Annotated in this window: 36 protein-coding genes (2 of these 36 cut by a window edge); 27 read left to right on the top strand and 9 right to left on the bottom strand. The window is 60.5% G+C overall.

The window, feature by feature from the left end:
• Positions 1–958, bottom strand: partial view of a beta strand repeat-containing protein gene (locus ABEB25_RS19085; protein ID WP_345738034.1) — the start only. The gene continues 4,376 nt to the left of window position 1, outside the view; the window shows 958 of its 5,334 coding nt (coding positions 1–958); it begins with the start codon at positions 956–958; its stop codon lies off the left edge, out of view.
• A gap of 296 nt (positions 959–1,254) precedes the next feature.
• Between ABEB25_RS19085 and ABEB25_RS19080 the strand changes: the two genes are divergently transcribed.
• From ABEB25_RS19080 to ABEB25_RS19055, 6 genes are all read left to right on the top strand, one after another.
• The gene (locus ABEB25_RS19080; protein ID WP_345738033.1) at positions 1,255–1,887 is read left to right on the top strand and encodes a bifunctional 4-hydroxy-2-oxoglutarate aldolase/2-dehydro-3-deoxy-phosphogluconate aldolase; all 633 of its coding nucleotides are present in this window, start codon (positions 1,255–1,257) and stop codon (positions 1,885–1,887) included.
• Positions 1,888–2,064: 177 nt separating this feature from the next.
• Positions 2,065–3,951, top strand: a complete 1,887-nt coding sequence (gene nagB / locus ABEB25_RS19075) for a glucosamine-6-phosphate deaminase (RefSeq protein WP_345738032.1) — start codon at positions 2,065–2,067, stop codon at positions 3,949–3,951.
• A 65-nt stretch (positions 3,952–4,016) separates the two neighbouring features.
• Complete coding sequence (locus ABEB25_RS19070; RefSeq protein ID WP_345738031.1) at positions 4,017–4,892, top strand: DUF6268 family outer membrane beta-barrel protein; 876 nt, start codon at positions 4,017–4,019, stop codon at positions 4,890–4,892.
• A 46-nt stretch (positions 4,893–4,938) separates the two neighbouring features.
• Positions 4,939–5,583, top strand: coding sequence for a carboxypeptidase regulatory-like domain-containing protein (locus ABEB25_RS19065; protein WP_345738030.1), 645 nt, complete (start codon positions 4,939–4,941; stop codon positions 5,581–5,583).
• 14 nt (positions 5,584–5,597) lie between these two features.
• Positions 5,598–7,301: an adenylate/guanylate cyclase domain-containing protein gene (locus ABEB25_RS19060; protein ID WP_345738029.1), complete on the top strand. Its 1,704-nt coding sequence runs from the start codon at positions 5,598–5,600 to the stop codon at positions 7,299–7,301.
• Positions 7,301–8,569, top strand: a complete 1,269-nt coding sequence (locus tag ABEB25_RS19055; protein ID WP_345738028.1) for a hypothetical protein — start codon at positions 7,301–7,303, stop codon at positions 8,567–8,569. The genes ABEB25_RS19060 and ABEB25_RS19055 overlap by 1 nt, the downstream gene beginning before the upstream one ends.
• Positions 8,570–8,591: 22 nt before the next feature.
• Here the strand turns inward: ABEB25_RS19055 and ABEB25_RS19050 are convergent, their stop codons facing one another.
• Entirely contained in the window at positions 8,592–8,903 is a 312-nt protein-coding gene (locus ABEB25_RS19050) for a hypothetical protein (protein WP_345738027.1), read from the bottom strand.
• A 190-nt stretch (positions 8,904–9,093) separates the two neighbouring features.
• Here ABEB25_RS19050 and ABEB25_RS19045 point away from each other — a divergent pair, with 190 nt between their 5' ends.
• From ABEB25_RS19045 to ABEB25_RS19035, 3 genes are all read left to right on the top strand, one after another.
• Positions 9,094–10,104: an IPT/TIG domain-containing protein gene (locus tag ABEB25_RS19045; protein ID WP_345738025.1), complete on the top strand. Its 1,011-nt coding sequence runs from the start codon at positions 9,094–9,096 to the stop codon at positions 10,102–10,104.
• 209 nt (positions 10,105–10,313) lie between these two features.
• Positions 10,314–11,384: a hypothetical protein gene (locus ABEB25_RS19040; RefSeq protein ID WP_345738024.1), complete on the top strand. Its 1,071-nt coding sequence runs from the start codon at positions 10,314–10,316 to the stop codon at positions 11,382–11,384.
• 255 nt (positions 11,385–11,639) lie between these two features.
• Positions 11,640–12,749 (top strand): hypothetical protein, encoded by a 1,110-nt coding sequence (locus tag ABEB25_RS19035; RefSeq protein WP_345738023.1) that lies wholly within the window; start codon positions 11,640–11,642, stop codon positions 12,747–12,749.
• Positions 12,750–13,240: 491 nt separating this feature from the next.
• Here ABEB25_RS19035 and ABEB25_RS19030 read toward each other — a convergent pair whose 3' ends face one another.
• A complete protein-coding gene (locus ABEB25_RS19030; protein ID WP_184204802.1) occupies positions 13,241–13,558 on the bottom strand; it encodes a Dabb family protein in 318 nt (105 codons plus the stop codon).
• Positions 13,559–13,570: 12 nt separating this feature from the next.
• Complete coding sequence (locus ABEB25_RS19025) at positions 13,571–13,945, bottom strand: NADH-quinone oxidoreductase subunit A (protein ID WP_345738022.1); 375 nt, start codon at positions 13,943–13,945, stop codon at positions 13,571–13,573.
• A 150-nt stretch (positions 13,946–14,095) separates the two neighbouring features.
• Between ABEB25_RS19025 and ABEB25_RS19020 the strand changes: the two genes are divergently transcribed.
• Together ABEB25_RS19020 and ABEB25_RS19015 are read left to right on the top strand one after the other, a co-directional pair.
• Positions 14,096–14,623: a hypothetical protein gene (locus tag ABEB25_RS19020; RefSeq protein ID WP_345738021.1), complete on the top strand. Its 528-nt coding sequence runs from the start codon at positions 14,096–14,098 to the stop codon at positions 14,621–14,623.
• A 69-nt stretch (positions 14,624–14,692) separates the two neighbouring features.
• The gene (locus ABEB25_RS19015; protein ID WP_345738020.1) at positions 14,693–15,421 is read left to right on the top strand and encodes a hypothetical protein; all 729 of its coding nucleotides are present in this window, start codon (positions 14,693–14,695) and stop codon (positions 15,419–15,421) included.
• Positions 15,422–15,568: 147 nt separating this feature from the next.
• Here the strand turns inward: ABEB25_RS19015 and ABEB25_RS19010 are convergent, their stop codons facing one another.
• Positions 15,569–15,829 (bottom strand): hypothetical protein, encoded by a 261-nt coding sequence (locus tag ABEB25_RS19010; protein ID WP_345738019.1) that lies wholly within the window; start codon positions 15,827–15,829, stop codon positions 15,569–15,571.
• A gap of 111 nt (positions 15,830–15,940) precedes the next feature.
• On the bottom strand, positions 15,941–17,317 hold the full coding sequence (gene lpdA, locus ABEB25_RS19005) for a dihydrolipoyl dehydrogenase (protein WP_345738018.1): 1,377 nt from the start codon (positions 17,315–17,317) through the stop codon (positions 15,941–15,943).
• A 194-nt stretch (positions 17,318–17,511) separates the two neighbouring features.
• Here lpdA and ABEB25_RS19000 point away from each other — a divergent pair, with 194 nt between their 5' ends.
• The 6 genes from ABEB25_RS19000 to ABEB25_RS18975 all read left to right on the top strand — a co-directional run bounded on the left by ABEB25_RS19000 (position 17,512) and on the right by ABEB25_RS18975 (position 30,708).
• The gene (locus tag ABEB25_RS19000; RefSeq protein WP_345738017.1) at positions 17,512–18,870 is read left to right on the top strand and encodes a neutral/alkaline non-lysosomal ceramidase N-terminal domain-containing protein; all 1,359 of its coding nucleotides are present in this window, start codon (positions 17,512–17,514) and stop codon (positions 18,868–18,870) included.
• Between the two features lie 107 nt (positions 18,871–18,977).
• On the top strand, positions 18,978–19,571 hold the full coding sequence (locus ABEB25_RS18995; protein WP_345738016.1) for a hypothetical protein: 594 nt from the start codon (positions 18,978–18,980) through the stop codon (positions 19,569–19,571).
• Positions 19,568–22,744: a M64 family metallopeptidase gene (locus ABEB25_RS18990; protein WP_345738015.1), complete on the top strand. Its 3,177-nt coding sequence runs from the start codon at positions 19,568–19,570 to the stop codon at positions 22,742–22,744. Before ABEB25_RS18995 ends, ABEB25_RS18990 begins: the two co-directional genes overlap by 4 nt.
• 101 nt (positions 22,745–22,845) lie before the next feature.
• The gene (locus ABEB25_RS18985) at positions 22,846–23,511 is read left to right on the top strand and encodes a hypothetical protein (RefSeq protein WP_345738014.1); all 666 of its coding nucleotides are present in this window, start codon (positions 22,846–22,848) and stop codon (positions 23,509–23,511) included.
• On the top strand, positions 23,508–25,598 hold the full coding sequence (locus ABEB25_RS18980) for a flotillin family protein (RefSeq protein WP_345738013.1): 2,091 nt from the start codon (positions 23,508–23,510) through the stop codon (positions 25,596–25,598). Before ABEB25_RS18985 ends, ABEB25_RS18980 begins: the two co-directional genes overlap by 4 nt.
• A gap of 67 nt (positions 25,599–25,665) precedes the next feature.
• Positions 25,666–30,708, top strand: a complete 5,043-nt coding sequence (locus ABEB25_RS18975; RefSeq protein WP_345738012.1) for a DNA repair ATPase — start codon at positions 25,666–25,668, stop codon at positions 30,706–30,708.
• Between the two features lie 8 nt (positions 30,709–30,716).
• Here ABEB25_RS18975 and ABEB25_RS18970 read toward each other — a convergent pair whose 3' ends face one another.
• Positions 30,717–41,939, bottom strand: coding sequence for a tetratricopeptide repeat protein (locus tag ABEB25_RS18970; RefSeq protein ID WP_345738011.1), 11,223 nt, complete (start codon positions 41,937–41,939; stop codon positions 30,717–30,719).
• 107 nt (positions 41,940–42,046) lie between these two features.
• Between ABEB25_RS18970 and ABEB25_RS18965 the strand changes: the two genes are divergently transcribed.
• The 9 genes from ABEB25_RS18965 to ABEB25_RS18925 all read left to right on the top strand — a co-directional run bounded on the left by ABEB25_RS18965 (position 42,047) and on the right by ABEB25_RS18925 (position 54,382).
• On the top strand, positions 42,047–42,487 hold the full coding sequence (locus tag ABEB25_RS18965; RefSeq protein WP_345738010.1) for a hypothetical protein: 441 nt from the start codon (positions 42,047–42,049) through the stop codon (positions 42,485–42,487).
• 104 nt (positions 42,488–42,591) lie between these two features.
• The gene (locus tag ABEB25_RS18960) at positions 42,592–43,797 is read left to right on the top strand and encodes a TolC family protein (RefSeq protein WP_345738009.1); all 1,206 of its coding nucleotides are present in this window, start codon (positions 42,592–42,594) and stop codon (positions 43,795–43,797) included.
• A 34-nt stretch (positions 43,798–43,831) separates the two neighbouring features.
• Entirely contained in the window at positions 43,832–44,182 is a 351-nt protein-coding gene (locus ABEB25_RS18955; protein ID WP_345738008.1) for a DUF3147 family protein, read from the top strand.
• 11 nt (positions 44,183–44,193) lie between these two features.
• A complete protein-coding gene (locus tag ABEB25_RS18950) occupies positions 44,194–45,318 on the top strand; it encodes an efflux RND transporter periplasmic adaptor subunit (protein WP_345738007.1) in 1,125 nt (374 codons plus the stop codon).
• A gap of 4 nt (positions 45,319–45,322) precedes the next feature.
• Entirely contained in the window at positions 45,323–48,445 is a 3,123-nt protein-coding gene (locus ABEB25_RS18945; protein WP_345738006.1) for an efflux RND transporter permease subunit, read from the top strand.
• A 36-nt stretch (positions 48,446–48,481) separates the two neighbouring features.
• Positions 48,482–48,916 (top strand): hypothetical protein, encoded by a 435-nt coding sequence (locus tag ABEB25_RS18940; RefSeq protein WP_345738004.1) that lies wholly within the window; start codon positions 48,482–48,484, stop codon positions 48,914–48,916.
• 275 nt (positions 48,917–49,191) lie between these two features.
• Positions 49,192–50,964, top strand: coding sequence for a diflavin oxidoreductase (locus ABEB25_RS18935; RefSeq protein WP_345738003.1), 1,773 nt, complete (start codon positions 49,192–49,194; stop codon positions 50,962–50,964).
• A 35-nt stretch (positions 50,965–50,999) separates the two neighbouring features.
• Entirely contained in the window at positions 51,000–52,724 is a 1,725-nt protein-coding gene (locus tag ABEB25_RS18930; protein WP_345738002.1) for an NADPH-dependent assimilatory sulfite reductase hemoprotein subunit, read from the top strand.
• A gap of 233 nt (positions 52,725–52,957) precedes the next feature.
• Positions 52,958–54,382, top strand: a complete 1,425-nt coding sequence (locus tag ABEB25_RS18925) for a hypothetical protein (RefSeq protein ID WP_345738001.1) — start codon at positions 52,958–52,960, stop codon at positions 54,380–54,382.
• A gap of 29 nt (positions 54,383–54,411) precedes the next feature.
• Here the strand turns inward: ABEB25_RS18925 and ABEB25_RS18920 are convergent, their stop codons facing one another.
• Together ABEB25_RS18920 and ABEB25_RS18915 are read right to left on the bottom strand one after the other, a co-directional pair.
• The gene (locus ABEB25_RS18920) at positions 54,412–54,840 is read right to left on the bottom strand and encodes a hypothetical protein (protein WP_345738000.1); all 429 of its coding nucleotides are present in this window, start codon (positions 54,838–54,840) and stop codon (positions 54,412–54,414) included.
• 2 nt (positions 54,841–54,842) lie between these two features.
• Positions 54,843–56,159, bottom strand: a complete 1,317-nt coding sequence (locus ABEB25_RS18915; protein WP_345737999.1) for a sulfite oxidase — start codon at positions 56,157–56,159, stop codon at positions 54,843–54,845.
• A gap of 129 nt (positions 56,160–56,288) precedes the next feature.
• Between ABEB25_RS18915 and ABEB25_RS18910 the strand changes: the two genes are divergently transcribed.
• Positions 56,289–57,671, top strand: the 5' portion of a protein-coding gene (locus ABEB25_RS18910; RefSeq protein WP_345737998.1) for a S41 family peptidase. The gene runs 63 nt beyond the window's last position; only the first 1,383 of its 1,446 coding nucleotides appear in the window; it begins with the start codon at positions 56,289–56,291; its stop codon lies off the right edge, out of view.

Genomic DNA, 57,671 nt, shown 5'->3' with positions numbered 1-57,671 from the left:
CGAAGGTCAGGCCTGCGGTGGAGGCAAGGGTGATGCGGGTGGCATTGGTATCGGCCTGGCCGAGGTTGGTGCCACGGATGAGGCCGGTGCTGGTATTGCTGCGGGCCAAGCCGGAGGCTGCCAGGGTGTTAAGCAGACCGGTGCCAGTGCCATCCAGGGTGATGACGCCGCGCGAGCCTGCGATGCCGCCGCCCAGGGTGATCTGGCCGACGGTTTCGGTGGTGCTGGTGGTGGCATTGCCGGTGAGCTGCAACTGGCCAAAGCCCCGGAGGGTGATGCCGGAGGTGTCGCCCAGGCGGTTCAGGTTGCCTGCCGTATTGTCCAGCCACAGGCGGGCACCGATGGAAACGGCGGAGCCTAAGCTGGAACCGTTGTCCACTATGATGGCACTGCTGGTGGCGATGGAACCGGTGAGACCGCTGACGAGGAGGGTGCCGGAGCTCACGGTGGTGCTGCCCGTGTAGGTATTTGTGCCCAGGAGGGTCAGAGTGTTGTAGTTGGCGGCGGTGGAGGTGTTAGCGGCTGTTTTGATAATGCCGCCGCTGCCACTGAGGATGCCACCGAGGGTGATGCTGCCTGCGGTGGCCGTGCCTGCGGTGCCCTGGGTAAAGGTGCGCGTGGCACTGAGGATCATGTCCAGATTGATCGTCTGCAGGGTGTCATCGTTCTGGGTGATGTTGCCTGTAAGGGTGATGCGGTTGCCACTGAGGACAAAGGCCCCCGAGCCGCCGGCAAAGCTGATGCCGGCGATGGCGATGTCGGGCGTCAGGTTGTTGATCGTGTTCAGGCGGGTGGTGCCTGCGAAGCCAATGCTATTGGTGGCGACTGGGGCAGTGCCTCCCCAGTTGGCGGCGGTACCCCAGTTGTCATCCGCTCCGGCACCCGTCCAGGTGCGGGTTTGGGCAGGAAGAGATGAGACGACGAAAAGACCAATCAGGCTGCAGAGCAGTTGACGCATAGCGGTTGCGGGGGGCGGGGGTTGGGGGAGGGCGTAAGAACTACGCCGGGGTGGGGTATATTCCAGCGTTTTTGTACAGCGGGCTTTTCCGGCCATTGCAGCCGGTCCGCATGCAATGGGCATGCACCTATCTGGCCGGAAATAGGGTCAGTTAGCTGTATAAAGAGGATAGACTGGAACCTGTCCCCATGGTGAATGCTGCTTGGATGCCCAGAAGATTTGAACTTTGGTGAAGAAATCGTGTAACTTGCAATGCGCAACGTGGTACTGGGGGTGACGGATCACCCAGGCTCCTTATGAAAGAGATCATCGAACTTTTGGCTCATCACCGCATCATCCCTAACGTGATTATTGACGACTTAAGATCGGTCAAGCCTCTTTCCGATGCCCTGGTGGCCGGGGGGCTGCCAGTGGTGGAAGTGGCCTTGCGTACGCAGGATTCTCTGGCAGCGCTGGAGCGCCTCCTGGATCGGCGGGACATGATCGTGGGGGCAGGGACGGTGACGACGCTGGCGCAGTTTGATGCGGCGTGGCGTCTGGGGGTGCGGTTCATCGTCACGCCGGGGTTTGATGAGAACATTTTGCGGCATGGTCGACGGCGGGATTTGCTGGTGATCCCAGGCGCGGTGACGCCGACGGAGATCATGCAGGCGCAGAATCTAGGGGCGAGCCTGGTGAACTTTTTTCCCAGCCAGGCCTTTGGCGGCCTGACGGCCATTGAGGCGCTGGCAGGCCCGTTTCCGAAAATGCAGTTTCTGGCTACAGGCGGGGTGAATTTGGAAAACTTGGCCGGCTACATTAAAAACCCAAATGTGGTGGCCTGTGGCGGTACTTGGATGGCGCGGCGCGAGTGGATCCAGAAGGGGGAGTGGGAGAAGGTTCGGGAGGCTTGCGGCAAAACGGTGGCTGTGGTGCGCAATCCGAACTGAGGGAGGCAGGGTGGGGACTTCCCGGTCACAGGAATACGCGAGCCGCACACGCGGATATCGCAGGCGGTGCAGGTTCGGGGTTGAGTGCTGATGAAACAACGCCAGAATCCGCGTATGGATTGGCTTGCCGTTTGAATCAGACGACGGACTTTCCTCCCCAACCACCGCCCCCAGACCATGTCCCGCCGCACCCTTGCTGAGTCCTACGAGCACATTCCCACCCATATTTTCCCCAACTCTGGAGCGGCGGCAAAGGCCCTCGCGGCTGAGGTGAAGGCGCTGATCGAGGAGCGCGCCATGCAGGGGAAAAATGTCGTGCTTGGCATGGCCACAGGTTCCACCCCGGTGCCTTTTTACCGAGAACTGATCCGCCTGCATAAGGAAGAAGGGCTGAGCTTCAAGAACGTCATCACCTTCAACCTCGACGAATACTACGGCCTCAGCGGTGACCATCCTGAGAGCTACGCCTGCTTCATGCGGGAGCAGATTTTCGATCACATCGACATCCCGAAGGCGAACATCAACATCCCCAGCGGTCTTGTTCCCGGAGACCAGGTGTTCGCTCATTGCCGCGAGTATGAAGAGAAGATGGATGCGGCAGGCGGCATTGATTTCCAGATCCTGGGGATCGGGCGCACGGGCCACATCGGTTTCAACGAACCGGGCTCCAGCCGCGACTCCCTGACACGCCGCATCACGCTGGACCGCGTGACGCGCCAGGATGCCGCCGCCGACTTCCGTGGGGAGGAAAACGTGCCGCACTTTGCCATCACCATGGGGGTGGGCACCATCCTGCGCGGCAAGAAACTGGTGCTGATGGCCTGGGGTGAAAACAAGGCCGAGATGGTGGCCAAGGCCGTGGAAGGCGAAGTGACGGAGGCCATCTCCGCCTCCTTCCTTCAGGATCATCCAGATGCCCGTTTCTTCATTGATGCTGGGGCCTCGCGCGAGCTGACGCGGGTGAAGCTGCCGTGGCTCGTGGGCCCAGTGTCCTGGACCCCGCGGGAGACCCGCCGTGCGGTGACCTGGCAGGCCTTTAAAACGAAGCGCCCGGTGCTGAAGCTGACGGATGAGCACTACAATGAGCATGGCCTGAGCGATCTCCTTTCGGAACAAGGTCCGGCTTATCAGCTCAACATCCGCATCTTCAACCAGCTGCAGCACACCATCACGGGCTGGCCCGGCGGCAAGCCGAACGAGGACGACACCTACCGTCCAGAACGGGCCACGCCGTATCCGAAGCGCGTGCTCGTTTTCAGTCCGGAGCCGCAGGATGCCATCGTGGCCATGGGCAGCACGATCGAGCGACTCGTCGAGCAGGGGCATGATGTGCGCATCGTCGCGCTGACGAGCGGCAGCCTGCGCATTGCCGACAGCGAGGCGGACAAGTTTGCCGGCACCTTGCTGGAGCTGGCAGGCATCGTGGAAGACAGTCCGGCCTGGCAAAACCAGACGGCCTATGCCCGCGAGGTGCTGCGCCTGCTGGAGGAGAAGGGTGAATTCGGCGAAGACACTCCCGTGCTGCGCCAGCTGAAGGGCCTGATCCTGCGTGGGGAACTGCGCGATGCGGCCCATGCCTGCAATGTGGGAACGGACCATGTGACCTTCCTGGACCTGCCCTTCTATGAGCAGGGTCGTTACCGCCGCTTCAAAAGCACGGAGGCGGACGTGGAGGCTCTGGCAGCCCTGCTGCGCGAGCATCGCCCACACCAGATCTACACCACCGGGGATGCGGCGGATCCGAGCAGCGTCTCCGGCATCTGCTTCCGCGTGCTGGAAAGTGCGCTGAAGGCCTGCAAGAAAGAAGACTGGGCAGGCAGTGCCAGCCTGTGGCTGTATCGCGGCAAGGAGAAGCCGCTGGCGGCGCATGAGATCGACATGGCGGTGCCGCTGAGCCCGATGCAGCTCGGGCGCAAAGGCCGCGCGCTTTCCCGCTACGGTTCCCTTTCCAGCCTGGAGCTGGGCTCGCCTGAATCGAACCGGCAGAATGCCCGAAACTACGATGCCCTGGGGCTGGCCGAGTATGAGGCTATCGAGACCTTTCAGCGCTGGAGTCGGGTGTAAGACTGACGTGGCCTAAAGACAATCCTCTGCATCCATCAGAGAGGGGCTGGCGTTGCTCAAATGCCATGCCCCTCAAATTCACGCTTCCCCTCTGTGCCGCCTTCTCCTTGGCGGCTTCTCTGCCTGCGGCTGAACTGATTGACCCGGCTGCTTTCGGCTTTGGCCGCCCCGGTTACATGGTGGATACCACCTTCATCGGAGAGCAGGATTTCGATGGCAGCTTGAAGGGCAGTTTGGAGATGTTCGAAGTCCGCACCATCATCCCGGTGTGGAGCACGAAGGTGGGTGAAGGAGGCCGCCTGAGCACCTCCCTGGGCTACAACCTCACGCAGCTCAATTTTGATCCCGGTGAAACGATGGACCTTCACACGCTGGAGGCGCAGGTGGGCTACTTTTGGAATTCGCCCACCAGCAACTGGTGGGGCTTGGGCTTCGTGACACCAGGTCTGGGCACGGACTTCAACGGCATCTCGCTGGATGATTTCCAGATCTCGGCCCTGGGCCTGATCGGCTATGAATTCACAGAGACCTTCACCATCGCGGGCGGCGTCTTTGCCAGCTATGCGAATGAGGACGGCACGCTGCTGCCAGCGCTGGGTTTCATCTGGAGGCCGGGTGACTGGATCGTGCAGGTGACGCCGCCCTTCATGGTGCTGGGTTATAAGGTAAGCGAGCCGCTGACGCTGAGCCTCAGCCTTTACCCCAGCGGTGGGTCCTGGGACCTGGACCGCAATGATGGAGCCAATACCCTGGATGTCTCCGGCTGGCAGGGCGCGGCCTCCATCATCTGGAAGGCGACGGACAAACTGACGGTGTCGCTGCGGGGCGGGATCAATTTCGGCGGCGAGTTTGAAATCCGTGATGAGCAAGAGCGTGTGCGGGTGGATGAAAATCTGGACCCCGCACCGTTCGGGGCGCTGAATGTGCGTTGGGCGTTTTGACCTTCGCTGTTGGCAGCGGCTGGAAATGCGGCTTTCATAGGCCGCGATGAAAGGCCTGCTTCTCATTCCTCTGATTGTTCTTTCCTGGAGCCTGCCTGCCTTTGCCGCAGGAGGCGTGCAGGGGACGGTGGTGCTGGACAGCCAGCGCCCGCCAGCGGTGGATGCGGGCTACAAACCGAAGACGGTGAAACCCATCGAAGGGGAAGAGCCTGGGGTGGCCATTGTGTGGCTGGAGATGAGCGGCGGCACCTATCCGCAGACCCGCACGGGAGAGGTGGTGAAGATCCAGCAGCGTGGGTATCAGTTTCGCCCTTCGCTGGTGGCTTTGCAAAAGGGTGCGAGCGCGGAGTTCCCCAATAACGATGACGAATTTCACAACGTTTTTAGTTATTCCAAACTGCGCCGTTTTGACCTGGGCCGATTTCGCAAGAATGAGCCCAGCCCGCGCATCAACTTTGACAAGGCGGGCCTCGTCAAAATCTACTGCGAGATCCACCAGCACATGCGCTGCCGGGTGCTGGTGCTGGACACGCCCTGGTTTGCCGTGACGGATGCGCAGGGACGTTTCAAGATCAGCGGTGTGCCTGCGGGCAGCTACCAGATCAAGGCGCTGCTGCCCTCCGAAAAAACGGTGCAGGGCCAAGTGACGGTGACGGATGGCAAGACGGCCTCCGTGCAACTCTCGCGTTAATCGAACCTGCGCCCATGACCTTTCGCGCCAAGCTTCAGCAGGCCATTCTGGGAGTGGTGGCGGGCACGACGGCGGCGGTGCTGATGGTGGCACAGACCCAGAACAGCGCATCGTACCGGCGCATGGTGGACACGCTTTTCAGCCAGCAGATGGCGGCCTTTCGCCTGGAGCAGGAGGCGCAACTGCAACTGGCCCGGAAGCAGGCGGCGCGACTGGCGGAATCGGTGCGGTTGTTTGCGGCCCTGGAGGAAGGCGACCCGGAAACATACCAGGTGGCGGCGGATGAACTGCGGCTGGCGGAGTTTGATTTCTTCCGCCTGGCCAGTGCCCAGACGGGCATGATGCCGCCGCCGGAGGGCAGCCGTTCGGGTCGCTTTCAAGAGGCGGCTGAAAAGGCGCTGACGCTGCAACTGGAGGCCGTGGCGAAAACGCTGCCGGAGGAGCAGGTGCAGGCGGAGGTGGGCTTTGCCCTGCTGCCTGGGGCGGAGGGCGGGCAGGATCTGCATCGGGTGCTGGCCATGCACATTCGGAACTTTGACCAGACGGTGGGCACGCTGTTCCTGGGGCAGAGTGTACGACGGCTGATGCCTGTGCTGGGCGGGCAGGGGAACCAGCCTTTGCAGGCGGCCTTTTGGACTCAGGGGCAGCTTCTCGGGGCCAGCCTGCCCCAGGCCGCTGCCGCAGCTCTGAAGGCGCTGCAAACGACGACGGAGCAGACGGAGTTTTCCTTCCGCCAGGAGGGCACGGAGTACCTGGCCCATGCGCACCTGCTGAATGCCGGGTCCCGCTTTCCTCCGGCCTGGCTGGTGAGCGTGTTTTCCCTGGCGGAGCTGCAGGCCCAACAAAAAGCGTTGCAATGGCGCGTCATCGGCATCGGCGCGCTGGCGCTGCTGCTGGCCTCAGTGGCGGGCTGGCTGTTTGCCGCGCAGCTGGCGCAGCCCATCCGCGAACTGGTAGCGGCCACCCATGAGGTGCGCGGGGGGAATCTGAAGGTGCGGCTGGAGAAAGGACGGACGGATGAGCTGGCGGCGCTGACGGAATCCTTCAACGACATGACGGCGGGCCTGGAGCTGAAGGAGCGCTACCACTCGGTGCTGAACATGGTGGCGGATGCACGCGTGGCGGAGCAGCTCATGGCGGGCAGCATCCAGCTGGGCGGGGAGCTGCGCCAGGTGACGGTGGTGTTTTGCGACATCCGTGGTTATACCGCCCTGAGCGCGGGGCGGGATCCGCGCGAGGTCATCGCCCTGCTGAACAATCACATGGGGGCACTGACGCGGGTGGTTTATCGCTGGCATGGGGTGATCAACCAGTTCGCCGGAGATGCCATCATGATCCTGTTTGGGGCACCTGCGAGCCATGGCGAGGATGCGCAGAATGCAGTGAACTGCGCCCTGGAGATGATCGCTGAGCGCCAGCGGCTGAATGCGCTAAGCAAGGAGCCGATGGGCATCGGCATTGGCATCGCCACGGGCACGGTGGTGGCGGGCTGCATCGGGGCAGAAAATCGGGCGGATTACACTGTGGTGGGTGAGCGTGTGAACTTGGCGGCCCGCCTGTGCAGCAGCGCGGCGGCGGGAGAGATCGTGGTGGATGCTGCCACGCAGAGGCTGCTGCCTTCCGAAATCCCTGCCGTGCCGCTGGAACCTTTGAGGTTGAAAGGCTTCGCGGATGCTGTCACCGCTTTCCGCATCGTCACTGACCCCTCCCCCGACTGATGAAATTTCTTGTCTCTCTTTTGCTTTTTAGCGCGGTCTCCGCCAGTGCCCAGTCGGTGCTGGAAACGGTGGACGAAGCGCTGACGGTGTCCACGCCTAACCAGATGTTTCGTGCGGACCTATCGGGCTTGATTGATCTGGAGCTGTATGCGCCCGACACGCCGGCCATGGGCCTGCTGAATACGGATGACGATTTGTTTTTCAATCCGCGCCTGACGCTGTTTCTGGATCTCCAGGCGACGGAGCATCTGCGTGGCCATGTGCAGATGCGGGTGGACCGGGGCTTTGATCCCGGCTTTGCCCCGGATGGCCAGACGCGGCTGGACGAATACTTTCTCGAATGGAAACCCCTGGAGAAAAGCTGGATCAACTTCCGGTTAGGCAAGTTTGCCACGGCCTTTGGCGCCTGGACCCAGCGCCGCCTGTCCTGGGACAATCCCTTCATCACCGCGCCCATGGCCTACAGCGATATGCTGCCGGTGAGCGATGATGGAGCGGTGCCTTTTGCCGCCTTCCAAAACCGACGCAACCTGCCGGACAACCGCCAGACCTGGCAGCCCATCATCTGGGGTCCGTCCTATGCCACTGGGGCCTCGGTCTTTGGCCAAATCGGTCTGTTTGACTATGCCTTTGAAGCTAAAAATGCCGCGCTGGCCTCTGCCCCCCGATCCTGGGACGGGGTGGAAAACGGGTGGGATGCCACCACTTATACAGGGCGCATCGGATGGCGGCCTGCACCGGAATGGGACATGGGCATCTCCTACAGCCGTGGGGCCTACCTGGTGGATGCGCGATCCCCCAGGCAGCGCATTATGGTCGTCCCGGGCGGCAATCCTTTCACCAAACGGGAGGACTATTACCAGACCACTTACGGGGTGGATGCCTCCTGGACCCACGGTCCCTGGCAGGTGTGGGGAGAGCTGATGAACAGCCGCTTTGAAGTGCCTAATCTAGGTGGCAACCACCTTGTTCCGCCTTTTCTGGAAGCCAATGCCGGGACCGTCCGCGTCGTGAGCGGCTTTGTGGAGGTGAAGCGCAAGCTCGGGCCCCAATGGTGGGTGGCCACAAGGTGGAATCAAAGTTGGTTCGGCGATCTGCCAGGCACTGACACCGCCTGGGACAATGATGGCTGGCGGGCGGATGTTTCGGTGGGCTATCGCTTCAGTCGCCACCTCCAGGCGAAGCTGCAATACAGCATGGCCGGACGGCAGGGCGCGGGCCGCGAAGGCCACCATCTGGTGGCCGGGCAGATCACTCTGAAGTTCTGACGGAAGCTTCCAGTCGGTGGGGCTACTCCCAGGGTTCGGAAGACTTTTGCTTTTCCTTCACGCGCTCGCGGCGGCGCACTTCCTTCTCGTCCTCCAGCAGGCGGAAGCGCCACAGGGAAAAGCCGCCCCAGCCTTGGCGGATGGGGGGCAGTTCGGTGAGGCGCACGCTCAGCATGGGGCGCTCTGTGCCGTGCTCGTTGGCCCAGAAGACTTCGCGGATGGTGTAAACGCCGTCTTGCTGCGGCAGGTGGTCGAAGGCTTCCAGGGCTGCCTCTGGAAAGTGGGCATGAATGCAGACGACCTTTTGGCCGACGGGATGTGGGAGCGCGTTCATAGGGTTAGCATAACCAAACGTGAAAGCTGGGGCTGTTCCATTAACCAGATTTTTTTCCAGGGTGTGCCGGGTCCGTGGAGTGGCGGTTTTACCAGGCAAAACGGGCCAGGAAAAACTTGGCCCATTTTGCGCAAGTCCTGGCGGTGAGCTGCATCTGGGCTGTGAAGGGCGGCACTGAGCTGCCCGCCCCATGTCGAAATCCTTCACCGTCCTCCATCCCATGAAAACATTCAGCCGCCGCCTCTTCCTCACCCTTGTCACCTTGCTCGCCGTCACCGTGGGCCAGCAGGCCTCCGCCCAGATGGGCCTGCCACCGCCACCGCCGCAGATCACCTCCGCCAGCCCTGCCACGGGTGCCCCAGGCGCGGTGATCACGATTAACGGGCGCAATCTCAACCGCGACCGCCTGGGCAATGTGTGGGCCACCACTCCCACCGTCACGCCTCCCTACGTCATCCAGTTTCGCACCAGCACGGGCCAGTTTGTGAATGCCACCTTCACGTATGTCTCCCCGGCCCAGCTCCGTGTCACGGTGCCTGCGGCGGCCATCACGGGCCGCATTCGCCTGTCGCAGTCCCCATATGTTTCCTCCACGCTCACGGACTTTGTGGTGACTGCGCCACCGCCACCTGCTGGCAAAGGCCGCCTGAACATCGTGAACGGCAGCCAGTATAACCTGGTGAGCATCAAGGTGAACAATGTGGAGCAACTGCAGGCCGGATTCATCCTGCCCGTGCGCCAGACGGGGACGCTGGATCTCAATCCCGGCAGCTACAATGTCCAAGTCAGTCTGGGCATCACCCCCAATGAAGGCGCCATGTTTTTCTTCACCCAGCGTTTCACCATCACCCGTGGCCGCACCTCCACCTACAATGTGCCCCGCGTGACGCTGCGCCAGCTGATGACGAATTTCCGCACCAGCGGCGACTGGGCCTCCGACATTCTCTTTGATGCCAATCTGACCCCTTACCTCCGCACCGTCCGCATGCTGAACAATGGCAACTACCAGATCCGCGAGACCCGCAGCGGCCGCACCACGGTGGTGGAGTCCAGCACCTATGCGGAAACCTCCTGGCCAGACAACAGCCGCAGCCTCTCCTTCCGCCTCGGCCAGCGCCAGGTGAATCTCTTTCTCCCCTTTGCCAGCTTCATCTCCACCGTCGGTCGCAATGGCCAGTCCATCGTAGTGACCCGCCAATAAGCACCGCGTACTCTGAGGACGCGAAGACTCCGCCGGGAAACTGGCGGAGTCTTTTTGCGTCTGGTCTAACAGCAGATACAGCAATGAAAATCGGGTCGAAAAAATCTTTTCAGATTCTGCGCAAGTTCGCGGAGTGACCTGCATCTGGGCTGTGAAGGGCAGCAACAACGCCGCCCGCCGAATCTACAGAAGCTAACTCACTGACACCCATGAAACGTCGCACCACCCTCCTCGCCATCGCCGCCAGCCTGCTGGCCTCCATGGCTACCTCCGTCCAGGCCGCCCCCGTCCTGATCAACCGCATCGGCAGCATCACCCCTGCACAGGCCAGCGTGGGCCAAGTGATTGAGGTCATCGTCACTCGTCCGGAGCTGGACCCCGCCATCGCCAAGCTGATACAGATCAACAAAAACAGGTTCATCGATCTCGCCACCCGTTTTCCCAGCAACCTGTCCAGCCGGTTCACGCCTAACTACAAGGTGTTTTTCACCGGCCCTGGCAGCACCTTTGTGGAGGGCCAAAACCTGACCTCCCTGGGCAACAACCGCTACTCCGTGGTGGTGCCGCAGGGCGCGCGCACCGGCCGCCTGAAATTGGTAAATGGCACGGGCAGCCAGGCCCCCTCCAGCCTTTCCACCGGCACCTTCACCGTGAGCAACCTGGGCATCGCCTTCTTTAACAACAGCCAGTATAACATGGTGAGCATCAAGGTGAATGGTGTTGAGCAACTGACCGGCAACCAGGTGGTGGTACCCGGGGGCTTTGGGGATCTGGGCCTGCCTGCGGGCAGCAACTACCGCGTGATCTACAGCATCGGCATTGACCGCAACCGCCCGATCCTGACCCGCGATGGCGGCACCGTCACCGCCCGCCCCTTCAGCGCTGCCGAAGGCGGTTTCCCCATCGCTGTCACGGCTGAGCGCCTGACGGCCCGTGAGATGCTGCGCTCCACCCCGAGCTTCACCTTGAATGGCAACCTCATGACCTCCCGCTGGATGGGCTTCAATGTCCTCACGGGCTTCTTCGACGGGTATGACTTCATCTCTGACACCACCACCGGTGCGATGAGCTTCCGCAAGTGGCAGGGTGATCCCGCCAACATCATCGCCAGCGGTCCGGTGAACGAGCCTTCGAGCTGGGCCAACCTGGTGAGCCAGATCGCCGTGCCGCTGCGCAACCAGAACAACAGCCTGCACGCCAACATGGCCATCACGCTGACGAACCCCGGTTTCCTGCCCAGCTTCATCACCGGCGACGGCCTGACCTATGAACCCTTCTGAAGCCCTAGGTTAGGATGGAAGTTCAGCACCGAGACTCCGCCGCGAAACCGGCGGAGTTTTTGCGTGATAATGCGGTGGCGAACAAGCCCTCGGCGCGTTCCGGCGCGAGGCGGGGGATGGAGGTGCAAAAGGCCCTGCGAATCTTTTTTCATGAATCTGCGCAAGTTCTCCCGGCGGCCTGCATCTGCGCTGTGAACGAAGGCCCGATGGCGGGCCGGAAAACTCTGCAAAATCCAGCTTCACACACACACGCTCATGAAAACGAAACGCTCCTTCCTCCTCCATCTCGGGACTCTTCTGGCCCTGTCTCTGGGCATGGCTAACCAACTGTCTGCCCAAAGTGGGGCCTCGCCCAAGGGCATCCCGGTCATCACCTCCTATGTGCCTTCGGGTGCTCCTGCGGGCCACTCGGTGCTGGCGAACCTCGAAGCCGATAGCACCACCTTTGGCGGGGCGGTGATCGGGGAGGTGCGGACGGTGTCGCACATCCAATTCCGCACGTCCCAGGGTTTGGGGGTGTCGGCACCGGTGACCTATGTATCGCCCAAGCTGATCCGCTTCACCATTCCTTCGACGGCCATCACGGGGCCTACAACGCTGGTGAATGGCAGCCTTTTTAACAGCCGCACGCAGCCCAGCTTTTCAGTGGTGGCCTTTGCCCAGCGGCCACGCGGATTCACGATCATCAACACGGCCCAGTGGGATGTGAGCAGTGTGAAAACGGGCACCACGGAGCTGATGGCCGCGAACACCACCCTGCGCACGGGTGCGGCTCATTTCTTCCCCCGCATCCTCACGGCCAACCGCCCGCTGCCGCTGAGCGTGACCTTTAAAAACCAGCCCACCACCGCGATCCCATCCGCTCCCCTGTTCTCCGTGGCGGAGAGCGTGGCCGTCCGTGGCACCACCTCCGGGCTGACGCTGGTGACGTATACGGAACTGACGCTGGAGCCCTTCACGGTGGCGGAGATCCTGCGCATGGGTGCCACCACGGGCAATGCCCGCTGGAAGGTCCTGCAGCGCCGCCTGGACCGCACGATGGAGGTGACGCCCGATGGGGGTGTGGTGCTGACCCAGTTTGCCTTTCCGATCAACAACAGCGTGGCCCCGATCAACCTCACCATTGATGAAGCCAACGCGGAGTTTTCCCAGACCCGGATTCGCTTTTCGCTGAAGCAGGGCAACCGCCGCTCCGGCGAAGTGATCACGCTGTATGCGCCCTTCAACACCTTTGCCGCCACCAAGCTGGGCCCCTGGAACATGGAAGATGAGCTGCCCCCCGTGGTGAGTCCCAACATCGGTGCGGTGCCACCGAGCGCCGATGACCTGCAGCCTAGCCCCATGCTGGTGCGCCGGGCGAACTGAGTGCTCCGCGAAGGATCGAAAATCACCCGCCCCGCGTGCAGGATGCTGTGCGCGGGGTTTGGTGTTTCAAATGTAGTTGGCAAGGGTAACAGGTAGCCCGCACAGTCCCTTGTGCGGTGAGCAAGGTCGAGGCAGTGCAGAGGTTAAGGTAGCCCGCACAGTCCCTGTGCGGTGGGCAAGGTCGAGGCGAGTTGAGATACCCGGAGTGGTAATCGGCACGTGGGCTGATTTGGGGCCGGGCCGGGGCTTCGGGGCGCTATCTGCACAGGGACTGTGCAGGCTACTTTTAAGCTGTGCAGGCTGCGTTTGGGTGGATGCCAAAGGTAGCCCGCACAGTCCCTCTGCGGTGGGCAAGTTCAAGGCAGTCAGAGATACCCGGAGTGGAAATCGGCGCGTGGGCTGATTCAGGGCCATGGCTGGGGCTTCGGGGTGCTATCTGCACAGGGACTGTGCAGGCTACTTTTCGGTGCAAGCTGCCTTTCAGCAGAGCTCTAGGAGTACTTTACGTCCTTGCGCGGCTCCATCTCAAATGCGGTAGCCTCCTGCTCGGCGACGTTGGGCTTCAGCACGTCTTCGCGGAACTTGATGTAGTGGGGGTCGTCCTGGCAGATGGCCAGCTTGTCCATGCTCTCCACTTCCAGGTAAACGAACCATGGGTAGGGGTCGTTAGGGTTCACGCGCTTGCCGGTTTTCACGGTCAGCACCTCGGGCACGCGCAGCAGGGCCATGCGGGCGCGGGACATCATGTCCTCCAGCTTTTCTTCGGTCACCTCAGGGCGCAGCTTGTAGAGGCTGAGGTAGGCGATCATCAAGGGAGGGGATCAGTTTTTCCAATCCAGCGCCCCTTTGCGCCAGGCATAAAGGAAGGCCACGCCGAGGATGCTGACGAAGCCCAAGGCCGCCCAGGCGATGCCCAGGCCAAAGACGGAAAGGTAGTCGCGGTAAATGATGGCACCGGGGTAGAGGAAGACGACCTCGATGTCGAATAGCACAAAGAGCATGGCCACGACGTAGAACTTCACGCTGAAGCGGGGCTGGCCTTCGCTGAGGGGGAGCATGCCGCACTCGTAGGCGCTGTCCTTCATGGCGTTGCGCTTGGCAGACTTGCCCAGCAGCACAGAAATCAGCAGCGTGACACCGGCAAAACCGCCAGCGAGGACGACTTGCAGAAGGACGGGGAGATAGTTCTCGATCATGACAAAAAAGGGAAAGGAGCGAAGAGTATTAGCCGACCCTGGGGCCAGCGTCAAGGCAACGAAACAGGGTCACTGGACTCTCATTGCCCACCAGGTCTCGCTCTCTAAGACTCTCCTAGCCTTCGACCCCGGTGGCCACTAAGATGGCGGATGTTCATCCAGCGCCTAGAGCGCGACCTCGCCATCTGCTCGGCCACCCAGATCACTCCGTTTTTGGCGAAGGAGCCGGGGCGCTGGCATGTGGTCAGCATTCGAGAGCCCATCCAGACCGAGGCCGATCTGGCCCACGCGCGCAGCCTTCACCCCATGGTGTTTGAGGATGTGCTGACCACGCAGGATGAACTGGGTCGGGGGCCCACGGCGGCGCATTTGGCGGCCTTTTTGGCCTATGTGGCGGGGACCGGGCGGGAGCCGCTGGTGCTGCAATGCTGGGCGGGCCGCTCCCGCAGCACGGCGGTGGCGCTGGTGGTGATCGTCAAGGAACTGTCCGAGGCCGGGCTGGAAGGTGCAGAGCTGGTGCAGGCTGCGGTGGATATCCTGCTCACCCTCCGCCCCCAGGCCCTGCCCAATGCCCTCGTGCTGCGTCTGGGCCTGGAGCAGTTTTTTCCCGCCCCTCTAGGCGAGACCCTCAGCAAAGCCCTCATGCGCGAGCCCCGCATCCGGAAGAATTTCGGGTGAGGGGGATTTGTGGCGATCAACTTATGGGTTTGCTCTTGATAGGAGCGCCGGATTTCCGCAGCATTGAGGATGTATTCCTTTCAAGACCTGTGCCCAACAGCAGAATATCCCTTTTGCTATCTGATCGGTGTTTTGAAAAAGTGGCCGTCAAAAAGCCATCTTTCGGCTGATTTTTTTACCAGCCAGTTCGGTCGTCTGATGACAGTCGAAGATCAGGCTGACACGGTGTGGCAGACGAAACGGCGCTGCCCGCTCACTCGCAGTTACGTGAAGCCTACAGCACCGCTTACCATGGCACCTTCATGGAGTCCCTTTCCCCTTGCTGCCAGCGTACTTCCAAGTTTGATCCAGCATGGAAAAACGGAGGATTGTTATGCCTCTGCTTATGCGGTGTTTGAGCCGAAACTCAGGGCGGGAGAAGTCGTGAGCATGCAATTCGGAGGAGAAGTGCGCGCTTTTGAACGGGTCGTTGCTGACAAAGACCTGACGATCGAGAACATTCACGCACATCACTTTTTTTGGCTTCTGGAAATGACGGTAGCCCGCGCACAGCAGTTGCGAAAGCCCATCATCATCGCGGGCCTGCCGGGTTATGGATATGACAACCATCTTGAAGATGAAGCCGGGGCTGAAACGCGGTTGAGACTGCTACAGGCTGGCTACCTCTACCCGTCGCGTCTGCCTCAAGGCGCACGTTTTACTTTCCTTTCTGATCCTGCCGCCAGAGAAAAGAGGCGTGTCAAGATGGCGGCCATGCGCGCATCAGATTTTAAACTGCCGCCGCCGCCCAGCCAGTGAGCTAGGCATCACAAATGCCACTTGGTGCGGTCCAGCACCGCAATGACTGCGCCATCTGCCTGCCACTGTAGCCGCTGGAGTTAATGCGGATCATGTTGCGCAGAGGTTTTCCGTTTTCATCGCTGCCTGTCTAGGAGCGTGCATGGGTCACAGAATCCCCCAGCGATAGCCGATGAGAGCGGTATCCAAGGCGATGAGAACCATGGGGACCAGCAGCCATTTGAACGAAAGCTCTTCACGGACAAAATAGATCGTGAAGGCAATGCAAAGCGGATACACGAGGAGGCCGGTGGCTGAAAACAGGCTGAGGAAGGCCACGGGGACGATGATCCAAGGTTTGAGCAGGACGGCGAGGAGCATGTCGGGGTCGCCCTCATGAATGGCCTGAGGAATGGCGGGTATCAGCATCCCTAGCCAGCAGGCCCCATAACAACAGACCAGCCGCCCTAAAACAGTTTGGGCAGCCGATAGAATCACTTCCGTCGTGCTGCCCAAAAGGTTCATCGTTGATTGGATGGGTTAAACGTGGATCGGGTGGCCCTTGGCCACTTCGGTCGCTTCTTTCACCATCTCGCTCAGGGTCGGGTGGGCGTGGATGGTGGCTTCGATTTCGTCCCAGGTGGCTTCCAGGTTCATAGCCAGGCCGATCTCGGCGATCATCTCGGTGCTTTCGCTGCCGACGATGTGCGCGCCGATGATTTCGCCGTGCGGCTCACCGTAGAGGATTTTGACAAAGCCTTCGGACTCAGCGGCGGCGAGGGCCTTGCCACTGGCGACGTAGGGGAACTTGCCCACCTTGAACTTGAGGCCTTTTTCCTTGGCCGCGCGCTCGGTGAGGCCGATGCTGGCCACCTGGGGGTTGCAGTAGGTGCAGCCTGGGAAGACGGTGACTTTCTTCGGCTTGTGCTTGGCGAAGAGACCTTCCACGCACTGCACAGCCTCATAGCTGGCCACGTGGGCGAGCCACGGTGGCCCGATGATGTCGCCTGCGGCGTAAATGTTTTTCACGCTGGTCTGGTAGCGGTCGTCCGTCTGCAGCCAGCCGCGGTCGGTCAGCTTCAGCTCGATACCGCCTGGCAGCACGGGCTTCACGCCGATGGCGACGAGGCAGACATCGGCTTCCAGGGTCTCATTGGCAGCGCCTTCGACGGTGATCTTCACGCCCTTGCCGTCTTCGGAGGTGCCGGTGACTTTCGTGTTGGTCAGGATGCGAATGCCGGACTTGGCCAGGCTCTTTTCCACCACTTTGGAGACTTCGGTGTCTTCCACGGGAAGCACGTCAGGCAGCATTTCCACCACGGTCACCTTGGTGCCGTAGGCGTTGAAGAAGTAGGCGAACTCGATGCCGATGGCGCCTGCGCCGATGATGACGATGCTCTTCGGCTGGGTGGCCATGGTCATGGCTTCCTTGCTGCCGATGACGGTGGTGCCGTTGAAGGGGAAGCCGGGCATGTCACGGGTCTTGGCCCCGGTGGCGATGAGGATGTTGGCGGCCTCGTGGGTGGTCTTGCTGCCATCGGCGGCGGTGACTTCCACCTTGCCTTCTGCAGGGATGCTGGCGGTGCCTTTGAGGTAGTCCACCTTGTTCTTTTTGAAGAGGAACTCGATGCCCTTGTTCAGCTTGTCAGACACGCCACGGCTACGGCCGATGACCTTGGACCAGTCATACTCCACGCTGCCGATCTTCAGGCCGAACTCTTCGGCGCGATGGGTGAGGGTGTGGTAGAGCTCGGCGTTTTTCAGCAGAGCTTTGGTGGGGATACAGCCCCAGTTCAGGCAGGTGCCCCCAGCGCGGTCATTTTCCACACAGGCCACTTTTTTGCCGAGTTGCGCTGCGCGGATGGCTCCGACGTAGCCCGCAGGCCCGCCGCCGATGACGATGAGGTCGTAGTTCATGTGTGTGAGAGAGGGGGAGTGGTGATACGCGCAGAAAAGCGCAGGGGGTGGGTGAGTTCAACAAGAGACTGCCCCCGCGCCGGGTGAAAGAGGGGGATTCCCTGGCCGAAAGGCGGGCCGGGCGGGCGTGGGGTGGCGGGATTCCGCCTCCGGCTGCAAGGAAAAGGCGGGCGGTGGCGATCTCTCCTGCACCCATGAAATGGCTCCTCCCGGTCCTGCTGCTCGTCGTCACCGCCTTCATCGTTGCCCAGGCTCCGGTGCCTGCCCCGGCCTGGAAGGTGGGGGTGGCCTCGGTCAAAATCACCCCGGACACCCTCATGTGGATGGCGGGCTATGCCGGGCGGACCAAACCGGCGGAGGGGGTGGAGCTGGACCTTTTTGCCAAGGCGCTGGTGCTTGAAGACGGCCAGGGCGGCAAGTTTGCCCTCATCACGATGGATCTCATCGGCGTGCCGCGAAATGTGCGCCTGTTTGTGGCGGCGGAGGTGGAAAAGCAGTACGGCATCGCCCCGGCGCGCCTGGCCATCAATGCCAGCCACACCCACAGCGGCCCTGAACTGCGGACGACGAGCACGCACGGGACGGATGACCCGGCGCAGCGGGAAAAGGAGGCGGCGGCCTACACGGCGCAGTTGCAAGCCCGTCTGGTGGCCCTGGTGGGGGAGGCGCTGAAAAAGGCGGTGCCGGCCACGTTGCACTTCAGCCAAGCCAAATGCGGCTTTGCCATGAACCGCCGCATGCCCAATGCCAAGGGCGGCTACGACAACTTCCCGAATCCCGACGGCCCTGTGGACCACGCCGTGCCCGTGCTGAAGGCGGCGGATGCGCAGGGGAAGGATCTCGCCTACGTTTTTGGTTATGCCTGCCACTGCACCACCCTGGGCCACCAGAAATTCAGCGGTGACTACGCGGGCTATGCCCAGCAAGCGCTGGAGCAGGCGCACCCCGGCGTGACGGCTCTGTTTATGAATGGCTGCAGCGGCGACCAAAATCCCTACCCGCGCCGCACCATGGAGCTGGCGCAGACGCATGGCCGCACCCTGGCCACGGCGGTGGAGACGGCCCTGACCACGCGCATGAAGCCTCTCTCCGGCGACATCCGCGCTGCTTACAAGGAGATCCCGCTGGCCTATGACACCCTGCCAGACCGGGCGCAGTTGCAGGAGAAGATGCAGTCCAAAACCCGCCTGGATGCCGACCACGCGAAGCGCGTGCTGGCCCGCCTGGAGACCGATGGCAGCCTGCCGCAGACCTACCCGTATCCCGTGCAGGTGCTGCGCCTGGGGCCGGATCTCACCTGGGTAACTCTGGGTGGCGAGGTGGTGGTGGACTACTCCTTGCGGCTGAAAAAGGAGCTCAAGGACCCCATCGTCTGGGTCAGCGCCTACACCAACGATGTGCCCACTTACATCCCCAGCCTGCGCGTGTGGAAGGAGGGCGGCTATGAAGGCGGCGACGCCATGAAATGGGGCACCCACCCCACCCGGTGGAGCCCGGCGGTGGAGGACCACATCATCACCACCGTGAAGGAGCTTCGCCAACAAATGGAGTAACTGCGGGCCGGAAAAGGGGTAGTAGGCAGGGAATGGCTCTTTGTCCGTCTCCAGCCCGGAAAGGCGGGAGGTGACATGGGGGCTTCCATCGGTTAGGCTCTTTCCTCATGCGTCGCCACACTCTGCCCCTTTTGGTGCTCCTGCTTCTGCTGGCAGGCGTGGCCTGCATGGTGTGGCAGCAGCCCGGCCCGGCAGGGGAGGGAGTTTCCACAAAACCCGTTAGGCCCGAGGCCCCTGTGGCGGAACAGGCGGCCCAGGTTCAGGCAGGACCCATCTCTGCTGTGTCAGCTCCGCCTTCCTCACCGCCGCCAGATCCCGCCCGTTTCCGCCGTGCCTACCTGCTTTCTCTGGATGGGGCCAAACTGGGCCTGGAGAATGCCGAGGACATCGAGGGGGACTTTGCCTCCCCGCGTCGTCGCCAGGAAGAGTGGACCGGGATGCTGCGCTGCCGCCTGATCTCCGCCGAGGGCAAGGTCCTGGCCGAGGAGCTGCTGCCCGCGCCAGACCACCTCTGCACCGTGCTGGATGCGCGCGATGGCACGCCCAAACCGGTGACTTACACCCCGCCCGGCCCGGTCCTGTTTCAGTTGCGGCTTCCTCGCCGTGCCGATGCCACCCGGCTGGATATCGCCCGCATCACCGGCCCCGGTGCCTTGGCACGGGATCTGCCCATCGGTTCCCTTTCCCTTCTCCCTCCATGAAAACATTGCATTCATTGTTAGGCTTCGCGCTGCTCTTCCTCACCCTGGGGATGGCACAGGCACAGACTTCTACTTTGAAGGTTGTGGGGGCAGAGGGCCCGCGCAGCCAGCGGCTGAACATGGTCTTCCTGTCGGAGGGTTTTACTGAGGCAGAGCTGGCGTCAGGCAAATTCTCCACGCATGTGGATGGAGTGCTGGCCTACCTTTTTGCCCAGGAGCCCTGGAGCCGCTATCGCTCTTACTTCAATGTTTACCTCATCGAGATCGCCTCCAACCAGTCTGGCACGGACAATCCGTATGGCAATCCTGCCTACAGCCGCGACACGTACTTTGGCACTGGCTTCCATCCGCAGATTGAGCGCCTGTTGGTGCTGTCCTCCGCAGGCACCAGCCGCGCCTACTCATTGCTCAATAAACACGTGCCCGAGTATGACATCCCCATCGTCATCGTGAATGACGAAACCTACGGCGGCTCCGGCGGGCCCATTGCTGTGGCGTCTCTCGATTCCTTTGGGGCCGAGCTGGTGGAGCACGAGGTGGGGCATTCCTTTGCCAAGCTGGCGGATGAGTACGATTTCGATACTCCTGGTTATCCCGATGGCGAGTTTCCCAATGCCACGAGGAAGACCGTGCTCTCGCAGATCCGCTGGAACATGTGGATTGATCCGGGCACGCCCCTGTTCACCCCAGAGTATGATGAGCGTTATACCGACAAGGTGGGGCATTTTGAAGGGGCGCACTACCGTTCGGTCGGCTATTTCAGGCCGCATGATGCCGCCCTCATGCGCTTCCTCGGGGCCGCCCCAGGAGCTGTCACACGCGAGGCCTTTGTGCTGAACTATTATAGCCGCGTCTCCCCTGTGGATTCTCATTCCCCCGTGGCTTTGAAACAGACCGTCACGCAGCGCATGCCGCTCACGTTTTCCGTCGTGCCAAAGGTCCCCACCGCCGGGCCAGCCTTGACCGTGAGATGGAAGATAGATAACTCGCTTCAGGATGTTGCCTCCAGCCCTACTTTTAATATCCCTAGCCAAAACTTGGGCGAGGGCACCCACACGGTGACGGCGGTGATCACGGACCCTACTGAGTGGGTGCGTCGCGACCCCACAGGTCTGGTGGAAGAAACACGGACCTGGACGGTGACGCTGACCAATCAGGGCGAGCCCCCCGTCATCAATGACGGCCCGGCCTCCCTGCTGGTGGAAGTGGGAGATGCCGCCAACTTCAATGTGGAGGCCACCGCCGCTGGCCCTGGTGCGCTGACTTATCAATGGTACAAAAACGGCAAGGCTATCGCCAATGCAAAGACGGCCTCGTTTTCCGTGCCGAGTGCGCTGCTGTCCGATGGGGCCATGTACACGGTGCGGGTGATGGGTGATGGAGCTTTCTCCGAGGCTTCGGCGGATCTCGTCGTGGTGGATCCACGCGTGCAGACGCTTGTCCTTGCTGAGGGCAAGGCAGCCACACTGACTCCTCTGGTGAGCGGTCCAGTGCTGGGCTATGAATGGCTGCGGAATGAAGGCGTCATCGGGAATGGCACGGCAGGTTTCAGCGGTCTGGGCACGGCGAAGTTAAGCATCTCACCCCTCACTGTTAACGGACATAACGGATTCTACAGTGTGAAGCTCACCACGGCCGCGCGTGTGGAGACCTACATCACGCATTTGCTACAGATCTTTGATCAACCGCCGCAGCTTGCCCTCAGTGCGGGGGCTTCCTTGCCTACAGGCCAGGTAGGTGCCGCCTATGGTAATGGTGGCAATGGCGCGCAGATTGATGTGTTTCCTATCCCAGGCAGGCCTGCCTCCACGTATGGGGCTACGGGTTTGCCCCCTGGGCTTAAGGTGGATGCCAAAACGGGCCGCATCACAGGCCGACCCACAGCTTTCAAGGTAGATAAAGCAGGCAACGTCATCCCCTACGCCGTCACCCTCAGTGCGGGCAATGGCAAAGGGACGACGAAGGTCGCCGTGAACCTGCTCATCTCGCCCCTGCCGCAAAACACCGTGGGGACCTTTGTCGTCGCCTTGCCCCGCCATGGTCTGAATGGTGGCCTGGGTGGCAGGATGGATCTGGTGACCACGGCCGCAGGCACCTACAGCGGCAAAGTGGTGATGGGCAGCCTAACGTATAGTTTCAAAGGGCTGCTTACCTCTACGGTGGGCGTCCCGCTGGTGACGGGTTCCGTCAACCTACCGCGTGCGGGTAAACCCACCCCTGCACCCCTGGAGCTTTCGTTTACCCTCGTCGGCCCCCCGCAGTTGTTGAATGGCAGCCTGGGCGTTGGTGAAGATGCGTTCAGCTTCAGCGGTTGGCTGAATCCCTGGAACAAGGCGAATGCTGCGGGGGCCTATGATGGTTACCACACCTTCCGCCTAGACCTGCACAATCCCCCCGTCGGCGCACCTGTGGGCAAAGGTTTTGGCTCCTTCACCGTGGCTACCGATGGCAAGACCATCATCTCCGGCAGGACGGCGGATGGCGAGACCTTTACCAGTGCCAGCCACCTGAGCCAAGGTGGCCAGTTGATGCTCTATTCCCTGCAAAAGGGGAAACCCCAGGGCTCAGTCGTGGGTGAATTTCGTCTCAATTCGCAGGGCGATGAAGACGATGCAAACAACGTCATCGTGAGCAATCCAGAACAGCTCAGTTGGTGGAAGCCTGAAAGCACCGATCCCAAAGCCCGAATCTATAAAGACGGCGTGGGTCCGGTGGACCTGATTGCCGTGGGTGGGCGCTACAATGCCCCTGTCTCACCCGAGGTGGTTTTGGACATGGATGCAGGGGCCTCGAATGCGCTGCTGGTGCTCACCGGTGCCAGTGTTGACGCAGCCTCCCAGCCTCCCGGTACCTTGGTGGATATCCTGGCTGGAAACAAAGCCCAGCCTTCTGCCCCACTCGCCGCCAAAACCACCCTCACGCTCAATGCCAAGCTGGGCACCTTCACGGGCAAGTTTTCCCTGTTGGATGCAAACCCTCGGGAGATCGCCCCTTTGCAGGTGCCACGCGCGGTGACCTATCAGGGCATCATCGTGAAAACGGACAGTGGTCTGCGCGGGCATGGCTACTTCCTTTTGCCAGATCTGCCGTCCATCTCCAAGCAGGACACACCGACCACCAGCCCCATCCAGTCGGGCGAGGTGAGGCTGGTGGAATGGGCTAAACTTCCTTAAGCGGACTGAACTTCTTACCGTCCGCTGTGCTCAGAGAAAGATGCGGTGAATTTATAATGCACCTTTTGAGTCGCCCTGCTTAAATCACGGCCATTCAAGCTGTGATCGAACTCTTTCAGGAAGCCCTAGCCATCTATAACCTGCCGCTCACCGCGTTGCTGGGCATGGTGGTTTTTTACTGGTTGATGGTGATGGTGGGCGCGCTGGATTTTGATCTCGATCTTTTTGAGGGCGGCTCGGAAGTGCCTGACCTTTCAGCGGACCATGGTGGTGGTTCTCTCGGTGGGGCCATGCTCACGGCGGGGAAGTTCCTCGGCTTCTCGCAGGTGCCCATCGCCATCTGGGGCAGCTTCTTCATCCTCTTCCTCTGGCTGGCAGGCCTCATCCTGAATTACCGCTTCAATGGTGATGCGGGTGATCGCAGCCTGGCCACGGCTGCTTTGTTGCTCATTCCGGGCGGAATCCTGAGCCTGGCTGCGACCAAGCTGATCACGTACCCTGTGGCCAAGCTCTTCGCGGCCATGACGGATGTGGCCACCGAAAGCCTCGCCATCGTTGGCCAGGATGGTGTGGTCACCACCACGGCCCTGGATCACCAGTTTGGTCAGGTGCAGGTGCAGCAGGATGGCGCACCCGCCCTCCTCAATGCCCGGCTCCATCCAGGCCAGTCTCCTTTGCAGAAAGGGGACCGCATCCGTGTCCTTGAGGCGTCTCCCGAAGGCTCCTTTTATTACGTCGAATCCACTCAACCTCACACACTCCCATGAATGCTACCCACCCGCCTCTCGCCTTCTTTGGTCTGGAGATCACCGCTTTTGCCTTTGCGGCATTGGTCGGTCTTTTCATCGTCTTTGGGATCCTGATCCTCATCTCGCGTTTCTTTCGAAAAGTGCAGCAGGGCCAGGCCATCGTGCGCAACGGCATTGGGGGCACGAAGGTGTCCTTCAATGGCATGATGATCATCCCCATCGCTCATCAGGCCGAGTACATGGACATCTCCGTGAAGCGCATCGAGATTGAGCGCAAAGCCACGGAAGGCCTCATCTGTAAGGACAACATCCGTGCGGACATCAAGGTCGCATTCTTTGTTAGGATCAACAAGATTGATGAGGACGTGAAGCGTGTGGCCCAGTCCATCGGCTGCGTGCGTGCCTCCGCCATTGACACCCTGCGCACTCTCTTTGACGCCAAGTTTTCCGAGGCGCTGAAGACCGTCGGCAAGCGCTTTGACTTTGTGCAGCTTTACAACGAGCGCGACCATTTCAAAACCGAGATCCTCAAGGTCATCGGCACCGATCTGAACGGCTTTACCCTGGACGACTGCGCCATTGATTTCCTGGAGCAGACCCAGCTCGAAAACCTGGATCCGCAAAACATCCTCGATGCCGAGGGCATCAAGAAGATCACCGAGCTCACCGCCACCCAGGCAAAGCTGGCCAACCACATCCAGCGCGACAAGGAGCAGATCATCAAGCAACAGGACGTGAAGGCCCGCGAGGCCATCCTGGAACTGGAGCGTCAGCTTGCTGAAACGGAGGCCAAGCAGAAGCGCGATGTCGAAAGCGTGAAGGCCCGCGAAGAGGCGGAGACGCTGAAGGTGCAGTCTGAAGAACGCCTGAAGTCCGAGCGTGCGAAGATCGCCACCGATGAAGAGATCGCCATCGCTACGGAGAACAAAGACCGCCAGGTCCTGGTGGCCCAGCGCAACAAGGAGCGCACGGATGCTGTCGAGATCGAACGTGTCACTCGCGACCGCGACCTCGAAGTCATCGAGCGCGAGCGCATCACCACGCTGAAGACCATCGAGAAAGAGAAGGCCGTGGAAGTGGAGAAGAAGAACATCCAGGAGGTCATCAAAGACCGCGTGGTGCTGGAAAAAACCGTCGTCGTCGAGCAGCAGAAGATCAAGGACACCGAGGCCTTCGCCACGGCGGACCGCGAGAAGCAGGTAGCCCTTACCAATGCAGAAAAGAACGCCCAGGAACAGTTGATCCAGAAGATCAAGGAAGCCGAAGCCGCGAAGGAAGCCGCTCGGCTGGTCGCCGATCAGGAAGCCTACACCTCCATCAAGGCAGCCGATGCCTCCAAGGAATCTGCCCAGCTCCGCGCCCAGGAAATGCTCACCCTGGCCGAGGCCCGGCAGGAATCTGCCACGCGTGAAGCCACGGCTGAAAAGGCCCTGGCGGAAGGCAAGGCCGCGCAGGCTGCTGCCCAGGGATTGGGCGAAGCCCAGGTCCTCATGGCCAAAGCCGAAGCCTCTCAGAAGCAGGGCACGGTGGATGCCGAGGTCACTCAGCTCAAACTGGCTGCAGAGGCCGATGGCATCACCAAGAAAGCTCAGGCCATGAAGCTGCTGGAAGATGCCGGACGCGAGCACGAAGAGTTCAAGCTTACCCTGGAAAAAGACAAGGCGGTCGAGCTGGCCCACATCAACATCCAGAAGGACATCGCTCAGCAGCAGGCCATCGTGCTGGGCGAGGCGATGAAGTCCGCGAAGATCGAGATCGTCGGCGGCGAAACCCAGTTCTTCGACAAGATCACCAACGCCATCGGCAATGCCCGGGCGGTGGACCGCTTCGTCGAAGGCAGCCGCACGCTCACCGATGTGAAGGAGACCTTCTTCAATGGCGACCCTGAGTACTTCAAGGCCCAACTCAAGACCCTCGTGGACCAGTTTGGCCTAACCAGCGAAGATACCAAGAACCTCACCCTCAGCGCTCTCTTTGCCAAGCTCATTGGCCTGAACCCCGATGAAGCCACCCTGAACAAGCTCACCGGCATGTTTGGCGCGGCCTCTCGCTTTGGTCTGGCCGAGCAGACCGTGAGTGGTCTGCTGGCCTCCAAGAAGAAGTAACCGGATGCGCTCCCGCACCTGCGGGAGCCGCTTCCTCTTTTAAGACCGCCAGTCATCGGCCCGTCCTATGTCCGATCCTGCCCCCACACCTCAGGCTCCTGCCGCCAAGCTTGAAGCGGGCGCTTACGAAGTCATTCGTCAGCGTCTGGACAAGCATGGTGCGGAACTGCAGCGTCGCCTGGACCTGCTGAACGCGGATCGCAAGGCGGAGTTCGGCGGCATTGACACCGCGCTACTGGCGACGACCCGCCTGACGACGGAGAACAACTGTGTCCCGCGTGACATGGTGGCCATCGGGCCGAAACGCTTTTTGTTCGGCTACAATGTCCACCTGGGCCTGCGCACGCAAATGCATGTGACGGATGTTTTTGCCGTCTATGACTTCCAGGTGGATGACCACAGCTTTCATCCCAACAAGGACGATCTGCTGGCGGACAAGGCTTTCGCTGAGGACTTCGATTACCTTTATCGTTATTACAAGAGCGCGTCCTTCCTGAAGTTCCACCGCATCGGCCCGCATCTCTACATGGGCATGCAAGTGGGGCGCGGGGCCACGGAGGTGAAGACCTTCAAGTGGCTGATTGATGACGAGGCAGGCACGCTCAAGTATCTGGGCAACCGCTTCGACCACGAATTCGTCTTTCCCACGCATCAGGAGTTTGAGTGGAAACGGGCGCGGCGTGAGATGTATCGCCACGGCCTGCATCCGCACATCAGCATTGAGGACCGGGTGTTTGTCGAGACCATCGGCGGGGATCTCACCGTCAAGGTCGAGAACAATACCGAGACGGGACGCGGCATCTACAATGAGCCCGTGGACAATGCGGACCAGACCCTGGACGATGCCGAGATCCACTACGCCATCGTGGGCAATCTCATCCTGATGAAGGTGCTGCCTTATCAGGAGAAAAACTGGCGTTACCTGGTCTTCAACGAACGCACTCGCGAGGCGCATCGCATTGACAGCATCGCCGAATCCTGCGTGCTGCTGCCCGATGGTCACGGCCTCGTTTTCCCCCATGGTTATGTGCTGCAAACCGGTGAGGTGAAGCGCTTTGAAACTGGCCTGCCGCCCATGCGTTTCGAGCGCCGCATCGCCGCCGCGAATGGCGAAGACACGCTCTTTGTCTTCAGTCATCTGGAGAGCGGCTCCTACCTGCTGCTGAGTTACAACCTCATCACGCAGAGCGTTGCCACGCCCATCATCTGCCACGGCTACAGCCTCTTTCCTTCGGGTGAACTCATCCTCTTCCAAGGCGATGAAGAGCCGCGCAAGCACCACGTGGTGCAGTCCTGGCGCACGCCTTTTGTGACGCAGCAGGACAGCCCGCATGCGAAGTCGCAGACCTTTCTCAGCAAGATCGGCAATGCCGAAATCGTCCGCTGCATGGCCGAGTGCAATGGCGTGCTGACCCTGCTGGCGAAGGACGATTCCTTCTCCGGTCTGTATGTCGAGCTGGCCCGCAGCGCGGGAGACATCGCCGACAGCTACTTTTGGGTGGATCGTGAAGAGGCGCAGAAGCTCAAGGAATCTCTCCTGGAGATCAAGACCACCGCAGAGGCTGCTCTGGGTGAGTTTGAAAAAGTGCGCCGCATGCGCAAAGCGGCGGCAGATCAAACGGAGGCCCTGCAAACGCAGGTCAATAAAAGCCTGAGCGCTGCTGGCGGGAGCGATCCCGACAACATCCTGGCGTATGTACACCTGCTGGCCACCCTGCGCGAACTGCGCGGCCAGATCATCGCCCTGCGCGATGTGCGCTATGTTGACCTGGAGACCATCGCCCGCATGGACACGGGCGTGGCGGAGGCGGCGGATAAGCTCTCTGAAAAATGTGTGGCCTTCCTGCTGAAGCCGGAGGCACTGGACCCCTATCGCCAGCAGATCACCGAGCAGCAGACGCGCGTGCCGACGCTGCATAAAGTCACGGAGGCTCAAGAGGTCGAAGAAGCCCTGGCGAAATCCAGCAGTGAGCTGGAAATGCTCACCGGCATTGTCAGCAGTTTAAAGATCAAGGATGCGACCGAGACCACGCGCATCATTGAAGCCATCTCCACCCTATTTGCTCAGCTCAATCAGGTGCGCTCCGTGCTGAAAAATCGCCGGAACGATCTGGCCAAGGTGGAAGGAGCCGCGCAGTTCCAGGCCCAGCTCAGCCTGCTGAATCAGAGCGTTCTGAACTTCCTCGAAGTCGCAACCACGCCGGAGAAGTGCGATGAATCTCTGACCCGTGTGATGGTTCAGATTGAGGAGTTGGAAAGCCGCTTTTCGGACTTCGATGAATACGCAGCCGAGCTCACCACCAAGCGTGATGAGATCAACAGCGCCTTCGAGTCTCGCCGCTTGTCTTTGGTGGAGGCACGCAACCGCCGTGCGCAGTCGTTAGGCCAGTCAGCAGATCGCATCCTTACCAGCGTGCGCAATCGTCTGGCTGCCTTTGCCAAGCCGGAGGAAGTGCATTCCTGGATCGCGGGCGATGCCATGGTGGCCAAGCTGCGCGACCTCATCGAAGACCTGCGCAAGATGGGCGATAGCGTTCGCGCAGACGAACTTCAGACGAAGCTTAAAACCCTCCAGCAAGACTCGCTGAAACAGATCCGCGACAAGGCGGAGCTGTTTGTGGATGGCGGTGATTTGATCCAGCTCGGCAAGCACAAGTTCAGCGTCAATCGCCAGCCGCTAGAGCTTACGATTTTGCCGCGTGAGGAAGGCCTGGTCTTCCACCTCACAGGCACCCGGTATTTTGAAGCTGTCACGCATCCTGAATTGGAGGCGCTGCGGCATGTGTGGAACCAGGCGGTGGTTTCTGAAAACGATTCTGTTTACCGGGCGGAATATCTAGCCTGGAAGTTCCTGCAATCCGGCACTCCCTTTTCACCCCAGGCGGTGCCTGACTTCATGGCCCCGCGTTACCATGAAGGTTACACCAAAGGCGTACATGACCATGATGCAGCGCTGATCCTACAGCCTCTCTTAGAAATGCAGGCTGCTCTGGGTTTGCTAAAACATTCCCCTCAGGTGAGAGGGCTGGCCCTGCTGGTCTGGCATGGCTGGGAAGACTCTGCTGAAAAACAGGCCCTGGCTGCCCGCATGATGGCAAAGGGGAGAATGCGTGATTTGTTAGGCCATGCAACGGTGGAGGTGAATGAGGCCCTCGCGGCCCGTGTCGCCACGGAGTGCAATCGCCTCACGGGCATCCATGAGCTTGGCGATACTTCCTCACCATCTCTCCACACGGCTGTCGCTGCCTGCCTCACGGATGAGCTGCAGCATCTTTCCAGCAAACATCCCGCGCTGCCGGTCACACGCTCCAGTACTGCGGTGGAGCTCATGCGTTCCTTCCGCAAAGAGCTCACGGTCAAACGCGCAGCTCATGACTTTGACGCCAGTTTGGAAGCGTTGACCGCCCAGCCGTGGCTGGCCTTTGAGATCGCACTCGACTGGCTGCGCGCGCTGCATTCCACCACGGACTTTGGTCTGTTGGTGGAGGCCGCTGCGCTGCTGGTGCTGAAGGATCAGCCTCCCGCCGCCCTGCCTGCCTCAGCGGCTTCACGCGCCACGCTCACCGGTTTTACCGGCACGCATCCACGCATCCAGGAGGCGAAGTTGGAGCTCGACTACCACGAATTCATCGCCCGCCTTCAGCGTTATGATCAAAGCATCGTTCCAGACTACGAGCGCTTTCAAAAGCTGAAGCACGATCTCGCCCAGCAACGCCGCAACGAGCTGCGGCTGGATCAGTTCAAGGCCGGGGTGCTCAGTTCCTTTGTGCGCAACCGCCTCATTGATCAGGTTTACCTCCCCATCATTGGGGCGAACTTGGCCAAGCAGATTGGGGCCGTGGGGAATGATACGCGCACAGACCGCATGGGCCTGCTGCTGCTCATCTCACCACCGGGTTATGGCAAGACCACCCTCATGGAGTATGTGGCTAGCCGACTGGGCATCACCTTGGTCAAAATCAATGGTCCTGCCATCGGTCACAAGGTGACTTCTCTGGACCCTGCGGAAGCTCCGAATGCCAGTGCCCGTGAGGAGGTTGAGAAGCTGAACCTCTCTCTTGAGATGGGGGACAACGTGATGATCTACCTGGATGACATCCAGCACACGAACCCCGAGTTCCTGCAAAAGTTCATCTCGCTCTGCGATGGCACGCGCAAGATCGAAGGCGTCTTCCAGGGCCAGGCCAAGACCTACGATCTGCGTGGTCGCAAGGTGGCCGTCGTCATGGCTGGGAATCCCTACACCGAAGTCGGCGGTAAATTTCAAGTGCCTGACATGCTGGCCAACCGTGCCGATACCTACAATCTGGGCGACATCCTCGGCGGTCATGAAGCGGCCTTTAAAGACAGCTACATTGAGAACTCACTCACCAGCAATCCGGCCCTGGCACGCGTGGCGGCCCGCAGCCACAAGGATGCGCTGGCGGTGCTGAAGATCGCCATGACGGGCAATCGTGAGGGCATCGAGTTTGAGGGCAATCAAAGCGCCGAAGACATCAATGACTGTGTGGCGGTCATGGAAAAGCTGCTGAAGGTCCGCGAGGTCATCCTGCGCGTGAATCAGGAGTACATCCGCAGTGCCGCCATGGAAGATGCCTACCGCACGGAGCCGCCCTTCAAGCTCCAGGGCAGCTACCGCAACATGAACAAGATCTCCGAGAAGATCCAACCCCTCATGACATCGGCTGAGGTTCAGTCTCTCATCGAAGATCACTACCGCGGTGAGTCCCAAACGCTTAGCCAGTCCGCCGAGGCGAACCTGCTGAAATGGCGAGAAATCAACGCCCTGGCCAGCGAGGCCGACCAAGCGCGCTGGACCGAGATCAAGCGCACCTTTGGCCGCAATCTCCTGGCGGGTGGCGGCGGGGAAAACGATCCCGTTAGCCGCATCACGGGGCAGATGAGAGCTTTCACGGCCGGGTTGGAAAAGATCGAGCAGGCAGTGGTAAATCCCACGCTTTCAGACATCTCCATCGAGCGTCTGCAAAGGATCATCGAAGGCCTGCGGGCCGTGCCCGTCACCGTGGAGATCAAAGTTCAGCCTGTCGAAAAACAGGATGAACAAGACTCCCCCGTGGATGTACAGAGCCGTGTCACACAAGAAGAATAATCACGAGGTCATTGGGCGGTCTCGAGAATCTTGTTCAGGTTGTCCAGTTCCTTTTGCAGGTAGGGCTTTGGCTTCGTCTGACTGATTTCCGCCAGCACGGAGGCCGCTTCGGCCTTTTTGCCGAGCCTGATCAGCAGGGCGGCCTTGCGAAGACCGACGACATATTTGTCCATGCCCTTCGGGTCTTTTTTGGTCAGCATGAGGTCAAATAAAGGCAGCGCGTGGGCACCCAGACCTTCATTCACGGCGCATTCGATAATCTGGAAAGTCCTCGCCCCATTGGGGTTGTCGAAAGTTTGGATCATCTCGGCTTTGGCCAGCATTTCCTCCATCGTCAGCAGCCGATGCTTGTCCTTCAGCTTTGAGAAAATGGCATACGAGTTGCCTCTGCGGTTATCGGCCAGCAGATCCAGGACGATGCGCAGGCGCTGCTCGTCGGTCATTCTCTTTTTGCTGTCGGGGGCACCCACAAATGTGGCTGCCGTTTCATAGACAATGTCCAGGTATTCAAGGCTCCGTTCACAGAGCTTCAGCTCCGCCGGGGATCGTTTCTTTTTCCAGGCTTCCAGCCCACCTTCAGTCTGGGTGGCCAGCACATAGGCATGGCTCACCGCCACAGTCGTATGCCGGCCAGCATGGGATTCGCAGAGGGCGATGATTTTTTCCAGGATCGGCAGCCACGTTTTCGCCTCCCTGGCTTCACCTCGTTCCCACAGGGCTGTGATCATGTCAGCGGGGTACCGTATCAGGTCCGCGAGGCAGCTACGGGGGGTGTAATCTCCGATTGTGCTGGGGTGTGCCAGTGTCTCGATGGCCTTCAGCCACCTCTCCGTCTTGCCTGCCAGCGCCTGCTTGATGAAGTGGACCGAGAGGATGTATTCCTTCATCGCCCGCTCGCCTGAATCCTGCATCGAGATGAGGTTGTCGATGGAGATCTTCTGGGCCTCTTGGTCGCAATAGTCTCCCAGCAGGTCCAGTGCGGCCAGAGGCGCATAGTTCGCGACGATGCTGACGGCATGCATCCGCGTGGACTCATCGGAGAAAGTCGTTTTCAGGATCTTTGGTGCTAGCGTAGCGATGCGCTGGGACAGTGTTTCTTTGTTCTTAAAGGCACGCAGCAAGGCGGGGTGCGGATCGCTGGCCTGCAGGACGATCATCTCGCCCAGCAGTGCCAGCCCAGGGTCCGCGCAGGCCTTTTGAAAGGCGGGCAGGTTTTTGCGCATGTCCGGGTGCCAGGTGTAAATGCCCGACTGCCAGGCATACATGCGGGCATGATTGGCCTTCAGCAATGAAGCGGCCTTTTCCGGGTGGCCCGCATCCACCAGAATGGCCACGATGGAACGATACTGCTGTAGGCCGGGGGCCTGTACGTTCAGCAGGGTGTCAATCCACTCATCCTTCTTCAGCCTGCCTGCCAGTTGCAGCAGGGCAAAGGTGTGGCCCAGGACAGGGTTGGATGTCTCATTGTCGTACAGAGACACCTGACGTTTACCTTGTCTTTTCATCCAGCCTTCCCACAGGATCTCAGCCGTGGACCGCCATTCCGGAGTCATCGGCAGTTGGTTGAAGCAGCGCATCACCGTGGCCAGGGTGAAGGCTTTGACGATGTTTTGGTCGCGATTCTCCACTGCTGCCAGCCTTGTCAAGGGCATCACAATATCTGCCGGGACGGCCCACGGATATTTGTAGCAAAGATGGTTACCCAGGGCCAGGCGCAGTCGGGGATTCAGCTTCTCATTTGTCAGGGTTGCCACGTAGTGTTGCCAGAGCTGGGCATGAGAAGCATGGCCGCGAATGGCACAGGTTCCGGAGGGACCCACGCCCTCCGGGAATGCTTCCAGATACAGCCGGGCGGCCGTTTGTAGTTCCTTTGCCAAGACATGGCAGGGATGGTCTTTGGGCAGCTTTTCCGTCCATTGCAGAAAGGCCTGGATGTCTGGTCTTCCCAGGCGTGGCATCCAGTTGTGAAAGACCAAGGTCATCAGGGCCAGGGGCTCGCCTTTTAACTGCTCATTCAGTTCTTCCATCAGGGCCTCTAGACTGCTGACAGGGGCTGCCCTGCCGCCGAGTTCATGCCAGGACTGTAGCATCTGTTGGCCCCAGCCGTAGTCATAGATCCATGCATCGCCATGGAACTGGCCGGTCTGGTCTGCGTTGAGAATCCTGATGGCAAAGGCAACGGCTGACGACTCTCTTGCGTTGACACAGTCTAACAAAAAGGCGGATCTGGACATCGGCCGTGCCAATCGTCTAGACCTCTGTTGGTAGGACTCGGGTGCGTCGCCATCCTTCCATGTCTCGATGAGCTGGCAGGTCTTTTCAAACACCCGGACTGCCTGCGTCAGGTTCTTCTCTTTCAGCAGCTTTAGGATCAGCTTCTTGCTGGGGTCCGTGAGGTTGGAATCTGACAGTTTCAGATCTCGCAGGGAGGTGGCCTTCAGCAGGGACTCCATGAAAACATCCTCTTCTTTCCGTCGGCTCTCTTGGATGCGCTGCAGCACCTTCTGCAATTCACCGGGTAGTTCTTCTGGATACTTCAGCGACGTCCAGTGGTTTTCCACGGCAGCCAGGATCAGGGCCTGCGTTTCTTCCGGCATCTGGGCCAGTTCCGCACCACGCCGGATGGCAAAGTCATTCAGGGCCTGGTCGCGGTTCAGAGCCACCAGCGTGCTCAGTAAATCTACGCCAAAGGTACGCTGCTTTTCCGATTTCAGGAGGTTCTCCAATTCTGCTCTTGTTTTGAACTGGTAGAGCCTCGCGGACAGGTAGTGCAGAAGGCTGGAATAAGTAGGCCCGCCTAGCCCAGGCAAAGGATCAAACGAACTCGCTTCATTCAGCAGACCGGAGCGGATGAAGGCATCCTTGAGGCTGGCTGTATCCGTTTCGTGCTTATCCATGTAGCTGCCGCAGTAGGCCCACTGGCTCCACTCGGGCTGGTTACGGTAGCGCCGCGACCGGGCCTCTTTGGACATCATCGGCCACAGCCCTGGATCGAGTTTGAGACTCTGGAGAAAAGCGCCCATTTTGGAGTAGCGAGCGTCCATTAGGTGCCGCACATCAGGTTCCGTCGTGGCAATGACGCTAACCACATGTTGGAAAACCTCCTGGGCACCTTTGGGATCATGCTGGGCCACTAGGGCTAGATCCATGGCCAACAGATTGTTGCCACTTCTGTCCTGGATGGCCTGACCGTCCGTGAGGGTCAGCAGAGTCTTGCGGGTATCCTCCGCCTTTTGTTTTTGCTTTTTCAGCAGTTCCTTCAGGATCGGGATGTCTTGGTCATAGACAATGAGGGGACTCATCTCTGTCTCGATCAGCATGTCAAAGCCCTGACGGGTTTCAGGGGTCATCCCTGCAACGTCCTCTTGGTGTTCCTTCAAAAATTCCAGCAGGGCCACGCGTGGCTGCTCATGCAGCAGGCTGCGTAGGAGAGCATGGCCAAAGGTGTCCGGGAAGTCCTGCAGGCCCTTCAGCACAGCCTCGCGGAGCTCCTTTTTCCTCTGCACTTGTGCCACGACATAGCCAAGGATGGAACCCTCGCTGGAGCCGGTCATGGGGTAGGCCCGGAAGTCCTTCGACTGGCCCAGGAATGGCGAGCCTTTCAACAGGGTGACCAGGCTGGCCGCATCCTGCAACTGCTGGCCTTCATTCAGGCCGCCGTAGAGGCTGTTCAACCAGTCGCGTTCTTCCGTCAGCCCCTCGGTTTCCGCCCGCTGCATGGCCGTCCCGAACAGCTCCGGGATCTGGGCGCACTGGCGCAGCCAGTAGGCCAGCGGTGTGTGGGCGAGGCTGTGCTGGCTGCGTGACTCAGCCGCAAACAGGAGCGTCAGTTTTTCGAAGATCGGCAGCGCCTCCTTGGGGTGGCGGCGAACGTAACGGCGGAGCTTCGCAGCAAGCTCTTCACTTTCACCGTGAGCACGGCCACCTGCCTGCAACGAGGGGACTTCGAGGAAGGCTTCCATCACGGCCTTGTCATCCTCCGCCTGGGCTTCGAATAGCGGTGCCAGCGCCATTTGCAAAGACTCTGTCAACCGGTGCGGCATACGATACATGCTGTCGCGCGCACCCAGGGCCACCAGCAGGCCGCTGGCTTCAGCCCCGGGGAGTTGGCCCAGGGCTTCGGTTTCGGAGATCAGGAATGTTTCAAGGGCTTTGGGAGCGTTGTCGAGCAACGCCAGCGTCAGCCGCACGCCGAAGGTTTTCGGGTTGCGGTCTTGCAGGTCCTTCGTCAGGGCGGCGGCCGAGAGCCGGTAGCTGCTGCTGCGCAAGATGCCGCACATGCGCACCAGCGCGGAACCCTCCGAACGCCCTGGAATGATGAGGCCGCGGAAGTCCTTCGCCTCCGCCACAAAGGGAGTGTCCTGGAACATGGCCAGCACATGCTGCGGCTGGTTGAGGGCGTTGCCCTCTTCCATGCCGTATGTGTAACGGCTCGTCCAGGTGGAGCTCAGCCCCTCCTTCTGCGCCAGCTCCAGCGTGATGTTCATCAGCTTTGGCACCTGGCCCATCTGGACCAGCAGATCAAAGACGGGGCCGCCGTTCGCTGAGTTGCTCTGCAACTGCGCGGGAGTTTGTTTTAGCAGGCCCACGGAGTGTTTCAGCACCCGTGCGGCCTTGTCTGGATCCGTTGCAGCCACATCGCGGATGATTTGAACCAGCCTTTCATCCGTGTTGTATTCCTCCAGTTTGGCCTGTTCCCAGGTGGTTGCGGCAAGGATCACCTCCGCCATCTGCGCAGACCGCTCCCGCTGGGCCTGGGTCAGAGGTTCCAGCATCGTCAGGGCCTCCGCGTCCAGAGCCTGCATCAGGTTGTATCCGTTTCGGTTGATCAGGACCGACATCTCATGCTTGGCCGTTGAGGACAGGCTGGGCAGTTCCTTGCCTCGCCGTTTCAGGAACTCACTGAAGGGCGGGCCCATGGCGCTGGATTGATTGGAAAGCAGGGTCACCACCAGATCCGTGCCAAAGGTCTGCGGCTGGCGTTTTTGCAGGGCCTCGATGAGGAGATCTCTGGCTTTTTTGATATTGGAGCTGTTGTCGTCCATTCGCCCGAGAAAGGTCTGAAAGACGGTGTAGTTCTGCCCTTTTTGGCTGAACCAGAGTCTGAAATCTTTTGCGGGAGCCAGCAGCCGAAAATCGTCCAGTACGGCGATGAGGTCTGCGGTCGGGCCTTGGACGATGCCCTGATCAAAGAGATTGCCACAGATCTGGGAAAACAGTCCAGGTTCATCCAGCATGCCATCCTCCCTGGCGAGACGGATGCCCACATGCGCGGGGCCCTGGCGGATCACCTCGCTCAGCAGCGAGAGGTAAATCTGCCAGCGTGTGGCTGCGGCGTTGGGATTGTACATCCCGTACCGGCGGTTGGGAGAATCCTGCATGCTCACAAATTCGGCCAGTGATTTCCTTCGCTCTTCCTCTTCTTTGCCTAACAGGATGTTGCGTGTTTGATTCAGGAAGGTGGCGGCGGCGTCCATCTTTCCGGCTTTGGCCAGAATCTGCATGTAGCCGGCTATTTGCTGCATATTCACGTTGAAGTTGCGGCTCTTCAGCTTCTCCAGGTAGATGTCATGAATAGGGGCGCTGAAGCGGCGTTCTGCCCAGATACGGGTGATCTCCTGGTACCCGCTGACTGAGCCAATTTCCTCCTGACTGCGGTTCCATATCCGGGCGGCGGCCAGAAACTCGACTTCAGGGCAGGTCAGCAGGCGGGTGTAGGCCCTCATCTGCTTCTCAGCCGCTGGGCCGCTGGCTTTCCGGATCAGTGGCAGGAGTTCGGTTTCGATCTTGGCCTCTTCCTTACGGGCCACAAGCACTCGCAGCAGGATGTCCTCTGGCTGGGGCATGGAGATTTGATTGCTCTGGCCGCCGTAGCGAGAGGGTGACCGGCCAAACCAGTAGCCCAGGTTTGGCGCATAGCGGCGCGCCAGGATCTGGCGGTTCAGGATTTCCTGGGCCAGGGTTTCCAGCTTTTCCGGCGGTTGACCGTCTTTCTCCGCAAGGCCGGCGTAGGGGCCAAATCCGCTTTGGGCCAGCATCGGAATCTTCATCAGCGCCAGGCAGAAGGCATCATGGGCGCTGCGCAGTTGATCCCGGACTTTTGTGGCCGCATCGGAAAGGGCTTCGCGAGGCGGATTCGTTTCATACAAAGCGGGGAATGAGAGGTCATTGTACTCACCCTGCTGGATGTAGTTGGGCATCTGGGAGAACTGGCTGATCAGGGCCGGATCCAGCCGTCGTTTGGGGTCCAGATGTTTCTCCACATAGGCTGTCATCAGTCGGATCACCGCCAGACGGTGCTCGAAGACCCGGCCGGAATAGGACCGGGGGCTGATTTCCTGGCAGATCCGCTGCAGCGCCTGCCGCAGCTCCAGGCGCGGAATGGCCGCCAGATGGGGCAGGGCCTTTTCCACATCCTTGCGGGCCAGGAGCAGTGCCAGCCTGCTACGCACTTCCCAATTCCGGGGTCTCAGGGCCAGCGCGGCCTCATAGGTTTCCACCGCTGTCTGGTCATGGCCCATGAGTTCAAAAAAGGCCGCTTCCCGTTGTAGGTTTTGCCAGCCGGTTTTCGGCGCGGCCTTCAGCTCTTCCATCAGCCGGCCCGTGGCCTGGCGTTTATCCAGTACGCCGCGCAGGGCCTGCAGTTCATTGTCGGCATTGCCCCAGTTCACTCCAAACCACAGGTCGCCGATGCGCCCCACCTGCTGCTGGAATTCAGCAAAAACGGCGGCCTGGTTTTGATCGGCCAGCAGCTTGTCCAGCTTGCCATAGGGGCCCTGCTGGGTCTGGCTTTGACGGCGCGAGTACGGATTGCTGCTGCTGCTGCGGGATACCTGTGCAGAGGGCTGCCGAGTGGCGGCAGCTTTTGTCAGCAGCTCCAGTTGCTCGGTGAAGCCAAGAGTCGCCGCAACGTCCACCAGATAGCTGTTGGGCGGTGATGCAGGCAGGGCGGCCCGTCGCCGCTCGAAGCTCTCCAGAACCGCGGGCTTAATCTCCGGGGAAAGGACGGAACCGGAGTTGACCACCTGGAGCGCACCGAAGATGAGGGCGTTATCCACGGTCTGCTGCACCATGGCATCTGGCTTGCGGGCGCTGACTTCACGCAGGCAGGCGATCTGGCGCGGGAAGTCCTGAAGGGACTGCGCCAGACTGGCGGCGAATAGCCAGTCGTCGGTTTTCAGGTCCGGTTGTTTCGTCAGCTCGGCCAGCCCGGCTTTTCCTTCCTCCAGCCCGCGCATGCAGTTTAGCAGCAGTTTCAGGCTGGGCGTCTTCAGCCCCGCAGTCATTTTTCTCAGTCCAGCTTGGGTGCCGGCATCGCCATCCTCAGCTTCTTCCGTTTCTGAGCCGCCAAAAGAGACGCTTCCTCCCGGAAAGCCCAGGCCGTTTCTTCCGCGTCCCAGTTGCTGAAAAATCTGAGTCATGCTGGGGGCCACCTCCAGGCCCGACCACATGGCGGGGAGGGGCTGGGGCTCAAACTGGCTGGAAGGATACCTCTGCTGCTGCACCAGAGGGGTCTTGCTGCTCAGGTGTACCGCGTTCTCCTTCTCTAAAAGATCCGCCACACCCTCCCAGTTTTCCAGGGCAACAAAGAGCATGATCAGCGAGTAGCCGCTCCAGGGTTGTTGTTTTGAGCTTTGCTGACGATAAAGGGATTCGGACCATTCTTGGGTCAAGGCCATCACCTGCTGCGTCAATTCAGTGGGCAGGGGCGGGCCGTCTGCGCTGGCTTGCAAACGGCGCTGCACGGCACTGAGGAGGTAGCCCATCGCGTTGTTGTTCCCCTCGGGCAGATTTTTCGCGTTGGCCAGCACTTCGCCAGCCAGGGCGTCACCCTGGGATTCATTGAGGGCCAGCGCCGCCATCCCTGCCTGGAAGGCAAGCAGCGGGTAGCTGTCCTTGAACAGCGCCACGCAGCGTTTCAGGCTTGGCAGCAGATCTCCCTGAAATTGGTTCACATGCATCAGCCACAGCGCGTGCAGTGCCTGGTGGTCTGGGTGTGCCTCCAGCAAATCTGGGGGGATGCCGAGCTGGCCCTCATACACAGGCACTTCCAGCAGCAGGGCGGAATCGCGGATGCCTGCGGCTTCCATATGCCTCACCAAGCTGGCGCGTTCATCCACCTTCAGTCCCTGGCCCATCTCCACCAGGTGATACAGCGCCATAGCAGAGAGATTGGTGACATTCGCTGGCTGCTGCACCCAACCGGAGGGCAGGGCACCCTGTGCGGGGCGGTTCATCTGCATGTAGCCATGCATGTGGCCGTAGCTGCCGCGCTGCTTTTGCCGGTGCTGATAGGCCAGGTAAGAGACGCTCGGCAGTTGCAGCCATTCGGCGGTGCCAGGGGGCAGGGATGGGAGCTCCAGGCTGAAGCTCTGCGGCTGCTGGGCATTGGCTGCGGGTGCGGCGGCCAGGACCTCGGGCAGTTCCTCATGCAGGCTCATCAGGTGTACAAAGGCGGCGATGGCCTCTTCCTGCCGCCCTTCTTCCTCCAGGGCCACGGCCTTCAGATAGTGCAGCCGATAATCTTTGGGAAAGCGTGGTAGCAGCGGGTCCAGGAGGGAAATGGCACGGTGCCACTGGCCATGTTCGCAAAGCGTATCCGCCATGCTCTCGATCGCCCGCGCACTCGCGGTGCTGACTCCTGCCAGTTCGAAGATCAGACGGTAGCCCGCTTCCTCATCCCCGTTTTCAATCATCAGGGCAGCGATCTTCTGCCGCGTGGCTGGGCTGCTATCCAGAGGAGCTGCCGCATTCAGCGTCCGCAGGGCGGCTTCATACAGGCCATTTTCTTCTTCGATCCGGGCGATCTCCGTCAGCAGGCTCAGGTCCTTGGGCCGCAGGCGTGAGGCTTCATACAGGCAGCGCCGACGTTCCTCGTCATTGTTGGTCGCCGCATGCAGAGTTGCCAGGGCCAGCCAGGGCAGGGCGCTAGCACGGTTTTGCCGCTGCCTCTGCTGGAAGTCCTCCAGCAGACGTGGTAGCGCGCCGGAGTATTGGGACATTTGGGCCAGCGGCGTCAAAAACCGCAGCTTGGCCACGGGATCCTCCGTCTGTTCATAGAGGGCCATGTAGGCGGTGCGTGCTTCCTCCATTTTGCCTGCTGCGGCCAGGGCGGCGGCCAGCGTGCTCATCACATCGGTGTCGTCACTGAACTTCCGCGAAGCCGCACGCAGAACGTCCAGCGCGGCGGACTGTTTGGCCTGCTCCATCAGGATGGCGGATTCCTCCAGCCACGGTTGCACCGCTCCCGGGGACAGTTTTTTCCACTCGGCGAGGGCGGTCAGCGCCTTGTCATAAGCCAGCGTGCGCCGGTGCAGCCGCGCCAGTTGCTGGGCCCGGTCGCTGGTCATCCCTCCGGGCAGTTGCATTCCCAGAGCCAGTGCCTCCGCTGCCCCGGCCCAATCTTGTCGTTGTTCGAGCAGCCTCACCTGCTGGGTGCTGAGCATGAGCTGCTGCGCAGGCGTGGCCTGCGGAGCCTGAAGGGCCGCCTCCGCCTCTTGGGGCTGCCCGGCTTCCTCCAGCAGTTCCGCCAGCAGGCAGCGGTCCGGTATGGTCATTTCCGCTTGGCCTTTCAGTTCGGCGATAATCTTAGCCGCCATCTGCCCGTCGCGGATGGCCTGATGGGCCAGCTTCACCGCCTCTTGCAGCCCGGAGGCTTCCCCCGTCAAGGCCAGCCGCTTGCGCGACCATGCGACCGCTTTGTCGGATTGTTTGTTAGTCAACGCAAGCTGGGTCAGCAGTCCGAGGAAGCGTGTCTGCTCGGCCAGATCCTTTTCCCGTGTGACCAGGAGCTCCTGGGCCTCTTTGGTTAGGCCATGGGCTAGCAGTGCCTGGCCTGCCCGCAAGACATCCTCAAGCTCACCTTTCTGGACGAGTGCTTTCCAGATCTTCAGGGCAGCCTCATCGTCCTTAGTTCGATGCAGATAATGCGCCAGCGCCTCTCGAGCGGAGACACTCTCCGGATGCGCCGCCACCAACTTTTGGTAGGCAGCCTCGGCCTCTTCTTTCAAATCCCAATTCTCCAGCAGCCGGGCGATTCGCAGGTGGTCATTTTCTGGAGCCACGCCATTGACCACGCTTTTTTCCAGGTAAGCCGTCAGGGCTGTTTGCGCCTCGGGTAGCCGCTTTTGGCGTTCCTCCAGCGTCGCCAGGTGGATCAGCAGTTCCTTGTCGTCGGGATGCTGCTTCACCAGCACCTGGGCCTGCTCCGCCGCTTCCGCGATGCGGTCCAGACCCTCCAATAAAGAAAGATAGGCCTCTTGTAGATCGCGCCGCCCAGGATTGCGGGCCAGCAGTTCGCGGAAAAGCTTCACAGCCGCCTCCGCATCCCCCATTTCCCCCTGTACCCGGGCAAATGCCAGGCCGATGTTGACGCGCTGCGCATGAAATTTGGTCAGAGCTTCGAGCCGCTGTTTCAGCCCGTCCAGATCATCTTCCCGGCGGAACACCTGATCCAGCCGCGACAGCACATCCGCCTCCACCCAGGAGTCCTGGCCGCTCTGGACCAGGGCAGCTTCCAGCACGGCCAGCGCCTCGTCACGTTTCTCCGCCCTCAGCAGTAGGTCGCCCAGGCGCAGTTGGCGGGCCAGTTTTTCAGAAGGGGCTTTGGTTCGCTCCACCAAGGTTTTGGCCTCCGCCGCCGCCTCGGCATACAGCCCTTCTTCAGCCATCAGCTCCACCACATCCTCGGCCAGATCCAGGTCCGTGGGATGCTCCTTTGCCAGACCTAACCACGTTTGCAATGCTTCCGGTGTGCGGTTCAGCCTCAGCAGGGCACGCCCCTGCTGCCTCGCAATGTCAACCCGTAGCTGCTCCCCCGGTGCCGCAGCCGTGGCTGCCTCCAAACTCTTCAGCGCTCCTTCGAAATCCGACTGCCGCGCCTGCACGCGCGCCTTTTCAAACCACGCCTCTGCATCCTTGGGGGCCAGTTTCAAGGCCGCATCCAGGGCCTTCAGCGCCTCCGCATCCTGCCCACGCCGCGCGTGCAGTAGCGCCAGCAGGCGGTGATCCGCCGCTTTGGCCTCCGCACCCTGTACCCGATTTTCCAGAAACTTCAGCAGGTCCTCCGCAGGGGCCGCCTCCAGCCACGCATCGTGAAATCGGTCAAACATCGTGCCTGCCTGTGGGCGTCTCAGCAGCAGTTCGTGATAGCGCTTGGCCTCCGCCGGTGGCTCCTGCGCTCCTAAGAGCTGGGTGAAAAGCAGGGAGAAAAAAACAAAGCGCCGGTCCATGGTTCTGTTCTAGGTGAAATGAGGTGCCCGTAGCAAGTCTTTCGTCCCGTCTCCCGCAGAGATGAACGTTTGACAAAAGGCTCTGTCATAGACGTAGTTACCCCCGTATGCGCTCAAAAGCCCGTTACCAAATCCTCACCTGCCTCGCGCTTCTTGCGCTGGGCTGGGCGCAGGTTTTCGGGCTGATGCGCGGTTACATCTGCGATTGCGGCGGCGAGGTGGAGATCACCGCCTATGACCATTGCCACGGTCCCCACGGGGTTGCCTGCCACCACGATGATGAACCGTCTCATCACCATGACGAGACCGGGGGTGACACTCACGAGCATGAACCCTTGAAAGAGCCGGGCCACGCCAAGCAGCTTGTTTCGCAGTCCTCAGCCCTCCCTGTGCCTGTGCTCGCCGTGCTGGCCACCTTGGATCTTCCCCCCCTGCTTCTTTTGGTCAACGATCCGGCACGCCGCCCAGGGATGCATCCGCCCAGGGATGATGGCAGTGGCCGACGATGGCCGAAGGTGCTCACACGCACCATCGCAATCAGAATTTGAGACGCGGACCCAGGGCCGTCATCCACGATGATGATCTGCCCCAGGCTGTCCCGGCATTGGCACTGACTTTTTAGTTAGGCCTCCCATCTCAAATTCTCATCTTTATGCATCGTCCTTTCCTGTTTCTGCTCGGCCTCACGTTCACCACGTCCGCCTCGGCCCTGACCCTTTCCGACATCGCACCCCGTGTGCGCCATCATCACCCGCAGCTCAAGGCCGCCCGCATGGCCGTGGAGGAGGCCCGTGGCCGCCAGCTCGGTTCCGGACGCCTGGCCAATCCCACCCTCGGCACCCAGTTTCAAAACGAGAGCCGCGTTTCCCCCCGCTCCACCGAGTTTTCGCTGGATCAGTCCTTCCCCATCACCCGCCGTCTCGGCTTGGAAAGGCAGCTCAGCGCACAGCTCGTCACGTCCGCCGAGCTAGAGGTGAAGGACGTGGAACGCCGCCTCATTGCAGACGCTCGCATCCTCGCAGTCAGGCTTGTCGCTCTGGAAAAACAGCGTGCTCTGCGCCAGCAACAGAATCAGCTTGCGCAAAAGCTTTCCACCTTTGCCAAAGACCGTGCCGAAGCAGGGGAACTCTCCCCCCTGGATGCCGCCCAGGCCCAGGTGGATGCCCAGCGCCTCCAGCTAGAGGCACGCCGCATCGAGATCGAAACCGTCAGCCTTCAGGGCCAGCTCAAGCCCATGTTGGGTTACTCGCCATCTCAGGCCTTGCAGATCACCGGGGAGCTCTCCGCTCTCACGCTTCCGGGCAGAGTGCCCTGGCAGCAGCGTGCCGACTATCAGCTTGCTCAGGCCAAAACACAGACCGCGCAGACTGAGGCCTCCCTCGCCCACGCCCGGCGTTATCAGGATGTTAGCGCCGGATTCTTTGCCGCACGCGAACAGCAGGACGTCACCTCTCGCCAGACAGAGCGCACGGGTTTCGTCGGCTTCCGTTTCTCCATTCCGCTGCCATTATGGAACCGCAACCAGGGGGAGATCGCGGAGAAGAAAGCGAGCATCGAACGTGCCCGCCTGGAGGCTGCCGCCCTCGCTGCCGAGATCACCAGCGAGGCAGAAACCGCCCGCCGTGAGATGGAGGCCAATGCGGCCCTCGTCAGTGAAACCCGCGACAAGCTGCTGCCCCTCGTCAAACAGCAGACCGACAAGCTGGAGAAAGCCTACGAAACCGGCCAGACGGACCTCCTCACCGTCCTCCGTGCCCGCGAGCAGCGCCTGCTGCTCGAAGCCGCCGTCCTGGATGCCACTCGGGATTTTCATCTCGCTCGCATCCGTTACGAGGCCGCTGTCGGCTCCGCACGCTAAACCATCTTTTGCCTAACCGATTCATCGAAAAGCCATGGCCTACTACCTCATCAAGCTCTTCCTCAGCGCTGGCGTCATTGTCATCGTGACCGAGATCGCCAAGCGCAACAACAGCGCGGCCAGCATCATCCATTCGCTGCCGCTGACCTCCCTCCTCGCGTTCATCTGGATCTACCTGGAGACAAAGGACTCCGCTCTCATCGGGCGGCATGCCTTTGGCACCTTCTGGTTTGTCCTGCCCACGCTGCCCATGTTCATCCTCATGCCCTGGCTCATCAAAAAGCTCGGCGGCTTCTGGCCAGCCTTCGGCACCGGCATCGTCCTCACAATCATCCTGTACTTCTTAACCATGCGCCTGCTGAAAAGCGCGGGTGTGAATTTGTAACTTTTGCATTCATGAATTTTAAAACCTGTTTTTGGTTAGTCCTCCTGCCGCTGCTCAGTGTGGCCGCAGCCGATCCCGAACGTCTGGGCAATACCGTGATTTTGGAGGAATCGGCCGTGGCCAATCTCCAGCTTCAGTTTGCCGAGGCTGAGGAAACCCTCTTTGAAGAGACCATCTTTGCTCTGGGTCACATCGAGGTGCTGCCGGGCAAAAAAGCCATCGTCAGCAGCCGCATCCTAGGCCGCGCCTTCTCCGTGCTCGCCATCCCGCATCAGGCCGTGGATGAAGGAGACGAAGTCGCCTGGGTGGAAAGCCGCCAGCCAGGAGATCCGCCACCCACGGTCGCGCTCACGTCACCCATCACGGGAACGGTGGCCAAGGTGGACATCGCCGTTGGGCAGCCTATTTCACCGGATCAGGTGCTGATGGAAATTGTGGATCTGGAGACGGTCGAGGCCGCCGCCCAGGTGCCGCAGCATCTCGCTGGACGGTTACAGCTCGGCCAGCCGGCTCACATCCGCCTCAGCGCCCTGCCAGACAAGGTCTTTGAGGCCAAGTTGGCTCACATTGGCACCCTGGCGGATGAGGCCACTGGCACCGTCGAGGCGGCCTTTCATGTTCCCAATCCCGACGGGCTGCTGCGTCCCGGCCTCAAGGCGGAGTTCAGCATCGTCGTCAGCACCCGTGAAAACGTGCTCTCCATCCCTCGCACTGCCATTCAGGGAGATGCGGCAGAGCGGTTTGTTTATATTAAGGACTACGATCTCAAAAACGCCTTTGTGAAAACCAATGTCGTCCTCGGTGCGCAGAACGACCAGTTTGTCGAAGTCCTCAGCGGCCTCTTTCCGGGCGATGAAGTGGTGGTCCGTGGCGCTTACGCCCTCGCCTTTGCGGGCAAAGGCAGTGTTTCCCTCAAAGTGGCCATGGATGCCGCCCACGGCCATCCCCACAATGAGGATGGCACGGAGATGTCCAAGGAACAAATCGCCGCTGCTCAGGGCGGGCATGGAGATCACGATCATGAAGGCGGGGCAGGATGGAACATGCTGACCACCTTTTTCGCGGCCAGCACCGGTCTGCTTTTCCTGCTCCTGGTGGTGACCTTGCTGATGACCCGAAAACGCGCTGCGGCCTAACATCATGCTAAACACGCTCATCCGCTTTTCCCTGCACCACCGGCCTATCATTCTCATGGTGGCGCTCCTGGTGCTGCTGTTTGGTTTTCAGACACTCACGCAGCTACCTGTCGAGGTGCTGCCCGACATGACCAAACCCACGGTGACCATCCTCACCGAATCCCCAGGCCTCGCCCCGGAGGAGGTGGAGGTGCTCGTCACCCAGCCCATCGAAAGCGCCGTCCAGGGCGTCGGTGGTTTGGACCGCCTGCGGTCAAATTCCGATGTGGGACTCTCGCTGGTCTTTGCCGAATTTGGCTGGGGGACGGACATTTACCGTGCCCGCCAGCTCGTGCAGGAGCGTTTGCAAACCGTGCTGAACACCCTGCCTGCGGGGAGCAAACCCGGCATGACGCCCGTCTCTTCTCTCATGGGGGAAATCCTCCTGGTGGGCCTGCGCAGCACGGATGGTAAGGTCCTCCCGGCTGATCTGCGGGTGCTTGCCGACTGGACCATCCGCCGTCGTTTGCAGAGCATCAGCGGCGTGGCGGAGGTGCTGACCATCGGCGGCGGCGTGCAGCAGATCCAGGTGCAGCCCAACCCGAACCGGCTGTCTGCCTTCGGCGTCACCTTTGAAGAGGTGGAGACCGCCGTGGGCCGTGCCTCAGGCAATGCCACCAGCGGCTATTTGCAGGCTGGGCCACGCGAAATCATGGTGCGCAATCTGGGCATGACCACACGACTGGAAGACATCGCCCACACCGTCATCAAAACGGTGGAAGACCGCCCCGTGCTCATCAGCGATGTGGCCGAGGTCAAGCATGCCGTGCAGACCATGCGAGGGGATGCCAGCGTCAATGGCACGATGGGCGTGGTGCTCAGCATTGATAAGGCCCCTGGTTTCGACACGCTGAAACTCTCGGCACAGATCGAAGCCGCTTTGGAAGAACTGAAGCCGACCCTCCCTGCAGGCGTCACGGCAGAGATCATGTTCCGCCAAGGAGACTTCATCGAGCACGCCATCGGCAATCTCAAGGAAGCCATCCGGGACGGGGCCATCATGGTCACCATCATCCTGTTTTTGTTCCTGCTGAATTTACGCACCACGGCCATCACGCTCATGGCCATGCCGCTGTCCTTTGCTGTCACCATCCTCATCTTTAAAGCCTCAGGCATCAGTGTGAATTCGATGACTCTTGGCGGCCTTGCTGTCGCCATTGGCATGGTGGTGGATGATGCGATTGTGGATGTGGAAAATGTGTATCGCAGGCTTCAGGAAAATGCTTCTCTGGCATCGCCCAAGCCTGTGCTGGAAGTCATCGCCACGGCTTCGGGAGAGGTGAGAAACTCCATTCTCTACGCCACCGTGCTCATTATTTTGGTATTCCTTCCATTGTTAGGTTTGGAAGGCATTGAGGGGCGGCTTTTCACCCCCATCGCCATTGCCACCATTACCAGCATGGCGGCTTCTTTTGTGGTCAGCCTCACGGTCATTCCTGTTCTGTGTTCTTTGCTGCTCCGGATCAAAAGGAAACCGACCGCCACCCATCATGATGGCTTCCTGGTCCGTGCCATGAAGTGGTTTGTTCAGCACAGCTTTCTCCGTCTGGCGCTGGGGGCTCCCATGCTGGTCATCGCCGTCGCGGGCATGCTGCTCATCGCCTCCCTGATGCTCTACCCCATCATGGGAAAGGAATTTCTGCCCTCCTTCAATGAAGGCAGTGCCACCATTTCTCTGGCCAGCGCCCCGGGTACCTCGCTCGCCCAATCCAATGAGATCGGCGAGGTGGGGGTGCGTCTTCTTAAAAACATCCCTGAGGTGAAAAGCGTGGGTCGCCGCGCAGGCCGTGCGGAAAAAGATGACCACGTCATGCCCGTGAGCGTGAATGAATTCGATGTCGAGTTTCATGAAGGTGGCCGCGCGCGCGAAATTGTCTTCGCAGAGATCCGCACCAAGCTGAAGACCATTCCAGGCACCTTCCTGAATGTCGGCCAGCCCATCGGCCATCGCCTTTCCCACATGCTCAGCGGTGTGTCAGCCAAGATCGTCGTGAAGATCTTCGGGCCAGACCTGGAGGTGCTGCGAGAAAAGGGCGAACAAGTCCGCGATCTGGCCAAAACAATCCCCGGTCTCACCGACGTGAATCTTGAGGCGCAGGTGCCCATTCCCCAAATTAAAATTGAAGTAAATCGGCAGCGCGCCGTCGCATATGGAGTGCAACCCGGTACGCTCAATGAACAGGTCTCCACCCTCCTGGGGGGCAAGACTCTTGCTGAGCTGCGTGAAGGGCAGCGCACCGTGGATCTCGTGCTGCGCCTGCCGGAAAGCTGGCGTGATTCGGCGGAAAAACTGGGCGAGCTCCTCATTGAAACCGACAAAGGCCCGCGCATTCCGTTGCGCCTCATCGCCGACATCCGGGAAGGGAAGGGGCCCAATGTCATCAACCGTGAAAACACCCAGCGCCGCATCGTTATTGGGGCCAATACGGGCGTCCGTGACCTGGAGTCCATTGTGGACCAATGGGAATCTGCGGTGCGGGAAAAGCTGAAGCTGCCGGAAGGTTACTTCCTGCGCTTCGAGGGCGAGTTTCAGGCCCAGCAGGCGGCAGCGAAGCGCATCGGTTTCTATTTTGTCCTGGTGCTCGGCGTCGTGACCCTGCTGCTGTTCAGCTATTTTCACAGCCTTTCCCTGGCCCTTCAAGTGATGCTGAACATCCCCCTCGCCCTCATGGGTGGGCTGGCCCTCACCTGGCTGCTGGTGGATAACATCAGCATCGCCACCATCGTTGGGTTCATCGCCGTGGGCGGCGTGGCAGCGCGAAATGGCATCATGATGATCAGCCATTACCTGCACCTCATGTCGCATGAGGGAGAAAGCTTCACCCGCCAGATGATCGTGCGTGGGACGTTGGAGCGCCTTGTGCCCGTTTTGATGACGGCCCTCAGCGCCGGGATTGCCCTCATCCCACTGTTGCTCGCGGCGAATGAACCGGGCAAGGAAATCCTCCACCCAGTGGCCGTTGTGATCGTCGGCGGCCTCGTCAGCAGCACCTTTCTGGATCTTATGATCACCCCTGCCGTCTTTTACCTCTTTGGCCGCAAGGCCGCCGAATCTGCTGTGGGCAGCCATGCTCCCGCAGCGCAGTGAACCTCAGAACCAACCTAAACCTAGAATCATTCGTCCATGAAAAGAACATTCATCACCTCCCTCATTCTCGCCGCCACCACCAGCCTGCTGCTTGCTCACGGCGGGGTTGAACTCGGTCCTAACAAAGGCCGCATCGTCGAATTCAGCAAAAACGAAACCATGCATGGTGAAGTCACCGTGAAGGGGGACAAGTTCCACATCGCCCTCCTGGACAAAGACATGAAGCCAGTGGCCGTGGGAGCTCAGAGTCTCGTCGCCCTCACCGGGGACCGCGACAAACCCACCAAGCTGGCGGTCGAAAAAGACGCCAAGGGTTTCATCCTGCCCGTCATCAAGTCAGGCGACATGCTGATCCTGCAGTACAAAAATTCTCCTGACTCCAAAGCGGTCGTCGCTCGTCTGGAGTATGACACCTCCACCTGCGAAAAGTGCAGCAAGATGGAGTGGCTGTGCGAGTGCAAGTCTGAGTAAGAACTGTTCCTCAAAGGCAGGTCTAACCAAGCAACGGCGAAAAAGGCAGGTGTCTGTATCCTGTGCTTTTTCGCCGTTCTGCATCTTTCGGCCTTGGGGATCGAGCGGCTAGGTTTGGCCATGCTGAATTCCGCCTTTTTATCGCCAAATTGCATTCCGAAGGGCTCTGAAATCACACGTTTACTCGACGAGACGCTGATTTTGGCTAGTTTGCTAGCCCGCTAGGCCCCGGCTTGGCGTATTTTTGTCCCACCCTTCTGCGAAACACTCAAGAAATGCTTCCCGAGCACTCCCCTTTTTCCCCTGACCTGCGTCGGGCCCTGGACGGCCTGATGGCGAGTTTCACCCCTGCCCAGCGCTTTTGGCTGGCCGGGTATCTTTCCGCAGGGGACTCCGGCGCTGCCACAGCCGTGCCAGCACCTGCTGCTGCGGCGACGAAGTTGACCATCCTGTATGGCTCGGAGTCGGGAAATTCAGAAAAACTGGCAGACCTGTCCGCGAAGGACGCGAAAAAGCGTGGCTTTTCCCCCACGGTCAAAAACATGGCCGATATCCAGCCTGCCGACCTCGCCAAGGTGGAAAACCTCCTGGTCATCATCAGCACCTGGGGCGATGGCGAGCCGCCTGAGACGGCCACCGCTTTTTACAAGGCCTTCATGAGTGAGACCCTCAGCCTGCCAAAGCTGCGTTTCTCCGTCTGCGCCCTCGGCGACACCTCCTATGAGAAATTTTGCCAGATGGGCAAGGACTTCGATGCCCGCCTGGAAAGCTTCGGGGCCCAGCGCATCCACCCGCGTGTGGACTGCGATCTCCAGTATGAAAAACCGCACCGTGCGTGGTTGGACGGCGCTTTGGCCGCCTTCGGTCCTGCTGTGGCCGCAGCCCCGGCTGCTGTCGTCGGTTTCGCCGCTCCGGCAGCCACCGAGCATGATAAAACGAATCCTTTTGGAGCCGAGCTGAAGGAGCGCGTGCTGTTGAATGGCAAAGGCACGGCCAAGGAAACCTGGCACTATGAGCTTTCCCTGGAAGGTTCCGGCCTCACTTATGAGCCGGGCGATTCCCTGGGGATCATCCCGGTGAATGCCCCCGACATGGTCGAAGGTATCCTCAAAGCGGCCAAGCTGGTCGGCACCGAGAAGGCCAGCGTGCCAGATATCGGCAGCAAAACGCTGGCAGATGCCCTGCGTGAAGACCTGGACATCACCGCGCTTTCCCGCCCGGTGCTGACCAAGCTGCTGGAACTCACCAAGTCCAAGAAACTGGCTACCCTCCTGGGTGACGGTGCCAAGGACAAGCTGAAGGATTACCTGCATGGCCGCTGGATCATGGATGCCATCGAGGACTTTGCCTCCAAGGGCCTGTCCCCTGAGGCGCTGGTTTCCCTCCTTCGTCCGCTGCCGCCGCGCCTGTATTCCATCGCTTCTAGCCCGCTGGCGCATCCAGATGAGGTGCATCTCACGGTCGCCTCCGTGCGCTATGAGTCCTTTGGCAAACAGCGCAAAGGCGTGACATCCACCTACCTGGCTGATCTGGTGAAGCGTGGAGACGTCGTCCCGGTTTACACCAATCAGAACAAAAACTTCCGCCTTCCTGCCTCTGGGGATACCCCCATCATCATGGTAGGCCCAGGCACGGGCGTGGCTCCATTCCGCGCTTTTGTGGAGCACCGCGCCGCGCTGGAGCAGCAGGGCAAATCCTGGCTCTTCTTTGGCGACCAACGCTACACCTACGACTTCCTTTACCAGACCGAGTGGCAGGACCATCTGGCCAGCAAGGCGCTGACCAAGCTGGACGTCGCCTTCTCCCGTGACCAACCTGAGAAGATCTACGTGCAGCAGCGCATGCTGGAGCGCGCCAAGGAGCTCTACGCCTGGCTGGAAGAAGGTGCCCATTTCTATGTGTGTGGTGATGCCACCCGCATGGCCCATGACGTGAACGAAGCCCTCCTCACCGTGGTCGAAAAACAAGGCGGCAAATCCCGCGAAGCGGCTGAGGCCTACATCGAAGACCTCAAGAAAGCGAAGCGCTATCAGCGCGATGTCTATTAATCCCTGGAGCTCACACTCAACCCCCTCCAAATCCCATGAGCGAAAAGCAACTCTCTGCCAATGAAGGCATCAAGACCCGGTCGAATTACCTGCGCGGCACCATCGCCGAAGGTCTGGCCGATCTGTCCACGGGCTCCCTTTGCGAAGACGATCAGCAGTTGATCAAATTCCACGGCAGCTACCAGCAGGACGACCGTGACCTGCGCCCAGACCGCCGCAAGCATCGCCTGGAGAAAGCCTTCTCCTTCATGCTGCGCATCCGCGTCCCCGGCGGTGTTTCCACCTCCGAACAATGGCTGCAGACGGATCGCCTGGCAGATACCTATGCCAATGGCACCATCAAGCTGACCACCCGCCAGGCCTTCCAGCTCCACGGCATCATCAAGTCCAACTTGAAGCGCACGATCAAGGAGATCAACGACGCGGCCATGGACACCATCGCAGCCTGCGGTGACGTGAACCGGAATGTGATGTGCAATCCGAACCCTTACCTGTCCAGCGTGCATGCCGACGTGCTCCAGGCTGCGAAGGACATCTCTGCCCATCTCACCCCCGCCACCCGTGCTTATCACGAGATCTGGCTGGATGGTGAAAAGGTGCAAAGCACCGAGGAAGAAGTGGAGCCGATCTATGGCAAAACCTACCTGCCTCGTAAGTTCAAGATCACCATCGCCGTGCCACCGAGCAATGACGTGGACATCTTCGCCAACTGCCTCTCTTTCATCGCCATCGTCGAAGACGGCAAGCTCGTCGGCTACAACGTCGCCGTTGGCGGCGGCATGGGCTCCACCCATGGCAACGAAGCCACCTACCCCCGCATCGCGGATGTCATCGGTTTCTGCACCAAGGAGCAGGTCGTGGACGTGGCAGAAAAAGTCGTCCTCGTGCAGCGTGACTTTGGGGACCGCACGGACCGCAAGCACTCCCGCTTCAAGTACACGGTCGATGACCACGGCCCAGAGTGGATCCTGGCCAAGCTGAACGAATACCTCGGCTACAAACTCGGCCCGGTGCGCCCCTACGTATTTGCGGACAATGGCGATCGCTTCGGCTGGGTGGAAGATGAAACTGGCGATTCCCACTACACCCTCTTTGTCGAAGGTGGACGTGTGCTGGATACCGATGGTTACCCCATGCGCACCGGCCTGCGTGAGATCGCCAAGATCCATGACGGTGACTTCCGCCTTACGGCGAACCAGAACCTCATGATCGCCAAGGTCTCCCCGGCCAAGCGCTCCCAGATCGAAGCTTTGCTGGAAAAATACGGCATGGCCAAGAGTCACGAGCAGAGCGCGCTGCGTCTCTCCACCATCGCCTGCGTGGCTCTGCCCACCTGTGCCCTGGCCCTGGCCGAGGCAGAACGCTTCTTGCCCACCATCGTCACCCAGCTCGAAGAGAAGCTGGAGGAAGTCGGCCTGCGCCATGACTCCATCACCATGCGCATGACTGGCTGCCCCAACGGGTGCGGACGTCCCTTCATCTCGGAAATCGGCTTCGTCGGTTTCGGTCCAGACCGCTACAACGTCTATCTGGGCGGTGGTCACGCGGGTGAGCGCCTCAGCAAGCTCTTCCGCAAGGACGTGCCTTCCAAAGACATCAAGCCCCTCCTGGATCCGATCCTTGAGCACTACTCCAAGGAGCGCCTGGATGGGGAGCACTTCGGTGACTTTGTCATCCGCGCTGGTTATGTGGCCGCCACGGTGCAGGGCCCAGACTTCCATAAAAATATCAAGCCTGAAGCCGTCGCGCTGAACAGCTAAGTTCGGAATTAGCATTCATCTCTTTGAGGCGGGAACCGTGATGACGGTTCCCGCCTTTTTGTTAGGCAGTGCTACCTTTCCACTGGCCATGGGGCATAAAGAGGTTTCGTCAGGCCGAGGCCGAAGATGGAGGAAGGTTGTTTTACCAGGATCTGATTTTCCAGATTGTGCCATGGCATTCCCAGGCAGATGCGCCTAAAATAGAAAGTCTAACTTGCTGTTGATCCCCCCTCATGTCTGACCTCTTGGCCCCCCATTTCCCCTCGGTGAACGAGTTAGGCGCGTGGCTACCTCAGTATGAAGTGCAGCGGCAAACGCACACGGGTCATGACCATGCCATCTTTTTAGGTCGCCAGGTGGCGCTGGATCGGCCGGTTGTCATTGAGGTGATACCGCCACCGCCGGAGGACCTGGCGCAGGCTTTGCAGCAGCGCCTGCGCCGCCGGGCGCGTCTCGTGCATCCCTTGATCACGGCAGTTTATGATTTTGGTCGCACGCCTGCCGGACAGTTTTATTTGGTCATGGAGCACGTGGAGGGCCGCCCTTTAGCCACCCTCATTGAGGAAGGGCAGCTCAAGCCAAAGACAGCTTTTCCTTTGGCGTTGGAGTTGTGCGAGGCTTTGCAGATCCTGCATGATCAGCAGATGCCGCATGGCGCGCTGGATGTGTACTCAACCTGGGTGACTCCTGAGGGGCATGTGAAGTTGACCTGCATCGGCATGGCGCAGGATGAGGTGGGGGACCTCGCATGGCTTCGCCCTTTCCATGGCAGCTTGAAAGGAGACCTCCAGGCGCTGGGCACGGCTTTGCACTGGATGTTTGCCCGCTGTGCGCTCGGGGCCGATGGGCGGCTGGCGCGGGATTTGCCACCGGCGTTTGCAGCGGTGATCCGGCGGACTTTGGAGGCCGAAACGGCTCGCCCTTTTGCCCAACCTTCTGAGGTGGCAGCGGCGCTGAAAGCGGCCTTGTTAGGTGAGCAGGAGAAAGGCGAAAGTGCGACCACTCGTTCCCGAATGGTGGTGGCCCCAGGTGCCAAGCCGCCTGCCCCTGCTGCGCCGCCGGTGGCCCCGCCGCCGAAGGTGGTGCCGGGAAGTTTGCAACCCGTGGTTAGGCACTATGAGCCGTCTTTTTTTCAGCGGCTGGATGCCTTTGTGTGGAAGGCCTTTAGCACGGGTCTGCATGTGATGATTTCTTTGATCAGTGTGGGCAGCCTGATTTTGCTGATCCTGTTTAAGGACAAGATCGTGATCGAACAAGATAACACCTTGCCCATGGCGACGGTGGAGGAAATGGAGGCCCCGGAGAAACCGATCCCGGCGGAGGTGCTGGGGGCGCTGCCGCCAATTCAAGATTTGCCGACTGCGAGTTCGGCCATCATCATCAAACCCATTACGGTGATCCCGCCGCCGCCAAAGCCGCCGGTGGACCCTCTGGTGGAACTGCGCGCGCAGTACGTGGCAGCCGTGCAGGAGGCTGCGAATCAGGCTCTGGAAAAAGTCCGCCTAGATGACCTGCCCCATCTTCAGCGGGAACTGCAGTTGCTCCAGAGCGGTGGGGAAATCCCGGCTGTGGATGAACCCAATCTGCCTGCCTCCCTCAAAATCCTGCGCCAGCGCTATCGTGAGGTGCGCGATGGCGGCGGTGCAGGCGCGCCTTAAAGATGGTTAGGCTAAAGGCAGGCCGAGTCCTACTTTGAAGGCGGCTGGATGAGACCTTGTTGTTTTTTGGCCTCGGCTTCCAGCTTCGCCTCGCTGGCGTAGGGATTCGGCGGCATGAGGGTGGCGGGGATGGGGGCACGCCGGTAGTTAGCCGTATCGCCCGGGCCGTAGTGGGTCGCCAAGTATTGGACGATCTTTTTTTCCACGTCGGGCTCTAGTTTCCACAGGCCGCCATTGGTTTGCATCCAGGTGAGGACGGAGGTCCAGTTGGCCTCGGTGGCTTTTTGGCGGAGGAAAGTCTGGGAGGAATGGCAGATGATGCAGTGGTTCCGCACGATCTCCCAGTCAGGGCCCATCTTCATGCCGGTGACGGGATCGAGGGGCACGTCCTCTGCCTGCAATGCGGGGACGCTGAGCAGGGCGAAGGCGAGGGCTAGACTGCGGAAGAGAGGGCTCATGGTTAGATGGCCTGGATGGCGACCCGATGGCAGGTGTTGTTGAGGTAACCTTCAGGGTTCCAGCCGGGCAGTACCATGGGCTGGCTTCGGCCTTGGCTATCGGTGGCGCGGGCCCAGATCTCGTAGTAGCCTCTTTGGGGCAGTTTCAGCTCCGCCTTCCAGTGCTGCCAGGCGTAGCGATTGCTCGCGGGGCGTAGATCGGCCTCATGCCAGGTGATGCCAAAATCCAGCGAGACGTGTACTTCGCTAATGTCGCCCTCGCCTGTCCAGGCATGACCTCGGATGCTGAGGAAATCTGCCGTGGGGTGGGTGCTGCCGGATTTGGGGAAGGTGACCAGGGACTTCACGGGCATGGCGGCGATGATGTCCATGTCCTCAGCGGGGACCTTGGTGCCGGGGGCTACGGGATAACGCGGCATGCGATAGGAGTGGCCCTTCATTTTTTCCCCATCATGCTCGCGGTCGCGGATGACGATTCGCTTCACCCACTTGCCACAGGTCGAGGCTGCCCAACCGCCGAACATCAGCCGCAGCGGGTGGCCATTTTCCAGAGGCAGATCTTCGCCATTCATGGCAAAGACGAGGAGGGACTCATCCTCCAGCGCTTTTTTGATCGGGACACCGCGGGAGATGGAGGACTTTTTGATATCGCCGGAAAGGTGCAAATCGGCCCCGTAGTAGCCGATGTAAACAGCGTCGGGCTTGATGCCTGCATACTCCAGGACATCGCGCAAGCGAACGCCCGTCCAGGTCGGGCAGCCGACTCCGCCGGTGGTCCATTGATTGCCCGTGGCGGGCGGATTGAATTCACTGCGGCCATTGCCTGCGCACTCCAGTACCATCTGCAGGGTGTGCTGCGTGAACTTTTCCTTCAGCTCCTTGAGAGTGAGCGTGACGGGTTTTACGCAGCTTTCGCCGGCGATTTCCAGGGTCCAGTTTTCGGGGTTCAACTGCTCGGGCGCTGGGGCCAGACCGTTGTTGCGGACGAAGAGGTACTTGGCCGGGGTGATCTCGTCATCCAGTAGGTGGGCGGGCGTTTCGGCGACGAGGGGACGATTGTTAAAGACTGAGAGGGCCTCTTTGCCAGGAATGGCCTGGGGAGCTGCGCTTTGACCCAAAGCGGCGGGGACGAGCCCAGCGGGCATTTGGTCGCCAAACACAATCTCGGCCCCGAGCGCGGCGCTCATGGAGGCGAGACTGAGCCGGCTCATGAATCCACGGCGGTTCAGCGCGGGGGCAGGCTGCTCCGGGGTCGCTTCACGGGGAAGCGGGCGCGGGCCCGTAAGGGGGAGATGCGGCTGAGGGGCGGGAAAATCCATGTGAATAAAACGTCGCCAGAGCCCTGTTTTTCAATGGGAAGATGGAGGAAGTTTGTGGGAACTCGAGGTCTGGGGCAGGGGGGTATTTTTCCTCTGTCGCTTTGGCTGCGGATGATGCACTGTTTTCCCATGCGCAATGTTTTGGCTTCTTGCATCTACTTGGCCGCAGGCCTCAGCCTCCAGGCAGCCAGCCCGGTGGCCGCACCCGCCCCGGCGGCTCCAACGCCGCCCAAGCCTGCCGCCACCACCCCTGCCGTTCCTAAAAAGGAGGACGCGCCAGCGAAAGCCGCTGCGGTGAAACCGCAGACCCCAGCACCCAAACCGCCGCCGCAGGATGCATACCGGCAGATGGAACTGCTAACGCGGGCCATGGAAACCATCCGCCAGAGTTATGTGGATGAGTCCAAAATCACCTATGAGGAGCTGGTGGAGGGCGCATTGGAAGGCATGCTGCGCCGCCTGGATCCCCACTGCGAATACATGGGCCGCAGTCTCTTTGAGGACATGCAGCGGGAGCAGAGCGATACCTCCGAAGGCGTGGGCATCACCGTTTCCTTACGGGACGGAACACTGACGATCATCACCGTCCGCGATGACGGCCCCGCTGCCCGTGCCGGGGTGCTGGCCGGGGATCAGATGGTGCGCATCGGCGATGTGCTGACGGACAGCGTGGGCGTGGCCGAGGCGGTGCAACTTCTGCAAGGCAAGGCAGGCGACAGCATGAAACTCACCGTGCGCCGTCCAGGCACGCGGCAGTTTCTGGAGTTCAATCTGGTGCGGGAAACGCTGACGGAGACGTCCGTTCATGATTCCATGCTGCTGGTGCCAAAGCTGGCAGGTGATTACAAAGTGGGGTATGCCCGCATCTCACAGTACACTCAATCCACCACGAGGGACCTGAGCGAATCATTGGATGAACTGGAAAAGGCAGGCATGCAGGCCTTCGTGCTAGATCTTCGCAATAACCCTGGCGGCCTGCTGGATAGCGCCGTTGCCGTTTGCGGGGAGTTCCTGCCCGAAGGCACGGTGGTGGTGACGACGGAGGGCCGCATCGCCTCCCAAAATCCACCGCCTTACCGCACACCGACACGCGATGGCAAAAAGCCGCGCCGTTACCCCATCGCTGTGCTCATCAATCATGGAAGTGCCAGTGCGGCCGAAATCACCGCAGGGGCTTTGCAGGATCTGAAACGCGCCATCGTGGTGGGCACCACCAGCTTCGGCAAAGGCTCCGTCCAGAGCATTCTGCCGATGAAAAACGGTGCCGCCATGCGACTCACGACGGCTAAATATTACACCCCGAGCCATCGCACCATCCACGAACATGGGGTGGAGCCTAACATTGTGTCTGTTCTCACCACGGATGAAGAAATGAAGGTGGCCAAGTGGCGCAACAATCACGGTACGGGGGAGGCGGCGGCCATCGAGATCGCCAATCTGGGCGACCGCCAACTGGAGCGCGCGGTGGATGCATTGAAGGGCGTGCTCGTTTTCGATTCATTCCAGGCCAAG

It is taken from the genome of Prosthecobacter algae (genome assembly GCF_039542385.1).
Taxonomy (GTDB): Bacteria; Verrucomicrobiota; Verrucomicrobiia; order Verrucomicrobiales; family Verrucomicrobiaceae; genus Prosthecobacter; species Prosthecobacter algae.
The sequence above is the reverse complement of the archived record's forward strand: the minus strand, read 5'-3'. Positions and strand labels throughout refer to the sequence as shown.

Bases quoted from the DNA above. Each gene is read 5' to 3' on its own strand.
- ABEB25_RS19080 (WP_345738033.1), top strand. From the start codon at position 1,255: ATGAAAGAGATCATCGAACTTTTGGCTCATCACCGCATCATCCCTAAC.
- nagB (WP_345738032.1), top strand. From the start codon at position 2,065: ATGTCCCGCCGCACCCTTGCTGAGTCCTACGAGCACATTCCCACCCAT.
- ABEB25_RS19070 (WP_345738031.1), top strand. From the start codon at position 4,017: ATGCCCCTCAAATTCACGCTTCCCCTCTGTGCCGCCTTCTCCTTGGCG.
- ABEB25_RS19065 (WP_345738030.1), top strand. From the start codon at position 4,939: ATGAAAGGCCTGCTTCTCATTCCTCTGATTGTTCTTTCCTGGAGCCTG.
- ABEB25_RS19060 (WP_345738029.1), top strand. From the start codon at position 5,598: ATGACCTTTCGCGCCAAGCTTCAGCAGGCCATTCTGGGAGTGGTGGCG.
- ABEB25_RS19055 (WP_345738028.1), top strand. From the start codon at position 7,301: ATGAAATTTCTTGTCTCTCTTTTGCTTTTTAGCGCGGTCTCCGCCAGT.
- ABEB25_RS19050 (WP_345738027.1), bottom strand. From the start codon at position 8,903: ATGAACGCGCTCCCACATCCCGTCGGCCAAAAGGTCGTCTGCATTCAT.
- ABEB25_RS19045 (WP_345738025.1), top strand. From the start codon at position 9,094: ATGTCGAAATCCTTCACCGTCCTCCATCCCATGAAAACATTCAGCCGC.
- ABEB25_RS19040 (WP_345738024.1), top strand. From the start codon at position 10,314: ATGAAACGTCGCACCACCCTCCTCGCCATCGCCGCCAGCCTGCTGGCC.
- ABEB25_RS19035 (WP_345738023.1), top strand. From the start codon at position 11,640: ATGAAAACGAAACGCTCCTTCCTCCTCCATCTCGGGACTCTTCTGGCC.
- ABEB25_RS19030 (WP_184204802.1), bottom strand. From the start codon at position 13,558: ATGATCGCCTACCTCAGCCTCTACAAGCTGCGCCCTGAGGTGACCGAA.
- ABEB25_RS19025 (WP_345738022.1), bottom strand. From the start codon at position 13,945: ATGATCGAGAACTATCTCCCCGTCCTTCTGCAAGTCGTCCTCGCTGGC.
- ABEB25_RS19020 (WP_345738021.1), top strand. From the start codon at position 14,096: ATGTTCATCCAGCGCCTAGAGCGCGACCTCGCCATCTGCTCGGCCACC.
- ABEB25_RS19015 (WP_345738020.1), top strand. From the start codon at position 14,693: ATGTATTCCTTTCAAGACCTGTGCCCAACAGCAGAATATCCCTTTTGC.
- ABEB25_RS19010 (WP_345738019.1), bottom strand. From the start codon at position 15,829: ATGCTGATACCCGCCATTCCTCAGGCCATTCATGAGGGCGACCCCGAC.
- lpdA (WP_345738018.1), bottom strand. From the start codon at position 17,317: ATGAACTACGACCTCATCGTCATCGGCGGCGGGCCTGCGGGCTACGTC.
- ABEB25_RS19000 (WP_345738017.1), top strand. From the start codon at position 17,512: ATGAAATGGCTCCTCCCGGTCCTGCTGCTCGTCGTCACCGCCTTCATC.
- ABEB25_RS18995 (WP_345738016.1), top strand. From the start codon at position 18,978: ATGCGTCGCCACACTCTGCCCCTTTTGGTGCTCCTGCTTCTGCTGGCA.
- ABEB25_RS18990 (WP_345738015.1), top strand. From the start codon at position 19,568: ATGAAAACATTGCATTCATTGTTAGGCTTCGCGCTGCTCTTCCTCACC.
- ABEB25_RS18980 (WP_345738013.1), top strand. From the start codon at position 23,508: ATGAATGCTACCCACCCGCCTCTCGCCTTCTTTGGTCTGGAGATCACC.
- ABEB25_RS18975 (WP_345738012.1), top strand. From the start codon at position 25,666: ATGTCCGATCCTGCCCCCACACCTCAGGCTCCTGCCGCCAAGCTTGAA.
- ABEB25_RS18970 (WP_345738011.1), bottom strand. From the start codon at position 41,939: ATGGACCGGCGCTTTGTTTTTTTCTCCCTGCTTTTCACCCAGCTCTTA.
- ABEB25_RS18965 (WP_345738010.1), top strand. From the start codon at position 42,047: ATGCGCTCAAAAGCCCGTTACCAAATCCTCACCTGCCTCGCGCTTCTT.
- ABEB25_RS18960 (WP_345738009.1), top strand. From the start codon at position 42,592: ATGCATCGTCCTTTCCTGTTTCTGCTCGGCCTCACGTTCACCACGTCC.
- ABEB25_RS18955 (WP_345738008.1), top strand. From the start codon at position 43,832: ATGGCCTACTACCTCATCAAGCTCTTCCTCAGCGCTGGCGTCATTGTC.
- ABEB25_RS18950 (WP_345738007.1), top strand. From the start codon at position 44,194: ATGAATTTTAAAACCTGTTTTTGGTTAGTCCTCCTGCCGCTGCTCAGT.
- ABEB25_RS18945 (WP_345738006.1), top strand. From the start codon at position 45,323: ATGCTAAACACGCTCATCCGCTTTTCCCTGCACCACCGGCCTATCATT.
- ABEB25_RS18940 (WP_345738004.1), top strand. From the start codon at position 48,482: ATGAAAAGAACATTCATCACCTCCCTCATTCTCGCCGCCACCACCAGC.
- ABEB25_RS18935 (WP_345738003.1), top strand. From the start codon at position 49,192: ATGCTTCCCGAGCACTCCCCTTTTTCCCCTGACCTGCGTCGGGCCCTG.
- ABEB25_RS18930 (WP_345738002.1), top strand. From the start codon at position 51,000: ATGAGCGAAAAGCAACTCTCTGCCAATGAAGGCATCAAGACCCGGTCG.
- ABEB25_RS18925 (WP_345738001.1), top strand. From the start codon at position 52,958: ATGTCTGACCTCTTGGCCCCCCATTTCCCCTCGGTGAACGAGTTAGGC.
- ABEB25_RS18920 (WP_345738000.1), bottom strand. From the start codon at position 54,840: ATGAGCCCTCTCTTCCGCAGTCTAGCCCTCGCCTTCGCCCTGCTCAGC.
- ABEB25_RS18915 (WP_345737999.1), bottom strand. From the start codon at position 56,159: ATGGATTTTCCCGCCCCTCAGCCGCATCTCCCCCTTACGGGCCCGCGC.